62 protein-coding genes and 1 riboswitch (2 of these 63 running past the window's edge) are annotated in these 55,383 nt (G+C 71.9%); of the genes, 25 read left to right on the top strand and 37 right to left on the bottom strand.

Features of this window, described 5'->3' with window-relative positions; translation table 11 throughout:
* On the bottom strand, positions 1-92 hold the 5' portion of the coding sequence (locus O2W53_RS21130; RefSeq protein ID WP_269165032.1) for a dihydrofolate reductase family protein. Its footprint begins 481 nt before the window's first position; only the first 92 of its 573 coding nucleotides appear in the window; it begins with the start codon at positions 90-92; its stop codon lies off the left edge, out of view.
* Positions 93-203: 111 nt separating this feature from the next.
* On the opposite strand from O2W53_RS21130, the gene O2W53_RS21135 reads away from it, so the two are divergent.
* Positions 204-794: a TetR/AcrR family transcriptional regulator gene (locus tag O2W53_RS21135; RefSeq protein WP_269165033.1), complete on the top strand. Its 591-nt coding sequence runs from the start codon at positions 204-206 to the stop codon at positions 792-794.
* Here O2W53_RS21135 and O2W53_RS21140 read toward each other — a convergent pair.
* The gene (locus O2W53_RS21140) at positions 690-1,601 is read right to left on the bottom strand and encodes a MerR family transcriptional regulator (RefSeq protein WP_269165035.1); all 912 of its coding nucleotides are present in this window, start codon (positions 1,599-1,601) and stop codon (positions 690-692) included. The genes O2W53_RS21135 and O2W53_RS21140 overlap by 105 nt on opposite strands.
* A 65-nt stretch (positions 1,602-1,666) precedes the next feature.
* Between O2W53_RS21140 and O2W53_RS21145 the strand changes: the two genes are divergently transcribed.
* On the top strand, positions 1,667-2,128 hold the full coding sequence (locus O2W53_RS21145; protein WP_269165037.1) for a DUF6194 family protein: 462 nt from the start codon (positions 1,667-1,669) through the stop codon (positions 2,126-2,128).
* A 24-nt stretch (positions 2,129-2,152) separates the two neighbouring features.
* On the opposite strand, the gene O2W53_RS21150 is transcribed toward O2W53_RS21145, so the two are convergent.
* Together O2W53_RS21150 and O2W53_RS21155 are read right to left on the bottom strand one after the other, a co-directional pair.
* Entirely contained in the window at positions 2,153-2,542 is a 390-nt protein-coding gene (locus O2W53_RS21150) for a VOC family protein (protein WP_269165039.1), read from the bottom strand.
* Positions 2,539-2,835 carry an ArsR/SmtB family transcription factor gene (locus O2W53_RS21155; RefSeq protein WP_269165041.1) on the bottom strand — a complete coding sequence of 99 codons (297 nt, stop codon included), beginning with the start codon at positions 2,833-2,835 and terminating at the stop codon, positions 2,539-2,541. The genes O2W53_RS21150 and O2W53_RS21155 overlap by 4 nt, the downstream gene beginning before the upstream one ends.
* A 303-nt stretch (positions 2,836-3,138) precedes the next feature.
* Between O2W53_RS21155 and O2W53_RS21160 the strand changes: the two genes are divergently transcribed.
* A complete protein-coding gene (locus tag O2W53_RS21160) occupies positions 3,139-3,795 on the top strand; it encodes a GDSL-type esterase/lipase family protein (protein WP_269165042.1) in 657 nt (218 codons plus the stop codon).
* Positions 3,796-3,812: 17 nt separating this feature from the next.
* Positions 3,813-4,634, top strand: coding sequence for an arginase family protein (locus tag O2W53_RS21165; protein WP_269165043.1), 822 nt, complete (start codon positions 3,813-3,815; stop codon positions 4,632-4,634).
* A gap of 87 nt (positions 4,635-4,721) precedes the next feature.
* Here the strand turns inward: O2W53_RS21165 and O2W53_RS21170 are convergent, their stop codons facing one another.
* The 4 genes from O2W53_RS21170 to O2W53_RS21185 all read right to left on the bottom strand — a co-directional run bounded on the left by O2W53_RS21170 (position 4,722) and on the right by O2W53_RS21185 (position 8,535).
* On the bottom strand, positions 4,722-5,366 hold the full coding sequence (locus O2W53_RS21170; RefSeq protein WP_269165045.1) for a LysE family translocator: 645 nt from the start codon (positions 5,364-5,366) through the stop codon (positions 4,722-4,724).
* 88 nt (positions 5,367-5,454) lie between these two features.
* Positions 5,455-6,897, bottom strand: a complete 1,443-nt coding sequence (locus O2W53_RS21175; RefSeq protein ID WP_269165046.1) for a glycine hydroxymethyltransferase — start codon at positions 6,895-6,897, stop codon at positions 5,455-5,457.
* A gap of 15 nt (positions 6,898-6,912) precedes the next feature.
* Positions 6,913-7,005: riboswitch (ZMP/ZTP riboswitch) on the bottom strand.
* Between the two features lie 102 nt (positions 7,006-7,107).
* A complete protein-coding gene (locus O2W53_RS21180; protein ID WP_269165047.1) occupies positions 7,108-7,608 on the bottom strand; it encodes a hypothetical protein in 501 nt (166 codons plus the stop codon).
* Between the two features lie 111 nt (positions 7,609-7,719).
* Complete coding sequence (locus O2W53_RS21185) at positions 7,720-8,535, bottom strand: MerR family transcriptional regulator (RefSeq protein WP_331253813.1); 816 nt, start codon at positions 8,533-8,535, stop codon at positions 7,720-7,722.
* 120 nt (positions 8,536-8,655) lie between these two features.
* Here O2W53_RS21185 and pip point away from each other — a divergent pair, with 120 nt between their 5' ends.
* Both pip and O2W53_RS21195 read left to right on the top strand, forming a co-directional pair.
* On the top strand, positions 8,656-9,615 hold the full coding sequence (gene pip / locus O2W53_RS21190) for a prolyl aminopeptidase (protein ID WP_269165049.1): 960 nt from the start codon (positions 8,656-8,658) through the stop codon (positions 9,613-9,615).
* Between the two features lie 56 nt (positions 9,616-9,671).
* Positions 9,672-10,967, top strand: a complete 1,296-nt coding sequence (locus O2W53_RS21195; RefSeq protein ID WP_269165050.1) for a GNAT family N-acetyltransferase — start codon at positions 9,672-9,674, stop codon at positions 10,965-10,967.
* 29 nt (positions 10,968-10,996) lie between these two features.
* On the opposite strand, the gene O2W53_RS21200 is transcribed toward O2W53_RS21195, so the two are convergent.
* Positions 10,997-11,560, bottom strand: a complete 564-nt coding sequence (locus O2W53_RS21200) for a hypothetical protein (RefSeq protein ID WP_269165051.1) — start codon at positions 11,558-11,560, stop codon at positions 10,997-10,999.
* A gap of 104 nt (positions 11,561-11,664) precedes the next feature.
* The gene (locus tag O2W53_RS21205; RefSeq protein ID WP_269165052.1) at positions 11,665-12,327 is read right to left on the bottom strand and encodes an ABC transporter ATP-binding protein; all 663 of its coding nucleotides are present in this window, start codon (positions 12,325-12,327) and stop codon (positions 11,665-11,667) included.
* 173 nt (positions 12,328-12,500) lie between these two features.
* Between O2W53_RS21205 and O2W53_RS21210 the strand changes: the two genes are divergently transcribed.
* Both O2W53_RS21210 and O2W53_RS21215 read left to right on the top strand, forming a co-directional pair.
* Positions 12,501-12,881, top strand: coding sequence for a hypothetical protein (locus tag O2W53_RS21210; RefSeq protein WP_269165053.1), 381 nt, complete (start codon positions 12,501-12,503; stop codon positions 12,879-12,881).
* A gap of 23 nt (positions 12,882-12,904) precedes the next feature.
* Positions 12,905-13,339, top strand: coding sequence for a MarR family winged helix-turn-helix transcriptional regulator (locus O2W53_RS21215; RefSeq protein WP_269165054.1), 435 nt, complete (start codon positions 12,905-12,907; stop codon positions 13,337-13,339).
* 181 nt (positions 13,340-13,520) lie between these two features.
* On the opposite strand, the gene O2W53_RS21220 is transcribed toward O2W53_RS21215, so the two are convergent.
* Positions 13,521-13,925, bottom strand: a complete 405-nt coding sequence (locus tag O2W53_RS21220) for a cupin domain-containing protein (protein WP_269165055.1) — start codon at positions 13,923-13,925, stop codon at positions 13,521-13,523.
* Between the two features lie 401 nt (positions 13,926-14,326).
* Here O2W53_RS21220 and O2W53_RS21225 point away from each other — a divergent pair, with 401 nt between their 5' ends.
* Positions 14,327-15,964 carry an alpha/beta hydrolase domain-containing protein gene (locus O2W53_RS21225; RefSeq protein WP_269165056.1) on the top strand — a complete coding sequence of 546 codons (1,638 nt, stop codon included), beginning with the start codon at positions 14,327-14,329 and terminating at the stop codon, positions 15,962-15,964.
* A 57-nt stretch (positions 15,965-16,021) separates the two neighbouring features.
* Here the strand turns inward: O2W53_RS21225 and O2W53_RS21230 are convergent, their stop codons facing one another.
* Complete coding sequence (locus O2W53_RS21230) at positions 16,022-17,365, bottom strand: aminotransferase class V-fold PLP-dependent enzyme (RefSeq protein ID WP_269165057.1); 1,344 nt, start codon at positions 17,363-17,365, stop codon at positions 16,022-16,024.
* Positions 17,366-17,594: 229 nt separating this feature from the next.
* Between O2W53_RS21230 and O2W53_RS21235 the strand changes: the two genes are divergently transcribed.
* On the top strand, positions 17,595-18,779 hold the full coding sequence (locus tag O2W53_RS21235; protein WP_269165058.1) for a PP2C family protein-serine/threonine phosphatase: 1,185 nt from the start codon (positions 17,595-17,597) through the stop codon (positions 18,777-18,779).
* Between the two features lie 160 nt (positions 18,780-18,939).
* Here O2W53_RS21235 and O2W53_RS21240 read toward each other — a convergent pair whose 3' ends face one another.
* From O2W53_RS21240 to O2W53_RS21255, 4 genes are all read right to left on the bottom strand, one after another.
* Positions 18,940-19,638: a class I SAM-dependent methyltransferase gene (locus O2W53_RS21240; protein WP_269165059.1), complete on the bottom strand. Its 699-nt coding sequence runs from the start codon at positions 19,636-19,638 to the stop codon at positions 18,940-18,942.
* Positions 19,639-19,844: 206 nt separating this feature from the next.
* Positions 19,845-20,717: an LLM class flavin-dependent oxidoreductase gene (locus tag O2W53_RS21245; RefSeq protein WP_269165060.1), complete on the bottom strand. Its 873-nt coding sequence runs from the start codon at positions 20,715-20,717 to the stop codon at positions 19,845-19,847.
* A gap of 64 nt (positions 20,718-20,781) precedes the next feature.
* Positions 20,782-21,732, bottom strand: coding sequence for an NADP-dependent oxidoreductase (locus O2W53_RS21250; protein WP_269165061.1), 951 nt, complete (start codon positions 21,730-21,732; stop codon positions 20,782-20,784).
* Between the two features lie 70 nt (positions 21,733-21,802).
* The gene (locus tag O2W53_RS21255; RefSeq protein ID WP_269165062.1) at positions 21,803-22,078 is read right to left on the bottom strand and encodes a hypothetical protein; all 276 of its coding nucleotides are present in this window, start codon (positions 22,076-22,078) and stop codon (positions 21,803-21,805) included.
* 99 nt (positions 22,079-22,177) lie between these two features.
* Between O2W53_RS21255 and O2W53_RS21260 the strand changes: the two genes are divergently transcribed.
* From O2W53_RS21260 to O2W53_RS21280, 5 genes are all read left to right on the top strand, one after another.
* Positions 22,178-23,122: an NADP-dependent oxidoreductase gene (locus tag O2W53_RS21260; RefSeq protein ID WP_269165063.1), complete on the top strand. Its 945-nt coding sequence runs from the start codon at positions 22,178-22,180 to the stop codon at positions 23,120-23,122.
* A 46-nt stretch (positions 23,123-23,168) separates the two neighbouring features.
* Positions 23,169-24,119 carry an alpha/beta hydrolase gene (locus tag O2W53_RS21265; RefSeq protein ID WP_269165064.1) on the top strand — a complete coding sequence of 317 codons (951 nt, stop codon included), beginning with the start codon at positions 23,169-23,171 and terminating at the stop codon, positions 24,117-24,119.
* 107 nt (positions 24,120-24,226) lie between these two features.
* Entirely contained in the window at positions 24,227-24,769 is a 543-nt protein-coding gene (locus O2W53_RS21270; protein ID WP_269165065.1) for an SRPBCC family protein, read from the top strand.
* Between the two features lie 116 nt (positions 24,770-24,885).
* Complete coding sequence (locus O2W53_RS21275) at positions 24,886-25,959, top strand: alkene reductase (protein ID WP_269165066.1); 1,074 nt, start codon at positions 24,886-24,888, stop codon at positions 25,957-25,959.
* A complete protein-coding gene (locus O2W53_RS21280; RefSeq protein WP_269165067.1) occupies positions 25,949-27,277 on the top strand; it encodes an FAD-binding oxidoreductase in 1,329 nt (442 codons plus the stop codon). The genes O2W53_RS21275 and O2W53_RS21280 overlap by 11 nt, the downstream gene beginning before the upstream one ends.
* 87 nt (positions 27,278-27,364) lie before the next feature.
* On the opposite strand, the gene O2W53_RS21285 is transcribed toward O2W53_RS21280, so the two are convergent.
* The gene (locus tag O2W53_RS21285) at positions 27,365-27,931 is read right to left on the bottom strand and encodes a dihydrofolate reductase family protein (protein WP_269165068.1); all 567 of its coding nucleotides are present in this window, start codon (positions 27,929-27,931) and stop codon (positions 27,365-27,367) included.
* Positions 27,932-28,038: 107 nt separating this feature from the next.
* On the opposite strand from O2W53_RS21285, the gene O2W53_RS21290 reads away from it, so the two are divergent.
* A complete protein-coding gene (locus O2W53_RS21290; protein ID WP_269165069.1) occupies positions 28,039-28,674 on the top strand; it encodes a TetR/AcrR family transcriptional regulator in 636 nt (211 codons plus the stop codon).
* A gap of 39 nt (positions 28,675-28,713) precedes the next feature.
* On the opposite strand, the gene O2W53_RS21295 is transcribed toward O2W53_RS21290, so the two are convergent.
* Entirely contained in the window at positions 28,714-29,379 is a 666-nt protein-coding gene (locus O2W53_RS21295; RefSeq protein ID WP_269165070.1) for a TetR family transcriptional regulator, read from the bottom strand.
* Between the two features lie 103 nt (positions 29,380-29,482).
* Here O2W53_RS21295 and O2W53_RS21300 point away from each other — a divergent pair, with 103 nt between their 5' ends.
* A complete protein-coding gene (locus O2W53_RS21300) occupies positions 29,483-30,385 on the top strand; it encodes an SDR family NAD(P)-dependent oxidoreductase (RefSeq protein WP_269165071.1) in 903 nt (300 codons plus the stop codon).
* A 101-nt stretch (positions 30,386-30,486) separates the two neighbouring features.
* A complete protein-coding gene (locus O2W53_RS21305; RefSeq protein WP_269165072.1) occupies positions 30,487-31,152 on the top strand; it encodes a class I SAM-dependent methyltransferase in 666 nt (221 codons plus the stop codon).
* Here O2W53_RS21305 and O2W53_RS21310 read toward each other — a convergent pair.
* Together O2W53_RS21310 and O2W53_RS21315 are read right to left on the bottom strand one after the other, a co-directional pair.
* Positions 31,083-31,775 carry an NADPH-dependent F420 reductase gene (locus tag O2W53_RS21310; protein WP_269165073.1) on the bottom strand — a complete coding sequence of 231 codons (693 nt, stop codon included), beginning with the start codon at positions 31,773-31,775 and terminating at the stop codon, positions 31,083-31,085. The two genes, O2W53_RS21305 and O2W53_RS21310, sit on opposite strands and share 70 nt — an antisense overlap.
* A 103-nt stretch (positions 31,776-31,878) precedes the next feature.
* Positions 31,879-32,562: an SDR family NAD(P)-dependent oxidoreductase gene (locus O2W53_RS21315; RefSeq protein ID WP_269165074.1), complete on the bottom strand. Its 684-nt coding sequence runs from the start codon at positions 32,560-32,562 to the stop codon at positions 31,879-31,881.
* Between the two features lie 138 nt (positions 32,563-32,700).
* Here O2W53_RS21315 and O2W53_RS21320 point away from each other — a divergent pair, with 138 nt between their 5' ends.
* The gene (locus O2W53_RS21320) at positions 32,701-33,558 is read left to right on the top strand and encodes a helix-turn-helix domain-containing protein (RefSeq protein ID WP_269165075.1); all 858 of its coding nucleotides are present in this window, start codon (positions 32,701-32,703) and stop codon (positions 33,556-33,558) included.
* 327 nt (positions 33,559-33,885) lie between these two features.
* Here O2W53_RS21320 and O2W53_RS21325 read toward each other — a convergent pair whose 3' ends face one another.
* Entirely contained in the window at positions 33,886-34,677 is a 792-nt protein-coding gene (locus tag O2W53_RS21325; RefSeq protein WP_269165076.1) for an SDR family NAD(P)-dependent oxidoreductase, read from the bottom strand.
* Positions 34,678-34,784: 107 nt separating this feature from the next.
* Between O2W53_RS21325 and O2W53_RS21330 the strand changes: the two genes are divergently transcribed.
* Positions 34,785-35,276, top strand: coding sequence for a MarR family winged helix-turn-helix transcriptional regulator (locus O2W53_RS21330; RefSeq protein ID WP_269165077.1), 492 nt, complete (start codon positions 34,785-34,787; stop codon positions 35,274-35,276).
* A gap of 625 nt (positions 35,277-35,901) precedes the next feature.
* On the opposite strand, the gene O2W53_RS21335 is transcribed toward O2W53_RS21330, so the two are convergent.
* From O2W53_RS21335 to O2W53_RS21350, 4 genes are all read right to left on the bottom strand, one after another.
* Positions 35,902-36,846, bottom strand: a complete 945-nt coding sequence (locus O2W53_RS21335) for a hypothetical protein (protein ID WP_269165078.1) — start codon at positions 36,844-36,846, stop codon at positions 35,902-35,904.
* Between the two features lie 258 nt (positions 36,847-37,104).
* Positions 37,105-37,890: an SDR family oxidoreductase gene (locus O2W53_RS21340; protein WP_269165079.1), complete on the bottom strand. Its 786-nt coding sequence runs from the start codon at positions 37,888-37,890 to the stop codon at positions 37,105-37,107.
* A gap of 279 nt (positions 37,891-38,169) precedes the next feature.
* On the bottom strand, positions 38,170-38,916 hold the full coding sequence (locus O2W53_RS21345) for an alpha/beta fold hydrolase (protein WP_269165080.1): 747 nt from the start codon (positions 38,914-38,916) through the stop codon (positions 38,170-38,172).
* 82 nt (positions 38,917-38,998) lie between these two features.
* On the bottom strand, positions 38,999-39,352 hold the full coding sequence (locus O2W53_RS21350; RefSeq protein WP_269165081.1) for a nuclear transport factor 2 family protein: 354 nt from the start codon (positions 39,350-39,352) through the stop codon (positions 38,999-39,001).
* 78 nt (positions 39,353-39,430) lie between these two features.
* On the opposite strand from O2W53_RS21350, the gene O2W53_RS21355 reads away from it, so the two are divergent.
* The 3 genes from O2W53_RS21355 to O2W53_RS21365 all read left to right on the top strand — a co-directional run bounded on the left by O2W53_RS21355 (position 39,431) and on the right by O2W53_RS21365 (position 42,004).
* Complete coding sequence (locus tag O2W53_RS21355) at positions 39,431-40,291, top strand: MerR family transcriptional regulator (RefSeq protein WP_269165082.1); 861 nt, start codon at positions 39,431-39,433, stop codon at positions 40,289-40,291.
* Positions 40,292-40,404: 113 nt separating this feature from the next.
* On the top strand, positions 40,405-40,920 hold the full coding sequence (gene msrA, locus O2W53_RS21360) for a peptide-methionine (S)-S-oxide reductase MsrA (RefSeq protein WP_269165083.1): 516 nt from the start codon (positions 40,405-40,407) through the stop codon (positions 40,918-40,920).
* Between the two features lie 166 nt (positions 40,921-41,086).
* A complete protein-coding gene (locus O2W53_RS21365) occupies positions 41,087-42,004 on the top strand; it encodes a hypothetical protein (RefSeq protein ID WP_269165084.1) in 918 nt (305 codons plus the stop codon).
* A 51-nt stretch (positions 42,005-42,055) separates the two neighbouring features.
* Here the strand turns inward: O2W53_RS21365 and O2W53_RS21370 are convergent, their stop codons facing one another.
* Complete coding sequence (locus O2W53_RS21370; RefSeq protein ID WP_269165085.1) at positions 42,056-42,820, bottom strand: SDR family oxidoreductase; 765 nt, start codon at positions 42,818-42,820, stop codon at positions 42,056-42,058.
* Between the two features lie 101 nt (positions 42,821-42,921).
* Between O2W53_RS21370 and O2W53_RS21375 the strand changes: the two genes are divergently transcribed.
* Complete coding sequence (locus tag O2W53_RS21375) at positions 42,922-43,770, top strand: helix-turn-helix transcriptional regulator (RefSeq protein WP_269165086.1); 849 nt, start codon at positions 42,922-42,924, stop codon at positions 43,768-43,770.
* A gap of 482 nt (positions 43,771-44,252) precedes the next feature.
* Here the strand turns inward: O2W53_RS21375 and O2W53_RS21380 are convergent, their stop codons facing one another.
* The gene (locus O2W53_RS21380; RefSeq protein WP_269165087.1) at positions 44,253-44,660 is read right to left on the bottom strand and encodes a hypothetical protein; all 408 of its coding nucleotides are present in this window, start codon (positions 44,658-44,660) and stop codon (positions 44,253-44,255) included.
* Positions 44,661-44,662: 2 nt separating this feature from the next.
* Entirely contained in the window at positions 44,663-45,640 is a 978-nt protein-coding gene (locus O2W53_RS21385; protein ID WP_269165088.1) for an SDR family NAD(P)-dependent oxidoreductase, read from the bottom strand.
* 110 nt (positions 45,641-45,750) lie between these two features.
* Between O2W53_RS21385 and O2W53_RS21390 the strand changes: the two genes are divergently transcribed.
* On the top strand, positions 45,751-46,326 hold the full coding sequence (locus tag O2W53_RS21390) for a TetR/AcrR family transcriptional regulator (protein WP_269165089.1): 576 nt from the start codon (positions 45,751-45,753) through the stop codon (positions 46,324-46,326).
* 155 nt (positions 46,327-46,481) lie between these two features.
* Here O2W53_RS21390 and O2W53_RS21395 read toward each other — a convergent pair whose 3' ends face one another.
* The 9 genes from O2W53_RS21395 to O2W53_RS21435 form a co-directional block, all read right to left on the bottom strand.
* Complete coding sequence (locus tag O2W53_RS21395; protein WP_269165090.1) at positions 46,482-46,772, bottom strand: SRPBCC family protein; 291 nt, start codon at positions 46,770-46,772, stop codon at positions 46,482-46,484.
* Positions 46,773-47,020: 248 nt separating this feature from the next.
* Positions 47,021-48,067: an isopenicillin N synthase family dioxygenase gene (locus tag O2W53_RS21400; protein ID WP_269165091.1), complete on the bottom strand. Its 1,047-nt coding sequence runs from the start codon at positions 48,065-48,067 to the stop codon at positions 47,021-47,023.
* The gene (gene add, locus O2W53_RS21405) at positions 48,064-49,155 is read right to left on the bottom strand and encodes an adenosine deaminase (protein ID WP_269165092.1); all 1,092 of its coding nucleotides are present in this window, start codon (positions 49,153-49,155) and stop codon (positions 48,064-48,066) included. The genes O2W53_RS21400 and add overlap by 4 nt, the downstream gene beginning before the upstream one ends.
* Positions 49,152-49,982, bottom strand: a complete 831-nt coding sequence (locus O2W53_RS21410; RefSeq protein WP_269165219.1) for an ABC transporter permease — start codon at positions 49,980-49,982, stop codon at positions 49,152-49,154. The genes add and O2W53_RS21410 overlap by 4 nt, the downstream gene beginning before the upstream one ends.
* A 5-nt stretch (positions 49,983-49,987) precedes the next feature.
* Positions 49,988-50,776, bottom strand: a complete 789-nt coding sequence (locus O2W53_RS21415; RefSeq protein WP_269165093.1) for an ABC transporter permease — start codon at positions 50,774-50,776, stop codon at positions 49,988-49,990.
* Between the two features lie 2 nt (positions 50,777-50,778).
* A complete protein-coding gene (locus O2W53_RS21420) occupies positions 50,779-51,618 on the bottom strand; it encodes an ABC transporter ATP-binding protein (protein ID WP_269165094.1) in 840 nt (279 codons plus the stop codon).
* 29 nt (positions 51,619-51,647) lie between these two features.
* Complete coding sequence (locus O2W53_RS21425) at positions 51,648-52,706, bottom strand: ABC transporter substrate-binding protein (RefSeq protein ID WP_269165095.1); 1,059 nt, start codon at positions 52,704-52,706, stop codon at positions 51,648-51,650.
* A 427-nt stretch (positions 52,707-53,133) separates the two neighbouring features.
* Positions 53,134-53,547, bottom strand: coding sequence for an ATP-binding protein (locus O2W53_RS21430; RefSeq protein ID WP_269165096.1), 414 nt, complete (start codon positions 53,545-53,547; stop codon positions 53,134-53,136).
* 116 nt (positions 53,548-53,663) lie between these two features.
* On the bottom strand, positions 53,664-55,383 hold the 3' portion of the coding sequence (locus O2W53_RS21435; protein WP_269165097.1) for a SpoIIE family protein phosphatase. The gene runs 341 nt beyond the window's last position; 1,720 of the gene's 2,061 nt are visible here — the last part of the coding sequence; its start codon lies off the right edge, out of view — the gene reads right to left on this strand; it ends in the stop codon at positions 53,664-53,666.

Below are 55,383 nucleotides of genomic sequence, written 5' to 3' on the forward strand. Positions count from 1 at the left end.
GGCTCCGTGACGGGGAAGAAGTCGTAGGAACCGTCCGGGGCGGCGATGAACCCGTCCAGGGTCACCCCCACGTAGTAGGTCAGCGCACGCACGTCAGATCACTCCTCACCCGTGGCGCCTGGACGCAACCACTACAGGCATAGTAGTGACCCGGCGGTCTGGTGCACCAACGCCGACGTGGGTTGTCAGGGAGAGGAGAACGCGTGCTCAACGTCTCGCGGCGACAGGCGCTCATCGACGCGGCGATCGAGGTCCTGGCCGGTCAGGGCGCCCGCGGGCTCACCTTCCGGGCCGTCGACGCCCAGGCGGGGGTGCCGCCGGGGACCGCGTCGAACTACTTCCCGAACCGGGACGACCTGCTCACCCAGGCCGGCGGACGCATCTACCAACGACTGACGCCGGACGCCGCCACGATGGCCGGCAGCCGCACCGGCCCCCGCGACCGGCAGCGCGTCGAAGAGCTGGTGACCGCGGTGACCGAACGGATCCAGGCCTACCGCACCGGCTGGCTGGCGCTGCTCGAACTACGCCTGGAGGCCACCCGCCGCCCGGCGCTGCGCCAGGTCCTCACCGCCACCGTGCGCGCCGACCTCGAGGCCACCATCGCCTACCACCTGGACACCGACCTGCCCGGGGACACGACCACGGCCGTCCTGCTGTACCTGGCCGTCAACTGGCTCGTCGTCGAGTCACTGACCCTGCCCGAGGTCCTCGACGGCCTCGGCGGACTGTCCGCCGAGGCCATCACCACCGCCGTCGTCCACCGGATCCTGGCCACCACCCCCGAGGGCTGACCACACCCGTGCCGGCTGTCCGGGTCCCACTGGTCCGGTCCACCTCTCGCCGGACCAGTCGATGTCCTGGTGCCCGCCGTCCGGGCCGATGAGCGACTGCTTGCTCGCCAGGACGTCGTTCAGCGCGGGAGCGGCGCGGAGGAGGGCGTGGGACCGACGCGTGAGTTGCTGGTCCCGGACGCGGAAGGCGGTGTGCAGCGCCTCACCCGAGACCCCCGGGTCCAGGAGTTGCCGCAGGACCGCGCGCAGCTGCGGGATCGGGTGGCCGGCGATGCGCAGTTGATGGACCACACGCGCGTCGCGGACCTGGACGGCGGAGTAGGTGCGGATGCGACCGCTCCCTTCCCGATCCGGGGTCAGGAGTCCCTCCGCTTCCCAGTGCCGCAGCGTGGCCGGGGTGGTCCCCAGGGCCTCGGCGAGCTCGGAGATGGTCATGGCATCCGAGGGGCGGGGCTCCCCGAGCGGCTCGGCCGCGATGGACGCCACCGCCTCGCGCGCCGCCTGCAGGTCGCGGCGCTCACGAGCGAGCTCGGCGTGGGCGTCGTCGAGCATGGCGAGGAACGCTGCCAAGGGCTGATCGTGCAGCGCCTGCAGCAGCTCCTGGGCCCGGACCGGACCGACGGCCTGCGTGAGCTCGCGGTAGGCCACCGCCGAGCGCACGTGGACAGCACTCCAGGAGCGGTAGCCCGAGGGTGTGCGCGCCGCGGGTGGGATGACGCCGTCGCGCTCGAGGTCGCGCAGGTGCTGCACCGAGCAGCCGACACGGCGTGCGACGTCGATCGTGCGCAGCCCCCGGTGGAGGCTCACCGCACCATCTGCGCTGTTCACATCACCCGAGGTCTCCACAGGGGCATGAGTGTGACGCTGGAGCCATGGACATGCACGAGATCGTCGACCGCGTCTCCGCTTGGGAGGGGGTCCTCGCCTTTCGCCCCGGTCCCGGCGACGGCTCACCCGAGCTCAGCTGGGGCGACGTCTTCTTCTACGTCGCTCCGGACGGGATCGTCCCCAGCGGGCAGCCGTTCGCGACCATCGTCACCAAGGACTACCCCGGCGAGCCCAGCTCCGGACTGGACGGCGCGGACGCCTACCGCGTGAACATCGCCGCGGGCGACCACCGCCGGCCCACTGGGGCCAGCCCCAGCACCGCACCCGACCCGAGCACGCGGGACCTGTTGATGCCCCACCCGGTCTACGGAGACCTCGGCTGGCTCGCCGTCGTCAACCCAGGCGAGCGGACCGATGAGCGGGTCATGGCCCTGCTCGAAGGGGCTCACGCCGCCGCCTGGGGCCGCTGGCAGCGCCGCCACAGGACCGAACGCCCGTCCCGGTGAACCGACCAGACCGTGCTCCGGCGACTACTTCATGGTGGCGAGCTGGATCAGGTTGCCGCAGGTGTCGTCGAGGACCGCGGTGACCACGGGCCCGAAGTCGGTCGCGTCCTGGGTGAACTGCACGCCCAGCCCCTTGAGCCGCTCGACCTCGGCGTACACGTCGTCGACGGCGAACTGGGTGAACGGGACGCCGTCGGCCACCAGCGCCTCCTTGAACGGACCCGCCGCCGGGTGGCCGGTCGGCTCCAGGAGCAGCTCGACACCGTCCGGGTCGGCGGGAGAGACCACGGTGAGCCAGCGGTGCTCACCGACGGGCACATCGGTCTTCGCGATGAACCCCAGCTTCTCGGTGTAGAAGGCGAGCGCCTCGGCCTGGTCGTCGACGAACACGCTGGTGATGTTGATGCGGATCACGGGTCTGGCACCTCTCGTTCGATGGGCCACCGCTCGACGATCGAGCGGAGCGGGCTCGTGTCGATGTGGTGGAACTTGTAGCGACCCTGTCGCCGGGTGCGCACCAGGCCGGCCTGCTCGAGCACTGCGAGGTGCTGCGAGATGGCCTGGCGCGAGGAGCCCAGGCCGTGCTTCATGGTCAGCCGACCGCAGATCTCGAACAGCGTCTGACCGTCCCTGTCGATGAGCTCGTCCAGGATCGCGCGTCGCGTCGCGTCACCCATGGCCCTGTACAGGTCGGGGTCCGCGTCCACGCGTCCCTTATATGCAAGTTGTTGCTTGCCTGTCAATGGAGTCGCCGCTGGTCACGTCGCACGTTCCGCCGGCACGACGCCCTGGGGCCAGGCCCCGACCCGGTCCCCCGGTCCGCCCGTTGCCGGACCGGCCGACGCCTGAGGTTGACCATGCAGGGCCTTGCATGACTATGCTCGGGTCATGCCGTGTCCCCCGTTATCTGCTCTGGCCGTCGCCGCGTGCACGCTCGTGCCGCGACGCCGCCGCAGCCTGAACTGGAGCGACGACCCCGCGACGTCGTGATCGCACCGCCCGATGTGCGCGTGTGCGTCTTCGGGGACTCCTTCACCGCTGGGGTCGGTGACCGCACCGGAGCGGGCTGGGTCGGCCAGGTCACCGCCGCGGCGCAGGATCCCCGCTGGAGCCTGACGGCCTACAACCTCGGCGTACGGCGGGACACATCGGTGGACATCGCCCGACGTTGGTCCGGCGAGGCCCGCAGCCGGCTGAAGGACGGCGACCGGTTCGGCGTCGTCCTGGCCTTCGGCACCAACGACGTCGACGAGCAGGAGGGACGCCGGCGGGTCCCCCGCGAACGGAGCCTGGCCCTTCTGTCGGAGACGCTGGACGACGCACACACCGCCGGCTGGGCGCCGCTGGTGGTCGGCCCACCGCCGGTGCTGGACGTCGCTATGAGCGCCCGGGCCGCCGACCTGGCCGTCGGCATGGCCGCCGTGTGCGCCCATCGCGACGTGCGGTTCGTCGACGTCGGCGCCCTGGCCGAGGACGCGGTGTGGGTGGCGGAGGTCGCCGCCGGAGATGCCTTCCACCCCTCGACCGCCGGCTACGGCCGACTGGCGGCGATCGTCACGCCGGTCGTCCGCGACTGGCTGGGTGAGCTGACGCGCCGGGACGCGGTGCAGTCACGGCCGGCCCGGGCCGCCGAGGCGATCGACGACCGCAGCGCCACCCACCCATGACACCCGGAGGAGCTCCCGTGCCCGACCGCCTCGCCCTGACCCTGTTCAACGGCCGCGCCGGTGACCACAACGACCGCGCGATGACCGGCGGGCCGCTGCTGGCCGCCGAGCTCGCCGCCCGGCTGCGCGTCGCACCGGTCACCGTGGGATCGCCGGAACCGGCGTTGGACGCCGACTGGCAGACCGAGCTGGACGCCGCAATGCCGGTCCTGCGGCAGATGGCGGCCCGCTACGAGGACATCTTCGCGGCCGGTCAGGTACCGGTGACCGCGCTCAGCCGGTGCACCGTGGCCCTGTCCACCGTCCCCGTCGTCGTCCGGCACCACCCCGGAGCACGGGTGGTCTGGTTCGACGCCCACGCTGACCTCAACACCCCGGCCACCTCCGGCACCGGCTACCTCGGCGGGCTGGCCCTGTCCGGCCCCGCGGGACTGTGGGACTCCGGGCTCGGTGCCGGGCTGTCGCCGGCCGACATCGTCCTGGTCGGTGCACGCGACATCGACCCACCCGAGCAGCGGCTGCTCCAGCGCACGCCCATCACCCACATCGCGCCCGGCCCGGACCTGGCGACCCGGCTGCACGAGGCCATCGCCGACGGACCCGTCTACGTCCACCTCGACTGCGACGTCCTCGAACCCGGCATCGTGCCCACCGACTACCAGGTACCGGGCGGGCTCTCCCTCGCCGACCTGCACGCCGCCGCCGAGGTCCTGGCCACCCGACGGGTGCTCGGCGTCGAGATCGGCGAATTGGAGGCAGCCCCGGGCGACTCCCCGACCGGTCTCACCGCGCTCGTCGACGCCCTCGACCCGCTGCTCCGCGCCGCCGCGCGTTCGTAGCCACCGCTCACCGCCGTGCTCCGGAGAGCACGCCGCGGCAAGAACGTTGCGGCCGAGTCCCCGCGGCGGTGATCGCCACGTGGCGTGTCAGACAGCCGCTGTACGCGACCTGTCGGTGGCCAGCTTCACCGCGAGGGCACCGAGCACCCCGCCCATGAGGTAGCGCTGCACCCGCATCCAGGTCGGCCGAACGGACAGGAACTGGGCGAGCCCCCCGGCGAAGACGACGATCAGCCCGTTGACGGTGAGCGCGATCGCGATCTGCGCGAGGCCCAGGACGAGGCTCTGCAGTGCCACGGGCGCGCCGTCGGGGTCGATGAACTGTGGCAGCAGCGACACGTACAGCACCGCGATCTTGGGATTCAGCAGGTTCGTGAACAGCCCCATCGCGAACAACCGGCGGGGCCGGTCGACCGGGAGTTCGCGCGGCGCGAAGGCGTTCGTGCCGCCGGGCCGGACGGCCTGCCAGGCCAGGTAGAGCAGATAGGCCGCCCCTGCCAGCTTCAGCGCCGTGTAGGCAGCCGGCACGGCGACGAAGACGGCGGCGAGACCGGCTGCGGCCGCCGCGAGGTAGACGAAGAAGCCGGCCGCCACCCCCAGCAGCGAGATGAACCCAGCCCGTCGCCCCTGGGTGATCGACCGCGACACCAGGTAGATCATGTTCGGCCCCGGGGTGAGGACCAGGCCCAGCTCGACCAGAGCGATGCCGAGCAGCGCAGAGCTGGAGACCACGACGGTCCGTCCTTCCACAGTCGATGAGGCACGCCGACGGCGTCAGCCGTCGGGACGAGAAGACTGGACTCGGCCAGTCCGCCGCGGTTCAGCCCTGGGCGGCCAGGTCCAGCTGCACCTCGGGGTACAGCGGGTGGGCGTCGACCAGCTCCGCCGCGCGGGCCCGCACCCGCTCGGCGACCGCCGGCTCCAGCCGGTACCGGACCTTGGAGTCGCCGTCGGACTGCGTGCTGGCCAGGACGTCGACGATCAGGTCCCCGACCTCGGCCAGGTCGGCCTCGCCCAGGCCACGAGTGGTCAGCGCCGGGGTGCCCAGCCGGATGCCGCTGGTGTACCAGGGGCCGTTCGGGTCGGCCGGCACGGAGTTGCGGTTGGTCACCAGGCCGGCGTCCAGCAGCGCAGCCTCGGCCTGCCGCCCGGTCAGCCCGAACCCACCGACGTCCACGAGCACGAGGTGGTTGTCGGTGCCGCCGGTGACCAGCCGGGCGCCGCGGCGCAGCAACTGGTCGGCCAGCGCCCGGGCATTGGCCACCACCCGCTCGGCGTACGTGGCGAACTCCGGCCGCCGGGCCTCGGCCAGCGCCACGGCCTTGGCGGCCATCACCTGCGGCAGCGGGCCGCCCAGCACCATCGGGCAGCCCCGGTCGACCGACGGGGCGTACTCCTCCGTGCACAGCACCATGCCGCCGCGCGGGCCACGCAGTGACTTGTGCGTGGTGGTGGTGACGACGTCGGCGTGCGGCACCGGGTCGAAGTCGCCGGTGAGCACCTTCCCGGCGACCAGCCCGGCGAAGTGCGCCATGTCCACGAGCAGCGTCGCGCCCACCTCGTCGGCGATCTCCCGCATCGCGGCGAAGTCGACCCGGCGCGGGTAGGCGGAGTAGCCGGCCAGCAGGATCAGCGGCCGGAACTCCTGGGCCCGCGCGCGCAGGGCGGCGTAGTCGATCAGCCCGGTCGCCGGGTCGGTGCCGTAGCTGGACTGCTCGAACATCTTCCCGGAGATGTTCGGCCGGAAGCCGTGGGTGAGATGGCCGCCGGCGTCCAGCGACATGCCGAGCATCCGCTGGTCACCCAGGGCCCGGCGCAGCTGCGCCCAGTCGGCGTCGGTCAGCGCGTCGACGTTCTTCACCCCGGCCTCGGTCAGGGCCGGGGACTCCACCCGGTGGGCCAGGATCGACCAGAAGGCGACCAGGTTCGCGTCGATGCCCGAGTGCGGCTGGACGTAGGCGTGGTCGGCGCCGAACAGCTCGCGGGCGTGCTCGGCGGCCAGCCGCTCGACGGTGTCGACGTTCTGGCAGGCAGCGTAGAAGCGCCGTCCCGGGGTGCCCTCGGCGTACTTGTCGCTGAACCAGTTGCCCATCGCCAGCAGGACGGCGGGCGAGGCGTAGTTCTCGCTGGCGATGAGCTTGAGGCTCGAGCGCTGGTCGGCGAGCTCCTGCCCGATGGCGGCGGCGACCCGCGGCTCGACCTGGGCGATGACGTCCAGGGCGCTGGCGAAGGCGGCGGTCTCGCGGGTCACGGTGCTGGTCACGGGCTCTCCTCGATCGACGGGAGCCCAGGCGCGCGGCAGACGTCGAGTCGACGGGGCCGCTCCCCGGTGGTCGATCCCACCTGCGATGCGCCAGTCACGGCCCGCGTCGAAGCTAGCGGGGCTTCCAGCGACACACAAGCGGCTGCCCGCGGCGAGTGGCGCTGCTTGATCGAACACCGTCACAGCCGGAGGCAGACGCACAGTCCCGTGTCAGGTGTCGGATCGCGTGGTCGATCGCTCGGCGAGCTGCTTGAGGTTCAGCAGTTGCCGACGTGCCATGACGAGGTCCCCGACAGACAGCGGCATGGCGATCCAGCGGCTGTGTGCGCCGACGACCTTCAGCAGGAGACGAGTCGGCCCATCGGAGGGCCCGCCCGTGGGCAGGACGACATAGGACAGGACCGCACCCATGATCTGGCCGGTGAGTTGCACCCCGGACTCGACGCTCAGGATGCGCCCGGCCGGCCGCCCGCCAGCGGTCGTGAACTGCTGGCCGGGGGTCGGTTCGGCCAGGTCGCGCAGTTCCTGCGGCGAGCGTCGCCCGAGGTTGTCGATCCAGTCGTAGGAGTACGGCGCGAGTCGGATCTGAGCGACCCACCGCCACACGTCCCTGGGGGCGGCGTGCACCGTGACTCCGCGCCAGGCCTGCCAGACCGGAGCCGGCACGAGGCCGTCGCATGGGTAGTGCCGAGCGATGTCCTCGTCGCTCACGCCCCAACGATCGCCGATCATCGGTCCTCCCTGTCGCATGTCACCACCACCTGCCCCGCGCCGCTGGACGTCGGGCGCCCCGGCGACCTGATCGTGGTGCACGGACTCGCTTCAGGACAGGGCGATAACAGGTGCCTGGAGGACCACCCCACCCTCTGCGGTCAGCGTCTGCCGGTAGACCCCTTCCGTGCGCAACCGGTGCTGCTCGAGCCGGGCATCGAGCGTGATCCAGGCGTCGCCGAGGCTGCGAGGTGCGCTCTCGTACCGGACCGTCACTCCGCGCTCCGATGAGGGGACGACGACGAGCGCGAGCTCGTGCCCCACCTCCATATCACCCGCGGAGACCCCGGCCGTCACGGAGATCGCCTCCTCGTCCGCCATCCCGTCGTAGGCGAGCACGACCTCGGCGTCGTCACGCCCGAGCTCGGACAGCTGAGCGCGCAGTGCACGGGTCAGCTCGTCCACTGCCACGCCGATCTCGGACTCGTCGCCGACGAACGTCCGCAGCGCCGCCAGCCGCAGACCAGGGAGCGGACCCAGTCCGAGGCTGTTCATCACCGTTCGCCGTCCTTCGTCGAGGGAGTCGAGGCGCCTCCGCACCTCCTGCAGACGCGTCGTCGCCTCGGAGATCTCCGCCATCAGGTCGACCTCCCGCGCACGGAGCACCGCCTCGAGGCGAGCCTCCGACAGGTCCGAGCTGAGGAGATCCGCGATGGCCACCAGCCCGAATCCGACAGCACGGAGTGCCGTGATGGCGCGGACCCGACCCGTCTGGCTCGCGCTGTACTTCCGGTACCCGGTCCGCTCATCCACCTCGGCCGGCACCAAGAGGCCGATCTCCTCCCAGTGACGCAGCATGCGCCGGGAGGCCCCGGTGCGATGCGCCAGCTCTCCGATGCTCAACACGTCGCCACTGGACCCACTCACACAGTGTCAAGGTCAAGCGGTGACGGCGGCGCCGCAGGCTCAGGGCTTCAGCGCGGCCCGCGCCACCGCTGCGAGCCTGAGGGTGCGGTGGGCGACCGGGAACTGAGGCACCATGCCCACGTGGTCGATCACCGGTACCCGCCGATCGAGCCCTACGAGACGGGGATGCTCGACGTCGGCGACGGCCACTCGCTGTACTGGGAGCAGTGCGGCAACCCGGACGGGAAGCCGGCCGTGGTGCTGCACGGCGGCCCGGGATCGGGCTGCCGTCCGGGCATGCGCCGGCAGTTCGACCCGGCGCGCTACCGGGTGGTGCTGTTCGACCAACGCAGCGCCGGGCGCAGCACCCCGTGGGCCGGCGAGCCCGAGGTCGACCTGTCGATGAACACCACCCCGCACCTGCTGCGCGACATCGAACGACTACGGGAGCACCTGGGCATCGACCGCTGGCTGGTCTGGGGCGGCTCGTGGGGCGTGACGCTCGGCCTCGCGTACGCGCAGGCGCACCCGGAGCGGGTCAGCGAGCTGGTGTTGGCCGCGATCACCAGCCCCGACCGGTGGCTGACCCACTGGATCACCCGCGACATGGGCCGGGTCTTCCCACGCGAGTGGGAGCGGTTCCGAGACGGCGTCCCGGCCGCCGACCGGGACGGCGACCTCGCCGCGGCCTACAGCCGGCTGCTGCACTCCCCCGATCCAGCGGTGCGGGCGAAGGCCGCCCAGGACTGGTGCGACTGGGAGGACACCCACGTCTCCCTCGCCCCGGACGCCGAGCCGTCACTGTCGGTGGCGGACCCGGCGTTCCAGCTGGCCATCGCCCGGGTGGTCACCCACTACTGGGCCCGCGGCTGCTTCCTCGACGACGGCCAGCTGCTCCGCGACGCGCACCGACTGGCCGGCATCCCGGGGATCATGGTGCACGGCCGACACGACGTCAGCGGGCCGCTGGACGTCGCCTGGCAGTTGTCGAAGGCCTGGCCGGACGGCGAGCTGGCGGTCATCGGCGATGCCGGTCACTCGGGCGGGGGCATGACCCCGGTGATGATCGAGTACCTGGACCGGGTCGCCGAGCGCCGCTGAGCAGGTGCGGGGGAAAACGACTTGCCGGAGTCCGGACGAGGCAGCTGAATGCTCCCGTGGCGGCGTTCTCGGTACGGCCCATCGTCCAGTCCGAAGCCGCCGACTACCTGAGGGTCCTGCCCTTCATCAACGGTCTCCCGCAGTGGGAGCCGGCGCCGGCCGCCTGGCACGGTGGCGCCGGCGCGTGGCCACGTCCTGGGCGGCCCGCGTCGGCGAACGAGCTGGAGCGAGCGACGCGCGAGGTCCTGGCGGACGACGTCCACACCCAGGCTGCGTTCGAGGAAGGCCAGGTGGTCGGGGCATCGGCCATGTTGTCCCTGGCGATCACCGTGCCCGGCCTCCACGCCGTCCCCATGGGCGGGGTCACCTCCACGGGAGTGCGGGCGACGCACCGACGCCGCGGCGTCCTCCGCGCGATGATGCAGGCGATGTTCGATGCCGCCCTGGCCCGGGGCGAGCCGCTCGCGGGTCTCAGCGCCAGCGAGGGCGGCATCTACGGCCGGTTCGGCTTCGCCCCAGCGACTCTCCGCACCCGGTGGGAGATCGAGCGCTCTGACGCGAGCCTGCTCCCCCACCCCGAGCCCGCGGGCCGTCTCGCCCTCGCCGACGCCGAGCAGGCGCGAGCGGCGTGGCCGGTGGTCTACCGGCAGATCGCCGCCACCAGGAACGGAGAGGTGTCCTCGACGGCCGGCCGCTGGCAGCACCTCACCGACGACGCCGACGGGGACGCCGGGCCACTGCGCTACCTGCTCCACCACGACGGGGACGGCCGCATCGACGGCATCGCGAACTACCGACTGCCCTGGTCACCCCACATCGAGGAGACCGGGACCCTCGTCGTCGAACAGCTCGAGGCGACGACGGACGACGCCTACCGGTCGATGTGGGCACTGCTGCTCGACTTCGACCTGACCGAGCGGGTCGTGGCCGCCGGCCGACCCACCGACGAGCCACTGCGCTGGATGCTGCGCAACCCCCGGGCGCTTCGCGTGACCAGGCAGTCCGACAACCTGTGGCTCCGCCTGCTCGACGTCCCCGCCGCGCTCACCGCCCGGGCCTACGACCTCGATGCAGAACTCACCTTCACCATCCCCAGCGACCCGATGTGCCCGGGCAACGTGGGCACCTGGCTGCTGGACACCCGTGGACCGACACCCAGCTGCCGGCGCGTCCAGCGCGACCCCGACCTCACCATCGACGTCGCGGCCCTGGGCGCGCTCTACCTCGGCGGCAACTCCGCGGCCCTGCTGACCTCTGCCGGCCACATCCGGCCGCACACCCCCGACGGCACACACCTGCTGTCCCGGCTGTTCCGCACCGACCCCCCACCCCACAACGCGATCGGGTTCTGACCACGCTGGCAGGAACGGGCCACGGGCGTTCACACACCGCGCCGGCGGAGTGCCAAGGTGGCTGCGGTGAGCGCCGAGCTGAGGACCAGTGGCCCCACCAGTGACCAGGCGCCTTGCCAGGTCGAAGATGGGAGCTGACTTCCGCTCCAGGCCTGCAGCACGGGTCGGATGGGCGGCAGCATCGGTGTCAGCGCGCTGGCCAGGGCCATGGCGATGATGGTCAGTGTCTGGGCGCCGCGGGTCAGGCCGAGCGCGTGTGCGGCGAAGGCCAAGGAGACCCCGGCGAGCCCGCACACCAGGTGCAGGACCAGTCCGAGCAACCGTTCGTACACCGGGGCAGGGTGCGGGTCGAAGATGAGATTGACCGCGACGCCCAGCAGCGCGGTGACCACCACCCACACCAGTCCGGGCGCGGCTTCGGCCAGCAAGGTGCGCCAGCGGCCGCTGGCGGCCGTGAGCATCGCTCGCAGGTCCGGGCTCGTCATGGCCAGCTGAGCTGCGGTCGCCCACGCTGTGACCGGGTAGAGCACGGCCGCGGTAGCGGCCATGGCCGGCAGGGGCGGCCCGGCGTCGGCGGCGTAGACAGCGGCCAAGGTGAGCAGCCAGACGAAGGCAGCTCCCAGGACCGACCGGCTGGTTCCTGCTGTGGCCAGGCTCAGCCGGGCCGCCCGGGTCACGGGTATGAGCGGTGGCGGACTCACGCGGGGGGCTCCACCGCGAGGACCGACCAGCCGGACCGCAGTGCCTCCAGCAGCACCGCATCGCGCTCGGCGAGAGAGACCGACAGCTGCACAGTCCCGTCCCGGGCGGGCTCGCCACGGAACGTCCCCGTGCCGGCCAGCGTGACCCGGACGTCCGGAGAAGCTGGGACTGCTGTCTCCCCCAGGTTGATCACCTGATCGGCCGGCAGCGCCGGCGGTTGGTGATCAGCGAGTACGACTGCGCTGCCGTCCTCCATCCGCCCCTGCAACACGGCGGCCAGCCGCTGCGAGCCCGCGGCGTCCAGGCCAGCGGAGGGTTCATCGAGGACCAGCAGCCCACTGGGCAGGCTCAGCGCAGCATCCAGCAGCAGCCGACGGGCGGTGCCACCGCTGAGCCTGTCAGCCCTGGAGTCCCGATGTTGATCCCAGAACGCACCAGCCGGGCCAGGGCGTCCCGACAACGAGGAGAACAACTGCCCTGCGGAAACCGCCGGCAGCGATCGAGCGAGCTGGGGCAGGTACACAGCCCGAGCGGTGGACCGGATGGTCCCCCGCTGCGGCGTGGTGCACCCGGCCAGCAAGCGCAGCAGCGAGGACTTGCCGCTCCCGTTCCCTCCCTCGACCCGCAGCAACGAGCCCGGGGACAGGTCGAACGTCACGTCCCGCAGCAGCCACGATCGGCGCTCGTACCGCCACCAGACGCCAGAGGCTGACAGCACCGGCTGACCAGGGGCAGAGACCGGCACGCTCGGCACGCTAGCTGTTGCGGAGCAAGGAGTTGCTGACACCCCGGGCCGACACGGGTATATGCGTTATGCATACAGTTGATGGCATGGAGTCGAGCCTCGAAGCAGCCATCAACGAGTGGCACGCGAGTGTCAATGACGGGGATCTGCAGCGGTCGGCCAGGGCGGTGGGTCGTCCGATCGTCGTCCTGGGGCCGAGAGGCGCTGGCCCGATCACGCCTGAGCAGTTCGCGGAGTGGGTGGAGCGCTCCGGGATCAAGCTGATCCCTCGGTCATGGCACCCGATCAGCGAGCGACTCATGGTGGTCGAGGAGGACGCCACCTGGCCTGAGAGCGAGACCCCGACGCGAGTAGCGACCGTCTTCCGCGCTTCTGATGGCAAGGTGACCGCGTCGCTGCGGCTCCCTGACCTCACGTCGGCACTCGAACTGGCCTACATCTGCCGCGAGATGGCGGCATCCGAGTGAGCAGCCAAGGGTCGGGCCAGGTCTTGTTCAGCTTCGTCCGGCACTGGTCACGCCGATCGGCAGCTGGTGATCCGGGAGCTCCCGAACAAGGGCGACTCGTCCTCGTCTGCGAGGCAGTCCACTGCCTCACCGAACGCGGGATCTCTGCGACCGTCAACGCGGTCGCACACGAGATCGGGATCGACCAGAGCGGAGCCTCGCGCCTGATCAAGAGCGCCACCGCGGCCGGCCACCTGATCATGAAGGCATCCGTGGTCGATGGCCGACAACGCCGAGCCTCACTCACCGCCGCGGGCCGATCGATGCTGGACCACGCTCATGCCTGGCAGGACGAGGTCTTCGATCAACTGGCCGCAGATTGGAGTGACGAGCGGCGCCGCGACTTCCGGCAGTCCATGACCGATCTGATGGACCGGTCCTACGCGATGGACGCATCTGCCACACCAACACACCGCTGAGCTTCGAGGGACGTCAGCTGTCAGCCCGCGCTGTCCACTCGCCGCGACCAACAGGTCCCGGACAGCCACTCGGCTGTAGGCGTGATCAGTGACCGAGCAGCATGCCCGGGACCATCGGGCGTCTGCGGAATCGCCGCTGACGGTCCACGTGGACGCCGCTCTGGTCGGTGCGCCTTCAGGGTCAGAAGAAGCGGCCGGCCAGGTCGATCATCTCGTCCCGGCTCGTCACCGACTCCTGTGCGCGGAAGAACTCGTCGAGGTGTCCCGGGGTCACGATGAAGAGGAAGGTCGCCGGGCCTCCGACGGAACGGAAGGTGTGGGTCAGCCCGCGCGGGAGGAACAGCGTGCTGCCCGGCCCGCCGGAGAACGTGCTGTCACCACAGTCGGCCTCCACGGTGCCCGCCAGCACGAGGATCGTCTCGTCCTCGTGGCTGTGCCGGTGCGGCGGAGGCCCCTGGCCGTCGAGCACCGTCCGGTAGACGGCCAGGCTGCCACCCGTGGACTCGTTCGAGCACTTGACGTCTGCGCTCCTGCCGGGGACGCCTTCATCCGGTCCCAGGACGTACCCGTGGCTGGGAACCGGCACAGCCTCGGCAGCGGCGCGACTCGCTCTGGGTGGCTCGGCCAGGGACATGAGCAGACCTTAGGCACTCGGCGTGCCCGTCATCCCGTGGCGCGGAGGAGCGAGGGTGGCCCATGCCTCGCACCCGCGCGACGACTTGCCGGGCGGCGGGATGAGGAGCACGTTGAGCGACACCCCGGTGACGGGCGCTCCCGGGCGCCCGCTGCCGAGCCCGGGACGTGGACGCCGACTCCCGGGCCGTCCCGGCACTCGGCCGGAGGGACCGCACGACGTTCGGGAAGGAGCCCAGCCGCAACGCATCGACCCGGACGCCACCGGCTCCGGGTCGGCGGGCCCACACCGCCGTGGGCCCTTGGAGAGACCCGGGGCAACGACGCCCCGGACCGATACAGGATCGAGCTGCCATGCACCGCATCGCCTCCTCCCCACCGCGCGCCCGGGCCGTCGGACGGGGCCTGCTCGTCGCCGGCCTCGTCACCGCCTCCTGGGGCGCCGCCGCCCCCGCGGTCGCTGCCCCGACCCCCGAGCCGGTGAGCACCCCGGCCGACGGCGGCGTGGAACGCACCGAGGGGCCCGTGCCTCAGGTGAGCGGCCCACTGCCCTCCAGCGACGAGTCGCACCCCTTCGGCGGCGCCGCGTACCAGGAGGTGCCCGAGGACCTCGGCGCCATCGGCTACACCGAGGAGGAGTTCCTCGCCAGCGGCACCTCGAACGTCTACAGCTGGCCGGAGGACGCCCCCGCCGTGGTCCGCACCGCGGACGCCCCGTACACCACCCGCGTGCTGGTGCGCCGTCCCGCCGACGCCGACGACTTCAGTGGCAACGTCGTGGTCGAGATGCTCAACCCCTCGAACCTGTTCGACCTCAACATCGGCTGGGCCCTGGCCCGCGAGGAGATCATCGACAACGGCGACGCCTGGGTCGGCATCACCGCCAAGCCGATCGCCGTCGACGCGCTGAAGACCTTCGACGCGGAGCGGTACGGCTCCCTCTCCTTCGCCAACCCACTCCCGGTGGACGACCCGGCCAACTGCTCCGTCGTCGACGCCGACGCCGACCCGGCCACCGAACCGACGCCCCTCCCGGCCGACACCACCCAGGCCACCGAGAACGGGCTCGTCTGGGACATCTACACCCAGGTCGGCAACTGGTTGCGCAGCGACGAGACCTCCAACCCGCTGACCTACGGCACCGGCGGGACGGCGGTCGAGCGCGCCTACGGCTTCGGCTACTCCCAGACCGGCGGCTACCTCATCAACTACATGAAGGCCGTCCACCCGCTCGTGGTCGCCGAGCAGAGTGCGCCGACCTACGACGCCTACCTCGTCGGTGTCGCCGGCGGAGGCTTCGCCGGGGCCTACCCGATGAACCAGTGCGAGCCGGCGCCCCCGGTGGACGACCCGCGCCGCGACCTCTACGGCATCGGTGTGCCGGTCATCCAGGTCATGTCCCAGTCGGACTACCTGCGCGGTATCGGCTCGCGCCGCCCCGACAGCGACATCGCCCCCGACCAGTTCCGCCACTACGAGATGGCCGGAGCCGGGCACGCCACGCCCTTCGAGCTGTACTACTCGGCGTCCTCGGCGGACATCGTCGCCGCCGGCCGCGACGTGCCGCCGCAGGCCTGCAACGAGGGGCCGCGGAGCCGGTTCCCGAGCTCGATCTTCTTCAACGCCGCCTTGAACAACCTCGACCGCTGGGTCCGTGACGGCGTGGCGCCGCCCCGGTCCAACCCGATCGTCGTCGAGCGCGGCGAGCCGGTGCTCGACGAGTTCGGCAACGTCCTGGGCGGGCTTCGCTCACCGTTCCTCGACGTGCCCACCAGCACGTGGTTCGGCACGGCCACCGGCGCCTCGTTCTGCTTCATCGCCGGGTACGAGGTGCCCTTCGAGCAGGCCCGGCTGGACGAGCTGTACAGCAGCCACCGCGACTACGTCACGCAGGTGACCGACAACGTCGTCGAGTTGCAGGCCGCCGGCTTCCTGACCTACTACGACGCCTACGAGCTCATCCGGCAGGCGAAGGAGTCCGACATCGGCTGACGCGACCGCTCCACGGCGGTCCCGGTGGCTCTCCGCCACCGGGACCGCCGGGATCTCTCAGCGCTCCTGCCCAACCGTCACAGCGGTGCGGGTCCGGACCTCGCCCCTGGACGAGGCGGTGATGGCGCGCAGGGCCTCGCCCAGCGCGGCGACGTCTGCCAGTGGAGTGGCCGAGCTGCAGCTCACGCGCACCGCGCCCGGCAGCCGGTCGGCCCGGTTCACCCGCGCGTCGTCGTGAAACTGCTGCACCTCGCTCGGGGTGAGTCCGAACAGACGGCTGAGGTAGGGGTGGGCGCAGAAACACCCGCTGCGGACCCCGATGCCGTGCTCCCGGGACAACCGGTCCGCGACCTCCCCGTGGGGCATCCCGTCGATGACGAAGGCGGCCACGGGGAGACGGTCACCGGACGTGGGCCCCAGGCGACGCAGTCCGGGGACGGTGGCGAGCTCGTCGTCCAGCGCCCGGACCAACAGGTCCTCGTGGATGCGGTTCCGGGCACCCGCGGCCAGCAGTTCCGCTGCGGCGGCAGCGAGGGCCACGACGCCGACGACGTTGGGCGTGCCCGCGTCGTCCCGGTCGGGGGTGTCGGCCCAGATGACCTCCCCGTGCGAGACAGCCTTCACCGCGCCACCCCCGACGAGGAAGGGCTCGCCGTCGGCGAGCAGCCGCCGGTCGACGACCAGGCCGCTCGCGCCGAAGGGCGCGAACATCTTGTGGCCGGACCACGCGAGCACGTCGATGCCCAGCGCGGCCATGTCCACCGGTCGGTGCGGCACCAGCTGCGCCCCGTCGACCACCACCAGCACCCCGCGGTCCCGGGCCGCCGCGGCGATCGCGGCGAGGTCGGGCATCCAGCCGGTGACGTTGGACGCCCCGGACACTGCGAGCACGCGCGGGGTGGGCCGCGCGTCGAGGGCGGCGACCACGGCGGCGACGTCGTAGGTCCCGGACCGGTCGACGTCGACGACCCGCACCTGCGCATGCCGCTGCCAGGGCAGCAGGTTGGCATGGTGCTCGACCGCGGTGGTGACGACGACGTCGTCCCGGGTCAGCCCCAGCCGGAAGGCGATCTGGTTGAGGCCCTCGGTGGTGTTCCGGGGGAACAGGGCCACGTGCGTCGCCGGATCGGCTCCCACGAACCGGGTGAGGGTCTCGCGGGCCTGCTCGTACCGGGCGCTGGTGTACTGCGACTTCGCGCCGGCTCCCCGGTGGACGCTGGAGTACCACGGCAGGAACTCCTGCACGGCTCGGGCGACGCCCGCCGAGGCCGACGTGGTGGCCGCGGCGTCGAGGTCGATGTACCGACGCTGCTCGCCGCCGACGGAGATCCGCAGGTCGGCGCCGATGAGGGGGTCCAACTGGGCCAGGTCTCCCGTTCCGAACAAGGACGTCATTGCCATCGAGCTCCCGTCGCGACCGGTCACCATCCGGGCGACCGCTCGGGAGCCTCCCATCGCTGATCCCCGACGAGGGACAACGACACCGCACATCCGGTCATCCGTCCGCTCGCAGGCCCGACGTGCGGACACGTTCCCCGAACGCTCCGCGCCTGAATGCTCGTTCGGTGTGGCAGGGGTCGGCACGTCTCCTGCTGGGCAGTGCTCCCCGGTGACCTCCTCTGACGGACCGGTGGCCGCGGACCCCCTCCGGTCCCTGCTACGCGAGATCCACCTGCTGGCACCCGACCAGCTGTCCGCCGCCGTCGCATCGCACGGACGAGGGCTGGGTTCCCGGGAGACGGTGGTCTACCTCGCGGACTACGAGCAGCTGCTGCTGCAGCCGCTGCGCGGCGAGGGTGTCCCGGTGCGTCAGGAGCTCCGCGTGGACGGCTCGCTGGGTGGGCGGGCGTTCCGCCGCGTGGAGGTCCTGACGTCGCCGGCGCGCACCCGGGCGCACCGCCTGTGGGTCCCGTTGCTCGACGGGGTCGAGCGCCTGGGCGTCGTTGAGTTCGTCGTCGACCAGGTGACCCCCGAGCTGCAGGAGCAGCTGTTGGCCTACGTCGGGCTGATCGCCGAGCTGATCGTGGTCAACGACGCCTACACCGACATCTTTGCCCAGCTGCGCCGGCGCAAGACCATGAGCCTGGCCGCCGAGATCCAGTGGGACCTCCTGCCACCACTCACCTTCGCCTCCGATCGGGTGGTGGTCGCCGGAGCCCTGGAGCCCGCCTACGACATCGGCGGGGACACCTTCGACTACGCGGTCAACGGGCCCACCGTCGACCTGCTGGTGCTCGACGCCGTCGGTCACGGGTTGCCCGCGGCCCTGCTGGCCTCGGCCGCCGTCGGCGCCTACCGCCATGCCCGCCGGGACATGCGTGACCTCCCGGACGTCGCCGCCGCGATGAACGAGGTGATCGCCGGCCAGTTCACCGACAGCCGCTTCGCCACCGCCGCGATCGCCCGCCTGCACCTGGACACCGGTCAGCTGCGCTGGGTCAACGCCGGGCACCCCGACCCGCTCATCGTGCGCGACGGCGTCCTGCTGCACCCCGGTCCCTGCAAGCCGCACCCGCCGCTGGGACTCCAGGTGCGGAAGCCGGACGTGTGCGAGGTCCAGCTGCACGTCGGCGACCGCGTGGTCCTGTACACCGACGGCATCGTGGAGGCCCGTTCACCCGAGGGTGAGTTCTTCGGCGAGGAACGGCTGGCCGACTTCGTCCACCGCGGCGCCGCCGAGGGCGACTCCGCGCCGGAGACGCTCCGGCGGCTGGTGCGCCGCGTGCTCGACCACCAGGCCGACCACCTGCAGGACGATGCCAGCATCGTGCTGTTGGAGTGGCGCACCGGCGCCGAGCGCCGCCTCGACATCTGACCGGCGCCGCGCCCGCGTCATCCCCCGGCTACCGGCAGGGTGTCCGTCGCTGGTCCACTCCAGCGGCTGGTCAGCCCTGCGGATCACCCGCTTCGGCGGCACCCGTCACCGGCTGTCGTGCCCGCTGAACCGCCCTGGTCAGCGTGGGGCAGTCGCTGGCTCAGTTCGCGATCAGCACGAAGAAGATGAAGCTCACGAACGCCGTGCGGCCTTCGAACCCTGGTGGCAGCAGCTCCGCTGGGGTGTCCGGCGACCACGGCGGTTCACTGACGACGGCGACCTGGAAGCCGGCGTCCGAGAAGGCATCCGTCATGGCGTGCAGCGGCCGGTGCCAGTACGTCAGCACAGCCGGCTGGCCATCGAAGGTGTACTCGTCCGTCCACTCGGTGACGGCGAAGTAGTCGGCGCCGGGGTTCAGCATCTTGTAGAGCAGCGGGTGGTTGACCGACAGCACGAGTCGGCCACCTGGCCTCAGCACCCGACGCAGCTCGGACAGCGGTGCGGTCCAGTCGCGCAGGTAGTGCAGCACGAGCGACGCGGTCACGTCGTCGAAGCCGCCGTCGGCGAAGGGAAGTGGCGCCGCCAGGTCGGCGACCTGCACGTCGGCGTCCCCACCGAGCCGCTCCCGTGCCAGGTCGACCATGACCGCGCTGGAGTCGAAGCCGGTCACGACGGCACCCCGGGCGCGCAGCTCCGCGGCGAGCGGCCCGGAGCCGCACCCGGCATCGAGGATGCGGCGACCGCGTACGTCGCCGGCGAGGTCCAGCATCGCGGGTCGCTCGTAGTGGGCGTTGATGAGGTTGACCTCGTTCTCCGCCGAGTACGCCGCACCGAAACCGTCGTAGTCGTTGACCTTCACGTGGGACCCCGCCTCCGGTGACTGATCGAGCGGTCAACGTATCCGGGCCAGCCACTGGCCCGCCGCCACACGCGCAGTGCAGATCAGCGAGTCCGGACGAGCGGGTGTCCCGGCGTCGGCGGCGTGCCCGGAGCTGACCGGGCGAGGTCGGCAGCCGTTCACCGCGTCGGCGGACCCGAGGTCGTGGAGCGGCCGTCAGTGCGGAGCTACTCCGTGAGGGCGGCGCGGACCGCTGGCGCGACCTCCTCGGCGAAGACCTGGTACTGCCGCTCGTGGTCGTCGAGCGGCCACAGGACGAACCCGTTCATGCCCACCTCCGTGACGAGCTCGACGAGCCGGTCGACCCATGCGCCGACCGGCTCGTCGAAGGTCCCGGCGGACGTCGTGGAGACGCGGCCGGCGACGTTGTAGACCTTGCGCAGGGCGGCCGGGTCCCGGCCGGCCTCGGTGGCCGCGGCGTCGATGCGCGCGGAGGCGGCCGGCAGCGCGGCCAGGTCCATGTAGGTGTAGCTGGGCAGCCAGCCGTCGGCCCGGGCGCCGGTGAGGGCGAGCATCCGCGGACCGTAGGAGCCCAGCCACAACCCCAGCGAAGGGCTCGGCGCCGGCCCGGGGTGGACGCCGGCCAGCCCGTAGTGCTCGCCCTTCACCCGCACGCTGCGCTCCCCGCTCCACATCGCCCGGACGACGTCGATCGCCTCCTCCAGGGCGGCGACGGCCTCGGCCGGCTGCCGACGCGGGCCGCCCATCGCCGCGATCGGGTCCCACAGCGCCCCGGCACCCAGGCCCAGCTGCACGCGCGACCCGCTGAGGCGGTCCAGGGTCGCGGCGGCCTTGGCGAGCACCGCCGGGGGTCGCAGCGGCAGCGAGATGACGGTCGGGACCAGGGTGACCGAGGTCGTCCGCGCCGCCAGGAAGGTGAGCAACGTCCAGGTGTCGTCGAAGGCGTGCTGGTACGGGTGGTCCTGGATCGTCAGCAGGTCGAACCCCAGCCGGTCGACGAGCGTCGCCTGGTGCAGTGAGCGGCCGACCGGTTGGGACAGCGGGTCGACGTTGGCTCCGAAGAGCACGGGCAGTGGCACGGCAAGCTCCTGTCGGTCAGCGGCTCCAGCAGGTGGAGCCGGTGATGCGCGTGTCGGGTCGGGCTCAGGCCGGCTCGACGACGACCTTGCCCTCGATGGGACCGGCGGCGGCCTCGGCGTGCAGCGCGGGCAGTTCGGTCAGCGGGATGCGGCGGGTGACCTCCACCTGCAGGTCCCCGCTGTCGACCAGGGACACCAGCTCGGTGAGGCGGTCCCGGTTGGGCAGCACGAACACGGTCGCTGCGCTGACGCGGCGGCTCTCGTCACCGGGGGTGGCCATGAACGCGGTGGTGCTGACGACCTTGCCACCGTCGCGGACCAGCGCCACGAGCGCGGTGAACCGGTCGGGGTCGATGGGGGCGAGGTTGACCAGTACGTCGACCTGCTCCTCGACCGCGTCCAGCAGGTCGGTGGTGGTGTGGTCGATGACCTGGTCGGCGCCGGCTGCGTGGACGGCGGCGCTGCTGCGCGGGCTGGCGGTCGCCACGACGTGCACCCCGGCCCGCTTGGCCAGCGCGACGGCGTACTTGCCGACCACTCCCCCGGCGCCGTTGACCAGGACCCGCTGCCCGGCGGTCAGCTCGCCCAGGTCGAACAGCGCCTGCCAGGCCGTCAGCGCCACCGACGGCAGACCTGCCGCGTCGGGCAGCGGGACCTTCACCGGCGCGGGGACCAGCGCCTCCGCCGGGGCGATGACGTACTCCGCCGCGCCGCCGTCCCGCTCCATCGGCAGGAACCCGATCACCGCATCCCCCACCTGCAGACCACCCTCGCCGGTGGTGCCACCGACGCCGTCCCCGAGGGCGTCGACCGTGCCGGAGACGTCGTAACCGGGCACGTGCGGCAGCTGGATCGGGATGGGAAGGAAACCGCCGCGCATGCCGGCGTCGGCGGCGCTGAACGCCGAGGCCGCCACCCGCACCCGCACCTCACCTGCGCCGGGGACGGGCTGCTCAACGTCCTCGTAACGCAGGACCTCGGGACCGCCTACCTCGTGGAAACGCACTGCCTTCATGTCTGGACCTGCCTTCGCTGGATGTGCCGTTGGGTGCCTTGCCAACCCAACGTCGCAGGTCCCGGCGCGATCAGCCTGGGCCGGATTGGCCCACCTTGATGACCGCCTGCCCATCGGCTGCGCCAACCACCCCCACCAGCCGGGCAGCGTCAGCTGATCGCGGCGCTGCGGTCAGCAGGAGGGCCGCCAGGTCGTCACCGGGGGTCGCGATCAGGTTCCCGTCGAGCGTGACGGAACTCCTGACGCGCCACAGCCGGCGTGTGCTCTCAGGACCTGAAAACACACGATGGCGGTCGGCCGCCTCACCGGCGGAGGAGGTCAGCGCGGCCGTCGGACCGGCGGTCATCAGGGTGGGCCAATCCGGCCCAGGCTGCCCGCGCCAGGACCTGCGACGTTGGGTTCGCACCGCACTCCAGCGGCACATCCAGCGGAAGCAGGTCCAGTGGTGAAGGCGGTCCGTTTCCACGAGTTCGGCGGCCCCGAGGTCCTGCGCCACGAGGACGTCGAGCAGCCCGTCCCCGGCGCAGGCCAGGTGCGGATCCGCGTCACCGCCACCTCGTTCAACGGCGTGGACACCACCATCCGCGCGGGTCAGATGCGGGCGCAGGTACCGGTTCGGCTGCCGCACACCCCCGGGATCGACGTCGCCGGCACGGTCGACGCCCTCGGTCCCGGCGTGGACGTCGTCGCGGTCGGCGACCGGGTCGTCGGACTCCTGCCGATGACGGCGGCCGGGGCGGCAGCAGAACACGTGATCGCGCCGGCGGAGCTCCTGACGGGGGCGCCCAGGAGGCTTCCGTTGGCCGACCTGGCGGCCTTGCCGCTGGTCGGCCTGACCGCATGGCAGGCCCTGTTCGACCACGGCGACCTGACCGCCGGGCAGCGGGTCCTGATCATCGGGGCCGGCGGCGCGGTCGGCGGGTACGCCGTGCAGCTGGCCAAGGAGGCCGGTGCCCAGGTGGTCGCCACGGCCGGCCCGCGTAGCGCTCGGCGCGTCGAGGCGGCGGGCGCCAACGAGGTCATCGACCACACGCTCACCGATCTGACGGCGGCGGTGCGCGAGCCGGTCGACCTCGTGCTCCACCTCGTGCCGGTCACCGAGGAGCAGTTGGCCGCGCTGGTCCCGCTGATCCGCGCAGGCGGTGCACTCGTCACCACCACCGGCCGGCTGCCTGCTCCCTCCGACCAGGGGCGCGGCGTGCGCGGCATCGACCTGGTCGTCCGCAGCGACTCCGACCAGCTCGCCGACCTGGTCGCTCGGGTGTGCACCGGTGAGCTGGTCATCGACGTCGCCCAGCAGGTCGCGCTGGCCGACCTGCCCGCCCTCCACGCCCGGGCCGCCTGCGGCCGGCTCCCCGGCAAGGTCGTCGTCCTCCCGGCCGGCGCCTGACCACCCCACCACTCCCCCACCCACAGAGCTCACGAAGGAGACAGCCATGTCCTTGCACCTCGATCTCGAGATCGCCGCCGCACTGGCCCCCATGGCCACAGCGATGGCGGAGGCCACGCCGCCGGCGGTGGGCGACGTCGACGGGCGGCGCGCCATGTGGGAGCCGATACTCGCTGCCGCGGGCACCGCCCAGCCGATCCCCGCCGACGTGACGACCAGCGACCACGTCGCGACCGCGGAGGACGGCGCGCAGATCACGATGCGCTGGTACGCGAAGGACGGGGTGACCCCGGGCTCGGCCGTGTTGTTCTTCCACGGCGGCGGATACCTCTTCGGCCGCATCGACCACTTCGACGGGCCGGTCTCCCGCTACGTGTCCGCCAGCGGCGTGCCGATGCTGTCCGTCGAGTACCGCCGCGCACCCGAGCACCCCCACCCCACGCCGCTCGAGGACGCCTACGCCGCGCTGCGGTGGCTCCACGAGCACGCCGCCGACCTCGGCGTCGACCCCGACCGCATCGGCGTGATGGGCGACAGCGCCGGCGGCGGCCTGGCAGCGGCGCTGTCGATCCTGACCCGCGAGCGCGGTGGCCCGCAGATCGCCCGCCAGATCCTGGTCATGCCAATGCTCGACGACCGCACCACCACGCCCGACCCGCACATCGGGCCGTACCTGCTCTGGTCCTACGAGGACAACCTCACCGCGTGGCCGGCCCTGCTCGGGGCGGCTGCCGGCGGACCCGACGTGCCGGCCACCGCGGCGCCGGCCCGGCTCGAGGACGCGTCGGGTCTGCCGCCGGCCTACATCGAGGTCGGACAGCTCGACCTCTTCCGCGACGAGGACACCGCCTACGCGACCACGCTCAGCCGGGCCGGGGTGCAGGTCGAGTTCCACCTGCACCCCGGCGCCCCGCACGAGTTCGACGCCATCGCCTTCGAGTCCGACGTCGCCCGGCGGGCCATCGCCGACCGGGTCCGGGTGCTCCGGTCGATCTGACCCGGACCACACGCCACTCCCGTCGACCACGCACGGACCCGGCCGGCACCTCGACCCGGCCCGCACGCCCACGAACCCCGCCCACCACGCAGAGGGAGCACGTCACCATGCCGCTCATCACCGCCGCCGACCGCACCGTCCCGGTCACCGTGCAGACCCGCACCACGCTCTCGCCCGCAGATGCGTTCCGCCTCATCGTCCCGATCGACCTGTCCCTGGTCTTCACCGGCTGGGGCCCCTTCCCCGGCATCCGCGGGGTCGAGGACCAGACGGCGGCGTGGGACCACGCCGGACCGTCCCGGAACCCGCAGTTCACCGACGGGACCACCGCACGGGAGATGCTGACGGAGTACGACGAGCCCTCGTCCTTCGCCTACGAGGTCACCGGGTTCACCAACGTCCTGCGTCGCCTCGTCGCGGGGGTCCGCGGCGAGTGGACCTTCGCCCCGGACGGGCCCGGCACCCTCATCCGGTGGACCTATGAGTTCAAGCCGCTCCCCGGCCGATCCCTCGTCATGCGGCGGGTCGTCGGCCCGCTCTGGCGCAACTACATGACCGCCGGTGTGGTCGGGTCCGCACGCGCCGCCGAGCGGATCCACCGCGACGAGCGTGCCCGCCCGGACGCGGAGGCCCCGGCCCTGCTCCCGTGACGTCGCCGAGCCAGCCAGCCCCCGTCCGGGCACCGCAGCCCACCAAGCGGACGCCCTCCGCGTCCGCCTCCCCCTCCCCCGTGCTCCGGCACGCACTCCGAGAATCGAGCAGTCAGATGACCCTCTGGGACCCCATCACCGTCGGCCGCATGCAGCTGCCGCACCGCCTCGCCATGGCCCCGATGACCCGCGACCGGTCCCGGCCGGACGGCGTCCCCACCGAGCTCAACGTCGAGTACTACCGCCAGCGCGCGTCGATGGCGCTGATCGTCACCGAGGGCACCCAGCCCTCCGCGGACGGGCAGGGCTACCTGCTGACCCCCGGCATCCACACCGTCGCCCACGTCGCCGGCTGGCGCGAGGTCACCGACGCGGTGCACGCCGAGGGTGGGCGCATCGTCGCCCAGCTCATGCACACCGGCCGCGTCGCGCACCCGGACAACACCCCGCACGGCCGCCAGCCGGTCGCCCCGTCGGCCGTCCGCCCCACGGGCGTCATGTTCACGGCCTCGGGTCCGCAGGAGATGCCCACCCCGCGGGCCCTGGGCGCCGACGAGGTCGCCGGTGTGGTCGAGGAGTTCCGGCACGCGGCATCGGCGGCCGTCGCGGCCGGCTTCGACGCCGTGGAGGTCCACGGCGCCAACGGCTACCTCGTCCACCAGTTCCTCTCCGACAACGCCAACCAGCGCACCGACGCCCATGGCGGCTCGATCGCCAACCGCATCCGGTTCGCCGTCGACGTCGTCTCAGCGGTGGCCGACGAGATCGGCGCCGACCGCACCGGCCTGCGCATCTCGCCGAGCAACCCCTACAACGACATCGTCGAGGCCGACCCGCACACCCTGTACTCGGCCCTGCTGAGCGCCCTGGCGCCGATGGACCTCGCCTACCTGCACCTGCTGCACTTCGGCGACGAGGACCTGCTGCGGGACCTGCGCCGGGCCTGGCCGACGGCGCTCCTGCTCAACCGGGCGGGCACCGACATCGACACCCGCGTGGCCGACCTCGACGCCGGCCTCGCCGACGTCATCACGGTCGGTGCCCTGGCGCTGGCGAACCCCGACCTCCCGGCCCGCGTCCGAGCCGGCGCGCCGCTCAACGACGCCGACCCCACCACCTTCTACGGCGGGGACCACCGCGGGTACACCGACTACCCCACGCTCGAGGAGGTCACCAGCCGTGCTCGTTGACGCGACCTCCGACCGCTACGCCGCGGCGACCCGACCGCACAACTCCTCCCGCGAGCAGCGACCCACCCGGGTCGCGGTCGTCGCCCGCCCCGAGGACATCGCGCCCGCGCTGGACGAGGTGGCCGCGCTCGCGCGGTCGTCGGGCACGCCGCTCGAGGTGGTGCCGCAGGCGACCGGCCACGGCGCGGGCGCGCCGGTGAACGACGGAGCGGTGCTGCTCGACACGTCGGGGCTCACCGACGTGTCCATCGACCCGACCTCCCGCGTCGCCGTGGTCGGGGCCGGCACGACCTGGGCGGCCGTGAACGCCGCCGCCGAGCAGCACGGACTGCTCGGGCTCGCCGGCTCGGCCCCCAGCGTCTCGGTGTCCGGGTACACCTTCGGCGGCGGCATCGGGTGGCTGGTCCGTCGAGACGGACTGGCCAGCGGAGCGCTCCGCGCCGTCCACTACGTCGACGGCAGCGGCCGCTCGCGCACCGCCGCGGACGACGCCCCCGACGAGGTGGACCGCGCGGCGATGTGGGCCTTCCGCGGGGCCGGCGGGGTCGGGATCGCGCACACGCTGGAGTTCGACCTCGCCCCCGCGCCGGACCTCCATGCCGGGGCGCTGCTGTGGCACGCCGACGCGCTCCCGGAGCTCATCGACGCCTGGGCGCGCACCATCGGGACACTGGGGAGCAGCGTCTCCTCGAGCATCGGGGTGCTCCACGTGCCTCCGATGCCCCCGTTCCCGGAGGAGCTGCACGGGGAGGTCGCCGTCCACCTCGCGATCGCCGATCCTGATGGGGCGGGCGCGGCGGCCCCGCTGCTCGACGCGATGCGCGCAGCTGCGGAGCCCGTCTCCGACAGCTGGGGCCCGACCGACGCGGCGGGCCTGTCCCGGATCCACCTCGACCCGCCGGTGGCGACCCCGGCGATCGGGGACGCGCGGTGGCTCGACGCGTCGACCCCGGACATCGCCGGAGCGCTGCTCGCGACCGCGGCAGCGGACGACGCCGCGATCGTGATGATGGAGATCCGCCACGTGGCCGGGGCACCGGCCCGCCGTCCGGGGGCCGTCGTCGCCCCGCCGGGCGACTTCGTCTACCACGCCGTCGCGCCGCTCACCCTGTTCCCCCGGGACCGGATCGAGGCCGGCTTCGCCCGGGCGCGAGCCGTGTGGTCGACCGCTGATGCCGGCTCGACACCGGGCTCGTGGGTGGAGGGGGCGGCGAGCGTGCCGGATGCACTGCCGGCCGACGTCCGCGCGCGAGCCGCGGCGATCGCCGACACCGTCGACCCGGGCGCCCGCATCCGGCGGTCCCGCCTGCTCGGGTGATCCGCGCGCCCGGGCGACGGCCGCTCCTCAGGCCTGGGCACGGTCCCGCGCTGCCGCGGCGGCCCGTTCCGCCGCGGCGACGCCGGGTCAGCCGCCGACCCGGCCGAGCGGTCGATAGCGGAGGTTGACCTCCTCGACCGGGTCGCCGTTGCAGAACTCGAGCGGCACCGGGGTCCCGCCCGGGTCGTCGTAGAGCCGCACCCCGTCGCCGAGGAGCACGGGCAGGACGTGCAGGTCCATCTCGTCGAGCAGGCCGCGCTCCAGCAGCTGCCGGCCGATGGTCGGGGACAGCACCTCGACGTTCTTGCCGCCTGCAGCCTGCCGGGCGATCTGCACCGCCTCGGCGACGTCGCAGCTGAGGAAGGTCACCCCGTCGGCGGGTTCGGCGTCCTCGGGGTGGTGGGTCAGCACAAAGACCGGCCCGCTCCAGTCACCGCCGTACACGGCGCCCGCGTCCGGGAAGGCGTCCCAGCCGTCGCGTCCGCCGAGGACCGCTCCGGTCGTCTGGACGTACTCCTCGATCAGGCCCGGCCGGTTGGTCGCCTCGGGCATCCAGTCCATCCGGTGACCCGGACCGGCGACGTACCCGTCGAGCGACATGGAGAAGTGCCACAGCACCTTGCCTGCAGCTGTCTGGGGAGACGTGTCGTGCATCGGGACCACTCCTTCGCGCCGATGTGAGTCGGTCGACTCACCTCTATGACGGTAGGGGTGCACGAGAGGTGAGTCAACTGGCTCACCTCTTGTGTCAGACTGACGCCATGACCCGCGAGCTGCCCGAGTACCACCAGCGCGTGGCCGAGGAGAACCGTGCGGCCGTCCTCGCAGCCGCCGAGGCCCTGTTCCTGGAGAGCGGTTACGACCGGACGTCGCTCGCCCGGGTGGCCGAGCGCGCGGGGGTCTCGAAGGCGACCCTGTTCAAGCAGTTCCCGACCAAGGCCCTGCTGTTCGAGGCGACCGTGCTGGCCGTGGGCCAGACCCCAGGAGGGAGCGTCCCCGTCCCCCCGACGGGCGACCTGCACGCCGGTCTCCTGGCGCTGGGCCGGGCGTACGCCGAGGTGCTGGTGCAGCCCCGGACCGCCGACCTGCTCCGGCTCCTGATCGCCGAGGCGCCACGCTTCCCCGAGCTGAGCGAGCGGACCTTCGACTTCGGCACGCTCCCGGCCCTCGTCGGCCTCGGCCGCTACCTCCGGGCCGAGCAGGCGGCGGGACTGGTCACGGTGGACTCCCCCGACACCGCCGCCACGCAGTTCCTCGGCATGATCGCGAGCGCGGTCTTCTGGCCCCGGCTGGTCCACGCCACCTGGTCGATCGACGAGGACGGGGTCAGCCGCGCGATCGAGGAGGCCGTGCGGACGATGGTCGCGCGCCTCGGCGTCCCGGGATCGCGCCACTGATCACGCGTGCAGCGCGCTCGCGCCGACCGGCCTGCCACGTCAGCCGCGCGGCGCGGCCCCCAACAGCATGGTCCGGGTCGCCAGCGTGAGGGAGTCCTGCAGTTCGAGGTGCAGGACGGCGAGCGCCGGTTCGGCCGCGTAGGCGGCGCGCACGCCGGGCGGCGGCGAGCTGTAGGGCGCCAGGGCGCCGGCCAGGACCAGGGTCTGGAAGCAGAACGTCTCGGCCGCGGCGCCGAGTTCCGGCACGTACCGGCGCATGAGGTCGGCCATGGCCGTGAGCCGCACCAGGGCCGCGTGCTTGTGACGCGTCACCACCTCGGCGGTGACGTTCCGCTCCAGGACGCCGCCCTGCGCCCCCAGCAGGTCGCAGAGCACCCGGTTGCCAGCCAGGGACCGGGCGAACACCGCGGACAGCTGCTCGGCCCGCGGCACCAGCAGCAGGCCCGTGTCGACCCCCGTCGCGAGGTCGTCGGCCAGTCCGGTGAGCCAGTCCTCCAGGACGGAGTTCATCAGCTCGAGGAGCACGCCCTCGCGGGAGTCGAAGTAGCGCAGCACGTTCGACTTCGCCAGGCCGACGCGGCGACTCAGCTCGTTGAGGCTGAGGTCGGCCACCGGCATCTCGTCGAGCATGGCCGCCGCCGTGCCCAGGATCGCCCGACGCCGGATCTCGCGCTGCTCCTCACTGCGGGCTCGATGGAAGGTCATGACCCGACCATAACATTTGCAGACCACCGGTCTCTTGACAGCAGACCGGTGGTCTCTTAACGTCCGGAGAGACAGCAGACCGCCGGTCTCTTCAGGAGGACGCATGAGCACCACATGGACGGCACAGCACGTTCCCGACCAGCACGGCCGGGTGGCGGTCGTCACCGGCGCCAACACCGGGCTGGGCTTCGAGACCGCCAAGGTCCTCGCCGAACGCGGCGCCGCGGTGGTGCTCGCCGTGCGGGACGTCGACAAGGGCGCACAGGCCGCAGCCCGCATGACCGGCGACGTCACCGTGCAGCCGCTCGACCTGACGTCGCTGGACTCGGTCCGCGCCGCCGCGGCCGAGCTGCGCGCCGCACACCCGCGGATCGACCTGCTCGTCAACAACGCCGGGGTGATGTACACCCCGAAGCAGACGACGCAGGACGGTTTCGAGCGGCAGTTCGGCACCAACCACCTGGGCCATTTCGCCCTCACCGGCCTGCTGCTCGACCTGCTGCTGCCCGTCCCCGGTTCACGCGTGGTGACGGTCAGCAGCAACGGCCACCGCATCCGCGCGGCGATCCACTTCGACGACCTGCAGTGGGAGCGCGCGTACTCCCGGGCCGGCGCCTACGGGCAGTCCAAGCTCGCCAACCTCATGTTCACCTACGAGCTGCAGCGCCGGCTCGCCGTGCACGGCACGACCACCGTCGCGGCGGCCGCGCACCCGGGGGTGTCGAACACCGAGCTCGTGCGCAACTCCCCCGCCGTGGTCCGCGCACCGATGGACCGGCTGGCTCACCTCATCACCCAGCCGGCCGCGATGGGCGCCCTGCCGACGCTCCGGGCCGCGACCGACGCCGCCGTCCTGGGCGGGCAGTACTACGGCCCCAGCGGCCGCGGCGAGGTCCGCGGGCACCCCCGGGTCGTCACGTCCAGCCCGGAGTCGTACGACCTCGCGGTCCAGCAGCGGCTGTGGGCCGTCTCCGAGGACCTCACAGGCGTGGAGTTCCCGGTATGAGCCCCAGTTCCCCTCCGATCCCCCGTCCAGCAGCGACGGGGTCGACGGGCGATGACGAACACGCCCGACCTCACAGCGCCCCCGCGACGAGGTGTCCCGACGTGTCGATCTTGAGCGAGTTCATCCGTGCGCCGATGACGATCGGAGCTGTCGCAGCCAGCGGGAGGGAGCTGACCCGCGCCGCCATCGCACCGGTGCACGCCGGAACAGACGTGGTCATCGTCGAGCTGGGTCCGGGCACCGGGGCGATGACGACAGCCATCGAGCAGCGGCTCGCCGGTCGGGGCCGACAGCTCGCGATCGAGGTCAACGCACGGCTGGCCAGGGCCCTGTCCACCCGGCACCCAGCCGTCGCGGTGGTCCAGGCAGACGCCGCCGAGCTCGGCACGGTGCTCACCGACCGCGGCATCGCGCACGCCGACGTCGTCGTCAGCGGCCTGCCGTGGGCCGCATTCGGGCCGCAACAGCAGGAGCACCTCCTCGACACGGTGGTCACCGGTCTGTCGTCCGATGGCGTGTTCACCACGTTCGCGTACGTCCACAGCCGGTGGACCCCCGCCGCCCGACGGTTCCGCCGGGCACTGGAGGCGCGGTTCGACGAGGTGCTCATCGGCCGGACCGTGTGGCGCAATCTCCCTCCGGCTCTCGTGTACTACGCGCGCCGGCCCGTGCGAGCGGGACGAGGGACGGTCGGCGATCAGCTGATGACCCGGTCGGCGCGCCCCAGGTTGCGGATGAGCTCCTCGCGACTCTGTCCGTCGACGTGATGGCGCCACATCGGCGTCCCCGGCGCGCTGCGCCATGACTCGCTGAGTGGGCTGTTGTCGACTGCGTCGAACCCGAGGTCGTCGTACAGGCGGGTGACGAGCTCGACGGCGTCCGGGAAGTCGCTCGAGACGACCAGCGCCGTCCGGTCGGGTGCGCCGGCCGGCCTGGCCAGCCGCACCAGGGCGGGCAGCCTGTCGCCCGGGACGCGGATCGGGTGACGTGCGTGGAACTGGACGTGCGAGAAGGCCTTCACGACCTTCGACGCGGGCAGCTGCTCCTGACGCAGCTCGTGGATCGTCGTGCGGCCGAGATCGACCTCCGGGATGTGCCCGTCGCGCCAGACCATGTAGTTGTTGTTGTCGATCACGACCTTCCCCCCGAGCTCCTCGACCGGCAGCCGGGCGGTGGGTGTGTACGGGAACGCGGTGACCGCGAAGTCGGCCGCCGCCGCGGCCTCTGCTGCGTGCGCAGCGCGCGCCCGTGGACCCAGCTCGCTGATCAGACCAGCGAGCGACTCGGGTCCTCGCGAGTTCGCGATCACGATGTCGTAGCCCGCTGCGATCGACGCTCGGGCGAGGGTGCTCCCTGCCTGGCCGGCGCCGAGGATGCCGATGGTCGTCATGGTCGGAGCTCCTTGCACGGTGGGAGAGGCGCGCGCCTCAGCGTCGCCACCGCGCGAGGCGCTGTTCCGCCTCAGGCGTCGCTGAGGGGGCCTTCGCGGCTGCTCACCAGGGCAGTTCCCCTGCCTCGTCCTGGAGGGTCCCCGTCGGGCCGTCCGGTCCGAGGGTGGCCAGCCGCACGACGACTCGGGCGCTCTCCTCGACCGGTCGCCCGATGCCGAACGCCGCGGTCATGTCGGTCGCGGTGGTGCCCGGCTCGAGGGCGTTGAACCTGATGCCCGGGTGCGCCTTGGCGTACTGCACCGTCAGCATGGTCGCCGCCGCCTTGGACGCCGAGTACAGCGCGAGCGGCATACCGGACTCCGGCCGCTCGGGGTTGGTGACCGCCCAGAACGACCCTGCGCTGCTGGAGATGACGACGACGTTCGGGGTCGACGACCTGCGCAGCAGCGGCAGTGCCGCCTCCGTGACGCGCACGATCCCCACCGCGTTCGTGTCGAAGGAACGCAGCGCCGCCGGGCCGTCGAGCCCGGTCTCCAGGACGCCCGCGTTGTGGACCAGGACGTCGAGGCGGCCCTCGGCCGCGTCGATCGCCGCCAGTGCGCCGGCCACCGAAGCGTCGTCGGTGACGTCGAGCTGGACGGACCGCGCACCGATCTCAGCGGCGGCCTTCTCGCCGCGCTCGACGTCCCGCGCGCCGATGTAGACGGTGTGCCCCAGCTCCGTGAGCTGTCTGGCGGTCTCGAACCCGATGCCCTTGTTGGCGCCGGTGATCAGGGTGACGGTCATGGTGTCCTCTCGACGTGCTCCGCCCGAAGGGGCCGTCGGGGACGTTATGGGCCGGAACGGGAGTCACCCAGAGCCCTCTACAGCCTGGGGTCTGACAGAGCCCCCGCTGATCGCTGCCAGCGGCCTAAGGTCGCGGGCGTGGACGAGTCGGCGAACCCGCTCGGGTCCTTCCTGCGGGCCCGGCGCGAACTGGTGACGCCCCAGCAGGCGGGCATCCCCGACGGCGGGGTCCGGCGGACGCCGGGCCTGCGGCGGGAGGAGGTCGCCCTGCTCGCCGGCATCAGCGCCGACTACTACCTACGGCTGGAGCGCGGCCGTGACCGGCACCCGTCCCTGCAGGTGCTGGAGTCCATCGCGCGAGTCCTGCAGCTCGACGACGACCACTTCGCCCACCTGCTGACGCTGGTCGCGGAGGTCCCCCGGCAACGGCAGCGCCGGCCGCGCAAGGAGACCCCACCGGCAGGAGTGCTCAAGCTCCTGGACTCCCTGGTGCAACCGGCCTTCATCGAGGACCGCTACTTCGACGTCCTCGCCTCGAACCGCCTGGCCGTCGCGCTCTCCCCCGGTCTCGCCATCGGGGGCAACCAACTGCGGGACCTGTTCCTGGACCCCGCCCAGCAGGCGCTGCACCCCGAGTGGGAGCAGGTCACGGAGTGCTTCATCGCGAACCTCCGGCAGGCCGTCGGCACCGACGTCGACGACCCACGATTCATCGAGCTCACCGGTGAGCTGACCCTGGCGAGCCCGCGGTTCCGGCAGCTGTGGGCCCGGCACGAGGTACGCCGACAGTGGGGGACGCCGATCCGGCTCGACCACCCCCAGGTCGGGGAGATGACCCTCAACCGGGAGCGCCTGGCCGTCAACGGCACCGACCACCTGATGCTGGTCGTGTACCACCCGGACGCCGGTTCCGAGGCCGCGGAGAAGCTGTCGCTCCTGGCCTCCGCCGCTCAGCCCACGTCGGACACCGAGCACGACGTCGCACGGCACAGCTGACCACGACGCCGACCAGGAACCCGACGACACCACGGAGGGTCTCGAACCGGTGCAAGGTGCCGGGCGCTGCCGCCTCGTGGTGCCGCATCTCGGCCAACGACAACGTGTGGACGAGCGACTCCAGCCTCCGAGGCATCCCCGACACGTGAGGGTCACCCTCGTGTCAGGAGCGCAGCACCGTTCTCGTCCTAGCTGAACGGAGTCCCGGGGTCCCAGCTCATCGATCGTCCCGGTGGCAGAACGCTGATCCCACCGCTCAACTGCGTGACCTGGCCCTGCTCTGGTCCGAACTCCATCGATGCCTGCTCGTTCGGTCGTCAACAGGACTCAGAGGACTTGTACGAGCGTGCCGCCGTCAGCACGCAGGGCGCTGCCGTTCGTGGCTGCGGAGAGCGGGCTGGCGAGGTAGGTCGCGAGCGATGCCAGCTCGGCAGGGTCGAGGAACCGCTGGACGAGTGAGGTGGCGTTCCCCTGCGCGATGACGGCCTTCATGTCCGCCTCGGGGAGGCCCTGGGCCTCGGCGATGGATCGGACCGCTGTCGCGACGCCGTCGGAGTAGGTCGGGCCTCCGACGATGGCGTTCACCGTGACCTGGCTGCCGCGGGTCAACTTGGCGAGGCCGTTGCTGAGCGCGAGCAGAGCCGCTTTCGTGACCCCGTAGTGGATCATGTCAGCCGGGACGTTGACGCCGGACTCGCTGCTGATGAAGACGACGCGACCCCAGCCCCGGGCGAGCATGCCGGGCAGGAGCTGCCGGGACAGGCGGACGGCACTCATGACGTTGACGTCGTAGAACAACTGCCAGTCCTCGTCCGTGACCGCCGCGAAGGGCTTCACCTCGAAGAGGCCGACGTTGTTGACCAGGATGTCGACGGCACCCAGCGCATCCAGCACCTCCCGGACCTGCGTGTCGTCCGCGAAGTCGCCTGCGACGCCGGACACCTCGACGCCGTGCTCCTCCGCGCGCAGGCGCGCGACTGCCTCCTCGACCCGTTCGGACCCACGTCCGTGTAGGACGACCGAAACCCCCTCGGCAGCGAGGGCCCGAGCGGTGGCGTAGCCGATCCCCTGCGTCGATCCGCTGATGAACGCGCTCTTGCCCACAAGCTGTAGATCCATGTCCGACCTCCGAGTTCACTTGCCTGGGCAAGCGAAACTAGGCCACCTTCACTTGCCTCGTCAACTGACCTAAGCTGCGCGCATGCGCTGCCTGGATGACCTTCGACATGGGTGAGGCGCCCGACCCGCCCGGGTTCGAGGACGATGAGCTGCTCACGTGGTCCGGCTTTGCGACCGTCCTCGAGTGGCTGCCAGCACTGCTGGACGCCCAGCTCCAGCGGGACGCCGACGTCACGCACTTCGAGTTCGGCGTCTTGTTCGCCCTCCTGCACGCGCCGGACCGCACGCTGCGGATGAGCGTCCTGGCGGGCTACGCGAACAGCACGTTGACCCGGCTCTCCCGCGCAGTGACACGGTTGGAGCGACGGCAATGGGTCCAACGCGCCGTCGACCCTCGGGACGGGCGCTACACCCTGGCGACCCTCACCGACCTCGGGCGGGACAAGGTCGAGGAAGCCGCGCCGGGACACATCGCGACCGTCAGGCGGCTGGTCCTGGAGCCCCTGACGAGAACGCAGCAACGCCAACTCCAGGACATCACCCGGCGCATCCTCTCTGCAGCCGGCGCCGGACGAGCCTGGCGACCACCGAGCGGATGACGCACAGCTCTCCTGCGAGGAGAGCGACGACGGCTGCCGACGGCTGGGAGCGAACGCTGCCTCCGCCCAGCTGCCGATGGTCCCGGTACGGCCCCGACCGGCCGGTCACCTACGGCATCAACGGCTCGATCACCGCCCACTGCCCATCGGACAGCTCGGCACCGGTGCCCAACGGTTCAGGAACGGCGCCCCAGGGTCGACCTCATGCGTGCTGTGCCGGCGTGAACTCCGCCGACACCCACCACGTCCTGTCGACCAACTGACCTGTCGACCGTTGCCACGTCGACGCAAGCGTCGCGCCGAGGTTCTCGGAGTCAACTCGCGCCCCGCAGCGCATCGAACCCACGGACGCGTGAGCGCAGGTACCTCGCGACGGCGGGGTCCTCGGTCAGGTCAACGGCCCCGCTCGTGAGCCTCCGCGGCGTCAGGTCCTGCCCACTTCGTGGATGCGCCAGCCGCCCCGTGGCATCCACGACCCGCCACCACAGCACGTCGTGACCGCCGTTGCGCAGGACCTGGCCGACGGCGCGCGCCCATGCCAGCCGCCTCGGCGAGATCGCCACAGGTCATCACGTGCCCGCTGGGATCGAGGACACGGTGCTCAGGACCCGCGCCGCCACGTCGCTCAGGATGTCGCCCCTTGTTGCCGCCGATCGGGTGTCCCGTTCTCCTCCCCGTCCGCCCCTCCCAGGACGAACCCCCCGGGTGGCGAGAGGACCCCGTTCGCCTGCACGGTGACGTGGTGCGGCCCCGGGTGGTAGGTCCGGGTGGTGATGGGGCGGAAGGAGTGGGTCTTCGTGACGGCGGTGCTGCCGCCGGCGGGGATGCGTCGTGACCCGAGCTTGAAGGTCTTCGCGCTCACGGACCCGTTGGCGCGTCGGAACCCGATGGAGTAGTCGATCGCCACGGTCGCCTCCTCCTCCCCGTCGTTGGTGACGACGGCCGTGAACGTGAGGTCCCCTCCCCAGGGGACGACACCACCGGGGACGCGCGGTCGGGCCACGCGCAGGCTGCTCCCGGTAAACCCCACGAGTGCCAGCGCGGTGGGATCGGCCCGCTTGATCAGCGTCCTCAGGCCGTGCCGGAGCACCCGGGAGGTGTTGGCGTCCGGCTCGCCGGCCCACGCGGCGGCTACTTCCGTGACGACGGAGGGATCGACGCGACTGAGGTCGTTGAGGTGGTTGGCGACCGAGCGCCGCACGTACTCGGCCGGATCGCGATAGGTGGCGTCCAGGATGGCTCGTGTCGCACGAGGACGGGCGAGCAGCCATGGCACCCGTTTCGCCCAGGGCAGGTAGGCGCGAGAGCCCTCGGTGGCGAGTCGCCGCACGTGCTCGCTGTCATGCTCCGTCCAGGTCTGCATGATGCGGAGGCCGCGCTCGGGTCGCGCGTTCAGGAGCTCGCGGACGGCGAACTCGCCCGTCAGACCGACGGTGAGCCGGGCCAAGAGCGCCATGGCGGCGTCGAAGTCCCGGGTCGACGCGGTCTCGAGTGCTCTCGACGCGATGAACTCCGTGGTGGGCCAGATCATCCACCCGCCGAAACGCGGCTCGTCCAGGACGTCGAGCACCACTCGCTCGGCGGCGGCGAAGCCCGCCGGGACGTCGCTGCGGAGAGCATCGCGGACGATGTCCACCCGCTCCCGTAGGCGGACGTCCCGTACGGCACCTTCCGCCTGCACCAGAGCGGGGAAGTCGCTGGTGGGCGCGACCGCTTCCAACGCAGCCCGCAGCCGTGCAACGACGACTGGGCTGATCAGTTCGTCCATGGCACCCACGGCGACTCCTCTCTCGCAGCAGCACGTCTTCTGCGTCCGATGCTGCTCGGTCTAGACCGTGGGGACGGTCCCGCCGTCGATCACGTACTCCGCACCGACGATCGCCGACGCCTGGTCGGACACCAGGAAGCCCACGAGATCGGCGATCTCCTCCGTTGTCGCGAAACGGCCGAGAGGCACTCCGCCGAGGGAGTCCAGGATCTTCTCCTTCGCCCCCTCCCGGCTCAGGCCGTTCCCTTCCGCGATCCGGTCCACGAACCTCTCGTAGGCCTCGGTCTCGATCCCACCGGGACTGATCGCGTTGACCCGCACACCGTGCGGCGCGAGCTCGTTCGCCAGGCCCTTGCTGTACGTGCGCAACGCGGCTTTCGCAGCCGCGTACGCCAGAGACGCGTCGTACTGCGGCAGCTGCCGCTGGATGGACGTGAAGTGGAGCACGACACCGTGCCCGGACCGGATCATCGAGGGCAGCAGCGCTCGATCCAGCCGCACGGCGCCGAGGAAGTTGAGCTCCAGCTCGGTCGTCCACTGCTCATCCGTGATCGCCACGAACCCCCCGGACGGCGTGGAGGCACCTCCTACGACGTGCACGAGGACGTCGACACCACCGGCCTCCTCGATCCGCGACGCGACGAGCGCCGCCCCCTCGACGGTCGCGGTGTCGGCCACGATGAAGCGGTCCGGGAACTCGTACCCGTCGGGCATCGTCCGGGCCGTGACGTGCACATCGGCGCCGAGCTCGCGAAGCCGTTCAGCCACGGCCTTGCCTGATCCCTTCGACCCGCCAGTGACGAGCGCTCGACGCCCGTCCAGGCGCCCGCGATCCACACTCCCCATCTCTGCTCCTTCGTCGTCGTTGCCAGTGGTGCACTCGACCGAGGGGTCCTCGGACGAGCGTCAGACCATCCGTGGGGCTGGGCGGCGGCGAGTCCACCGCGCCCGGCCGAGGGACGTTGCCGCAGCAACCGTCGGGCCCCCGCCCCCCATGACGCCTTCTCGACCTCTCTCCGGGCCTGCTCGACGGCCGCCCGCGCGTCCTCGAAGACCGAATCGGTTTCGAACCGCTCCGCCCCCTGAGCTGTGCGGAGGGCGGAGCGGCCCGCCGAGCGCCTCGGATCACTCGGTCGTCGCGCGGGCGGCCTCATCGATCAGCCGGGCGACGGTGTCGGGCCGGGAGACGGTCACGGCGTGCGAGGCGTCCACCTCGACGGCGTGCGACGAGGCGCGCTCGGCCATGAACCGCTGGGCCTCGGCCGGGACGGCGAGGTCTTGGAGCGTCACGAGAGTCCAGGACGGAATGGTCTTCCAGGCCGCCTTCGTCGCCTTGTCCGCCAGGGCTTCGGCGAGGATGGGCCGCTGGGTGACGGCCATCAGGTCGGCCACGTCCGCCGACACGTCCGCGGCGAAGACCGGCTGGAACTTCTCCTGCTCGATGTAGAGGTCCTCGACGGTCTGCCCCTGCTGGCCGCGGACGGGCACCGGGCGCAGCGCCGTCCCGAGCTCGTTGCCCGGGAACTTCCCGGCCAGCTCACCGGTGCTCTCCCCCTCGTCCAGCAGGAAGCTGGCGACGAACACCAGCGCCTTCACCCGCAGGTGCCCGTCGGCAGCCTCGCTCATGACGCTGCCGCCGTAGGAGTGGCCGGCGAGGACGATCGGCCCGTCCACGCTGTCGAGGACGTCGCGCAGGTGGTCGGCGTCGCCCTGCAGTGAGCGGAGCGGGTTGGCCACCGCGATCACCGGATGGCCGTCGTCCCGGAGTCGGGCGATCACGCCGTTCCAGCTCGACGAGTCAGCGAAGGCCCCGTGGACGAGGACCACGGTGGGCGTGGCCCCGGTGCGGGTCCCGAGCGTGTTGCTGGTCATCGGTTCTCCCTCTCTGTCAGCGGGCGATCCCTTCGCCCGTCTGGGTGTTCACCAGGTGGAGTGACTTCTCCGGAGCCGGTCGTCACGGTGCGATGACGAGCTCCGCGATGGAGTCGCCGTCCATCGCGAAGCGGTAGCGCAGGTCGACGACGCCACCGGGGAAGTCGCCCACCAGGTGCTTGGTGGCGATCCAGTGCGCGTCGTCGGATCGCTCTGCGGCGACGAGGGTGCTGGTGTACGTGAACTCGGCCCCGGCCTTGGCCAGGAAGCGCCGGATCTCCGCGGTCCCGCGGTAGGTGAGGCCGTCGTCGACGACCACGGCGGTCGGCGTGAAGGCGCGCAGCGCGGTGTCCGCGTCGCCGGCGTCGTGCGCGGCGAGGTAGCCGCGGACCGTCTCCGGGAGCTGGTCGGGCCGGATGTCGTTCGGTGTGGTCATGGCCCCACGGTGCGGTCTCCCGATGCGGGAGGGTCAAGCGCTGGACTCTCCCCCGGGGAGAGGGGGCAGAGTGCACCCGTGCTTGCGATCGGCGAGTTCTCCCGGCTGACCCACCTCAGCGTGCGCACCCTGCGCCGCTACCACGACGCGGGCCTGCTCGAGCCCGCTGCGGTGGACGCCACGACCGGGTACCGCTACTACAGCGCGGACCAGATCCCGATCGCCCAGGTCATCCACCGGCTGCGGGAGCTCGACGTCCCGCTTCCCGACGTGCAGCGCATCCTGCGCTCCCCCGACCCGAGCACCCGGGCCACCCTCGTGGCCGACCACCTGCAGCGGCTCGAGGCGGAGCTCGATCGGACCCGCGCCGCGGTGGCGTCGCTGCGCCGGCTGCTGCGGCCGGATCCGGCCCCGTTGGACGTCGAGCTCCGCGCGGTCCCTGCGACGACGGTGGCCGCGGTCGAGGACGACGTGGCGCACGAGGAGGTGCTCGGCTGGTACGCCGGCGCCATGGCCGAGCTGGACGCCGTGGTCCGCGAGCCGACCGGTGCTCCGGGCGGGCTCTACGACAACGCGCTGTTCGAGGACGGCCGCGGGCACCTCCTCGTGTACCGGCCGACGGCCGCGCCGCCGCGCAGCGGCCGGGTGCACCCGGTCACCCTGCCGGCCGTCGAGCTCGCCGTCACCACCCACGCCGGCGAGCACGACGACATCGACGTCACCTACGGCGAGCTCGGCACCTGGGTGGTGAGCAACGCGCTGGCCGTGGCCGGCCCGGTGCGGGAGACCTACCTCGTCGGGCCACGCGACACCCCCGACCCGGGCGCCTGGCGCACCGAGGTCGGCTGGCCGGTCTTCCGGATGGCACCGCCGGTTCCCCGTGGTCCCGGAGCCGTCGAGCGACGAGCACGCACGTCGCCGTCCTCTCCCGGCGGCTGACGACGATCAGGGGGTCGCTCGTCCACCGGGTGCGGCGCCGCGCCTGAGGAAACACCGGGACCCGTGGTGGTGTTCACCCGGTGTCGATGACGTCCGAGGGAAGAAGGCACACCGTGACCACCGAGACGACGATCCTCGCCGGCGGCTGCTTCTGGGGCGCGCAGGACCTGCTGCGCCAGCGCCCAGGGGTGCTCTCCAGCCGGGTCGGGTACTCCGGCGGCGACACCCCCAACGCCACGTACCGGAACCACGGCGATCACGCCGAGGCGGTCGAGATCGTCTTCGACCCCGAGGTGATCTCGTTCCGGGAGCTGCTGGAGTTCTTCTTCCAGATCCACGACCCGTCGACGAAGGACCGGCAGGGCAACGACGTGGGCCGGAGCTACCGCTCGGCGATCTACTACACCAGCGACGAGCAGAAGAGCGTTGCCCTGGACACGATCGCCGACGTCGACGTCTCGGGCATCTGGCCGGGCAAGGTCGTCACCGAGGTCGAGCCGGCCGGCGCGTTCTGGGAGGCCGAGGCGGAGCACCAGGACTACCTGCAGAGGATCCCCTTCGGCTACACGTGCCACTACGTGCGCCCCGACTGGGTGCTCCCACGTCGCGAGGCGCAGGCCACCCGATGACCTGAGGGCCCGGTGCGACGACGGCGAGGGGGACGTCCTTTCCGGGGTGTCCCCCTCGATGCGTCTCCACCACCCCCGCGCCGGACCCGGACGTGACCGGTGGGACAACCGGGAGTCGTGGGGCGCGGCGCCACCACGGGTGCCGCCGCCGTGCGCACGATGGGGCATGCCCACCCGCCCGGACGCAGTCGCCGCGCTGCCGGTCGCGCCGGGCGTGTACCGCTTCCGGGACGGCAGCGGCCGCGTGCTGTACGTCGGGCGGGCCGGCGAGCTGCGCCGCCGGGTCAGCTCCTACTGGGGTGACCTGCGCGACCGCCGCCACCTACGGCGGATGGTGCCCCGGGTCGCCCGGATCGAGGCGCTGGTCTGCGACTCCGCGCACGAGGCGGCCTGGGCCGAACGCAACCTGCTCGAGCGGTCGCTGCCACCGTGGAACCGGATCGTCGGCGGACTGGAGGTGCCGGTCAGCATCTGCCTGGACCCCTCGCCGGAGGCGCCGCGCCTCGGCCTCGCTGCGACGCAGCGACCGGCACCGGGTGTCCGCTTCTTCGGGCCGTACCTGGGGGCCGGCAAGGTGCGGTTGGCCGTGTCCGGGCTCGAACGGCTGTACCCGCTCGGTCACGCCGGCCCGACCCGCACCGCCGGCGAGCGGGAGCTGGCCCGGGTCCGCGGCGGGCAGGCCCTCCCCGTCGCGCAGCTGGCGGGCGCCGTGGCGTCGGTGCTGGACCGCGAGCCGACGGCGGTCGCCGCTGCGCTGGCGGCCCTGACCGCCCGGCGCGACGCCGCGGCCGGGCTGCACGCGTTCGAGGCCGCCGCCCGGCTCCAGCAGGAGATCGAGGCGGTCGCGTGGGTGGTCGCGCCGCAGCGGGTCACCGCGCCCGGCGAGGAAGGCGACCAGGTGGTCACCGCCTGGGGGGACGACGTCCTGGTGCGGCTGCGGATCCGTGACGGCCGGCTGCGCGCCTGGGAGCAGGAGACCTGCTCCCAGGCGGTGCCCGGCACCCGGGCACCCGACGGCTGGGCGCCCTTCCTGCGTCGCAACGCAGAACTGGCCGCCCGGCTGGCGGCGCTGCCCGTCACGTGAGCTGCTCAGCCCGTCACGTGAGCTGCTCAGCTGAGCCGGGGCGCGAGGGCGTCAGTCGCCGTGCGGGTCGAGGTGGTTGAGGGTCGCGACGACGTGGTCGTAGTCGCCACGCGCTTCGCCGAAACGGAGGAACTCGACGTTCTCCACCTGGATCTCGTGCGCGTCCGGCTGGGTCCGGATCAGCTCGGTGACCTCGTCGATGAAGTCGGCGAGGGGCATGGCGAACTCGCTCTCCTCCTGTCCCGGCAGCAACGCGGTGCGCACCGACGGCGGCTCGAGCTCGACCACCGCCACGCTGGTGCCCGACAGCTGGAGCCGGAGGGACTCGCTCAGCATGTGGATCGCAGCCTTCGTGGCGTTGTAGCTGGGCGTGATCCGCAGCGGAGCGAACGCCAGCCCGGAGGAGACCGTCATGATCGTCGCGTCGGGCCGGGAGCGCAGGTGCTCGATGAACGCGCCGATGAGGCGGATCGGACCGAGCAGGTTGGTCGCGACCGTCTCCTCGGCCGAGGCCAGGAAGCCGCTCGGGGTGGTCCAGTCCTCGACGCGCATGATCCCGGCCATCGTGACCAGCACGTTGAGCTCCGGGTGCTCGGCCAGGACCTGGGCGGCGGCGCGCTGGATGCTCACCGGGTCGGTGGTGTCGATCCGGACGGCGTGCAGCCCGGGGTGCTCGGCGGTGATCTGCTCCAGCAGCGCGGTGCGTCGCCCGCCGACGATGACGGTGTTGCCCTCCTCGCGCAGACGCAGCGCCAGGGCCAGGCCGATGCCGCTGGTCGCGCCGGGGATGAAGACGGTGTTCCCTGCGATGTCCATGCCCTCAGCGTCAGCCGAGTCCGGGTGGCGTGGCAGAGCGCGGTGATCGGGGGATCGCCGATCCCTGGCTGCGGCAGGCGCGGAGCGGTGACACTGGTCCGGTGAACCGGGACGACCTCGCCGACTTCCTCGTTCGGCGCCGCAGTGGCCTCCAGCCCGCGGACGTGGGGCTGGGGGCAGGCCAGCGCCGGCGCACCCCCGGGCTCCGGCGGGAGGAGGTGGCGCAGCTCGCCGCGATGTCGACCGACTACTACACGCGTCTGGAGCAGCGGCGCGGACCGCAGCCGAGCACGCAGATGCTCGCCTCGCTCGCCCGGGCGCTCCGGCTGACCGCGGACGAGCGCGCCTACCTCTACCGGGTCGCCGGGCACGATGCTCCCGACCCGATCGGCGGGAGCGACCACATCGCTCCCGGGCTGCTGCGCGTCCTCGACCGGCTGACCGACACGCCGGCTCTCATCCTGTCCGCGCTGGGCGAGACGCTGGTGCAGAACGACCCGGCGCGGGCCCTGTTCGGGGACGTCAGCCACCTGACCGGCCTGGAACGCAGCAGCATCTACCGCTGGTTCGTGAACCCCGAGCAGGAACGGGGGCGCTACCCGGAGGCCGACCGCGACCGGCAGAGCCGCGCCCAGGTGGCCTCGCTGCGTGCCGCGTACGGGTCGATGGGAGCGGCTTCGCGAGCCGGCGAGCTGGTCCAGGTGCTCACCCGCACGAGCCCCGAGTTCGCGCGACTGTGGGACGCCCACGAGGTGGGCCGACGGTTCGAGGACCACAAGGTCCTCCGGCACCCCGAGGTCGGTCCCATCGAGGTCGACTGCCAGGCGCTGTTCACCGAGGACGAGTCCCAGGTGCTGCTCGTGCTCACCGCTCCTCCGGGAACCGAGGCCGCGAGCAGACTCGCACTCCTCGCCGTCCTCGGCACGCAGGCCTTCGCGCCAGAGCCCTAGACCGGGTCGTGGCGTCGTTCCGGTGGGGCCACCGGGCTACGGGCCGGGTGAGGGTGCGTGCCCCTCACGTGACCGTGTCGCCGTCCCAGGCACGGCAGGTGCCACGCCCCCGGCTGGAGATGCGTCGCAGCCCGGGTCGAAGGGACAGCCGGCCCGCTCGCGACCTCGCACCGGGGCCGTCCCCGTCGACGAGAGTGCATCCACCTCGCTGCCGCGGTGGTCGAGTCGCGTCGAAGGCGAGCGGGGACACCAGCGAGTCGCGGATGCACACGCGAGGATCCCGATCGGCAGATGAGCGACTCGATCCGCCAGCCGTCCCTCGGACCCGGGAGAGTCTGCGGCCGCCGTCCTACTGGATGAACCGGGTGGCTGCGCCGATCTCTGCAGCCACCCGGTCCTCCCTGTTCTCCCAACGCGCCATGCGGTCGTCGCCACCCGACTGGCCACACCGCACTCTCGTGATCGACGACGTGCCAGTCGACCTATGCGGCTGACGCCAACTCGCCGGGCGCGGTGGGGAAGGGGCGGCTCGGCTCGACGAACCTCCGTCGGGCACTCGGGGTGAACAGGCGTCCCCAGCCGTAGTAGTCATCGAGCAGGTCCTTGCGCAGAAGCGCCGGATGAGCCCGGACGAACTCCTCGGACGACATCGGCTGTTCGATCTGGCTGGCGACGATCTTCGTCCAGGCGACCGTCCGGGTGATGTGGACGAAGCTCCCACTCAGCCCGAAGTTCGACGCGAGGCCGCGGATGCCCGCGAGCATCCTGTCCTTCGCCTCCTCGGGTCCGTACTCGAGGATGAGCAGGTACACCACGCGGACGTGGTACTCGTGAGGGAAGTGGGTCAGTGTGCTCGACTCGAAGCCCTCGAGCAGATCGTGGTCGTTCATGATCAGGACACCCCGGCAATCTGGTTCAGTGAGAGGTCCCACAGCCGCGCCGCGGCATCGGGGTCGGTTGCCCAACGACGAACTCCCTGACCAGGCGGTGCGGTCGTGTCGTCATCCGGCAGATCGGTCGCTTCCTGCCCGTCCTCGACGTAGTGGCCGCCGTGCACGCCGAACTCGGGAGCCAGTGCAGCTACCAGCGTGGAGGCGGCGCCCTGCTGGGCGGTCTTGTACGAGAAGGTGCCTGCCTCTTCGAGGCGGTCGAACTCCGCGGCCTGCTCGTGGGTCAGATGTCGCTGGAGCCCGGTGCTGATGGCGCCAGGGTTGACCGAGTTCGCGACGATGCCGTCATCTCGCCAACGCCGGGTCGCCTCGACGGCGAAGAGCGCGTTCGCGGTCTTCGATTGGCCGTATGCGGCCATCGGGTCGTACGGCCGAGCTCCGTAGTGCACGTCGTCGAAGACGACCGGCGACATCACGTGTGCGGTGGACGTCAGCGCCACGATCCGCGACTCTCCGTGCGCGCTGGCTCCGCGAGCCAGTGCATCGCGGAGTTGTAGCGCGAGACGGAAGTGTCCGAGGTGGTTGGTGCCGAAGTGCATCTCCCACCCCTCCGTTGTCCGCGCCAGCGGAGAGCCCATCACCGCGGCGTTGTTGATCAGGTAGTGCAGCGGCCGGTTCCAGTTGTCGACGAACCGCTGGATGGAAGCGCCGTCGGTCAGTTCGACCACGGCAACGGTGACGTCCCGGTTGCCGGTGGTCCTGATGATGTCCTCGGCTGCGACTCGTCCCCTGGCGCTGTCGCGGACAGCGAGAGTCACCGCACTGCCGGCACGGGCCAACGAACGTGCCGTCTCGATCCCGAGTCCCGAGGATGCTCCCGTCACGATCGCCGCCGTGCCGGTCAGATCGCGACCAGCAACCACGTCGTCCGCGGTGCTCGCCGCATCGAAGTCGGTCCTGATCCTCGCGTCAGTTCTCATCTCTCTCCCCTTTCGGAGGTGAAGCGGACGCTGCGTCCGCTTGCAGAGTCAAGGTACGACACAACCGGACGCTGCGTCCACTTCGATCGCGAAATTGCTAAGCTGACGTCATGACCGCCCCGACACCCGCGGTACGAGCCGACGCCGCCCGCAACCGCGAGGCGCTGCTCCGGGCAGCGCGGGACGAGTACGACAAGGGAGACGGCACCCTGCGCATGCACGCGATCGCACGTCAGGCTGGAGTGGGTGTGGGCACCATGTACCGCCACTTCCCCACCCGCGACGATCTTCTCGAGGCGCTGGCCATGGACCAGTTCGCGGAGATCGTGGGCATCGCCGAGCGTGCGGCGGCCACGGCCGCAGCCGATCCCGATCAGGCGGTACGAAGCTTCCTGCTCGAGATCCTGCACCTGAGATGCGACCCGGGCCTGACTCGCCTGCTGATCTCGGGGACACGCCCGAGCGCCGATGGGCAAGGCTTCATGGAACGGTTCCAGCGCTCAACGCACACCCTGGTCGACACCGCTCACGCGTCCGGCTGGCTCAGGCCGGCGATCAGCACCGAGCAGTTCGTGACCATGCTGTACGGCGCGATGCTCTCCGCCCGCGAGACGGGCCAGATCGCCGCCCTCGCGCCGCTCTACGCCGAGGTCCTCGCCGCCGGGATGAAGACCCCTTCTCCCTGACCCGACCGAGCTGAGCGGACTCGCGGCCAACGCCGGAGGCTGGATCCCCAGTGCCGCCGCACTCCGGCAGCGAGAACGGGGCCGACCGGTCCGTGACCGGACGGCCCTGGGCGAGGTTGCCGCTGTCGGGCCGGCGACCCCATGCCCGACCGGGTTCACTGCGCGGACGAGTAGGACGCCAGACCGTCCGCCATCTTCTGCATCACCGCGCGCATGATGCGACGCATCAGCCACCGGGTGCCCCAGCGAGCGGTGTAGCTGCCTGACCACCGGATGACCGTTCCCCCGGAGGACGTCTCGTCCAGTTCGATCACCGCGGCGTAGTCGGAGATGAAGGCATTGCGCGCTCCCTCGTAGGCGAAACGCCGGGGAGGGTCGAGAGCGGTGATGCGCTCGATCGTGACGACCTTGCCGGTGCGGAAGGCTCGGGTGGCGCCGACGCCCATGGACCTGACCCCGACCCCCATCTCGCCGGGACCCTATGCCGCGAGGCCTCGAGCCTGATGGACTCCGACTCCTCGCGGTCCTCGAGGCAGCGAATGAGGTCGTTCATCGTTCTGGCACCGGTGGCACCTCAGCACCGGCGCCAGCGGGGGCCGGCCGCCGCACGATGGCGGGACGCCACCACATGGGCCTACGAGCGCAACCACCGCACCGCGTGGACCACGCGTCGCGGAGGGAGATGGTCCGGCCCTCAGGCGCTGCCCTGCGCTGCCAACACCCGGGCGGCCTCGCGTTCGGCCTCGGTGTTGGCCACCCCCGCCCGGGAGCCGGCGAGCTTGGCGCGGATGTGCTCCCCCACGGTGATCGGCGAGTACGGCGACCCGTCGCCCACGCAGGTCGGCAGCGTCTCGATGACGGCGTCGATGTTGCCGTCGTGGAAGAACGCCGCGCTGCGCCGCCGCTGGATGCTGCCGTCCACGATCGGCGGCTTGACCCGGTGCAGGGTCGACATCCAGCGCTCGTTCGTCCACCGCGCCATCAGGTCACCCAGGTTGATCAGCAGCGCACCGTCGGCCGGCTGGACGTCGTGCCAGGCCCCGTCGCGCCCCAGCACCTGCAGCCCCGCGACCTGGTCGGCCCAGAGCACAGTGACGATGCCGTAGTCCGTGTGCTCCCCCATGCCGGTCAGATCGCCGTCGAGTTCGAGCGCGCCGGGCTCCAGGGCGTAGTTGTTCATCCTCAGCACGTCGAGGCTGTGGTCGGTGTAGCGCTCGAAGAAGCCGTCCGGCAGGCCGAGCGCGTCGGCGAACATCGTCGTCAGGGTCCGCGCCACCCGGGAGGCCTCGTCGGAGTAGGCGGAGACGGCACCGCGGAACGACGAGGCCTCGGCCGGCCAGACGTTCTCCGGGTAGTCGGCCTCGGGCAGGTCGAGTCCCGGGAAGTCCGACACCGCAGCCCCGACGTTGAACGCCTCGAAGAAGTCGTGCATGCGGTTGGACGGCGCGAGCCCGAGGCTGAGGCTGAGCGACTCCGTCTTGGGAGGGGCGTAGCCCCGGTTGATCTCCGGCGGCGTCCGGTACTGCTCCTTGACCTCCAGCGGGAGGAGGAAGAACTCGTCGAGGGCGGCCTCGAACGCGTCGGTGACGGCGGTCGGGATGCCGTGACCGAGCACCTGGACGAAGCCCACGGTGCGGGCCGCCTCGTCGAAGGCCGCCGCCGTGGCTGCGCGCTCCTCCGGGGTGCCGGCGCCGACGTACGGCGAGATGTCGACGGTCGGGACGTGGAACGCGGTGGTCATGCTCGGCCCTTCGGGACGGGTGGGGGTGCATCGGGGGTGGTGGACACGACGGCCTCGACCCGCGCGAGCAGGCCGGCCTTGTCCGTCTCGTCGAGCCAGCAAGCCTCGACGGCGTTGCGGGTGAACGCGGCGAGCTGGTCGCGGCGGTAGCCGAGAGCGTGCGCGAGCACGCGGTAGTCGTGGGTCGGGTCGGTGCCGAACATCGGTGGGTCGTCGCTGTCGATGGTCACGCAGAGCCCGGCGTCGACCATCTCCGCGATCCGGCGGTGGCTGCCGTCCCCGCTGCCGGAGTAGCGACCGATGTCGGAGCTGACCGGAGTGCAGGTGAACGGCACCCGCTCCGCCGCGCACCGCGCGGTGAGGACCGGGTCGTCCACCACGTGGTAGCCGTGGTCGACCCGGCTGCAGCCGAGCTGGTCGAGCAGGACCTCGACGTGCTGCGGCGGCCCGGACTCCGAGTGCGCCGTCCGCTGCAGGCCGTGCCGCGCCGCCAGCCGGTAGGCCTCGACGAAACGGCCCGGCGGCCCGTTGACCTCTGCGTAGTCGAGCCCGATGCCGAGCACCTCGTCGGCGCGGTGCTCCACCACCTGCTCGACCAGCTCGACGGCGGCGGCGCCGCTGCGCTCCCGGCAGAGGCCGACCAGGAAGGCGGCCCGGACGCCGGTGTCGGTCTCCGCGTCCCGGGCTCCGGCGAGGACGCCCTCCAGGATCCGGCGGTACGCCACCCCGGGGTGGCCCGGCGGGCTCAGGTGCACCTCCCGGTAGAGCACTCCGTGGTCTGCGCCACCGGCGGTCAGGGACTCGTAGGTGACCCTGCGGAAGTCGTCGACGTCGCGGATCAGCGAGCCGACCACGTCCAGCACGCGGAGGAACTCACCGAGGTCGGCGTAGCTGTGGTGGTCGTACAGCTCCTCGGCGGACCGGCCGAGGGCGACGCCGTGCTTCCGGGCGAGGTCGATCACCGTCTGCGGGGCCACGCTGCCGATGAGATGGCAGTGCAGGCTGATCTTCGGCAGGGCGGCGACCATCGCGTCGATGGCCGGGTCGGCCGGTACGGGCGTGGAGTGCACCCTGGTCGCGAGGCTCACCGCTGACCCACCGCGCGCCCGAACCGGCTGAGCACCGCCGTCTCCAGCAGTTGGGCGAGGAGGTAGAGCAGCAGCGCGGTCAGGGTGATGGCCACGACCAGCGCCCAGACGCGGGTGTTCTGCGAACGGTTGGCGGCGGACACGACGGCGTAACCGATGCCCTTCCCGGTCGCCAGCCACTCGGCGAGGAGCGCGCCGGTCAGGGCACCGGGCACCGCGATCCGCACGGAGGCGAAGAGCGCGGGCAGCGCGGACGGGAACCCCACCTTGAGCAGCACGGTCGACGGCGACCCGCCGTAGACGAGCACCAGGTCCCGCATCTGCGGGGTGACCGAGCGCAGCCCCGCCACGATGTTCACCAGGGCTGGGAAGAGGACGACGATCGCGCTCATCAGCGCGACGACGGCGTAGCCGCGGCCGACGAGCAGGATCAGGATGGGCGCCAGCGCGATGAGCGGGACGGTCTGCAGCACCACCGCGGCCGGCATCACCGCCCCCTCGAGCAGCTTGTACCGGACGACGACCGCCGCCAGCACGATCGCGGTCAGCATGCCGGCGGCGAACCCGACGGCGGCGTCGATCAGCGTCTGCTGCAACAGCGTCCCGATCTCCGCGCGCAGCTCTGCCGAGTCCGCGTCCCCGAAGAGACTGGTCCACACCTCCGCCGGGGTCTTGCCGACGTACGTCGAGACGTCCCAGACCCGCAGCGCGGCGATCCAGAGGAGCACCACCACACCCAGTACGAGCACGGTGGTGGCCACCTGGCGGAACACGGCGCGCAGCAGCGACCCGGTCCCGCCGGTGACCCGGTCGGTACCGGGCAGCATCGTGCTCACGACGCCGCTCCCTTCGACCACGGCGTGACCACCCGGCCGACCAGACCCAGGACGGCGTAGACCGTCCCGGCCATCAGCGCGCAGCCGATCCCCACCGCCCACGCCTGCTCGACGTCGACGTTCTGCTGGGCGATCTTGAGGATGAGCGCCACGCCGCGCTGCACTCCGCCGACGTACTCGCCGAGGATCGCGCCGAGGAACGCAGCCGGCGCGCCGATCCGCATGGCGGCGAGGATCGAGGGCAGGGCCGAGATCAGCTGCACCTTCTGCAGCTGCCGGACCCGGCCGCCACCGAAGACCCGCACCACGTCAAGGCTGGCCCGATCGGCGGAGCGGAGCCCGAGCACGGTGCCGACGACGGTGGTGAAGAAGACCGCCAGGGCGGCGAGGGCGGTGGCGGTGCCGGAGCGCTCGCCCTCGTCCGGGTTGCCGATGACGATGAACAGCACCGGGGCGATGGCGACCAGAGGCACGCAGTAGCTCATCACCGCCACCTGCATCAGGACCGGCTCGGCGACGGGGAACAGCAGCACCAGGGAGGCGACGACGAGGCCGGCCAGGGTGCCGTAGAGGAAGCCGACCGAGGCCTCCTGGAGCGTCATCCCGAAGTGCAGCGACCAGAAGCCCCAGCCGGCCTCGACCGCGGTGGTGAGCACGCCGTCCGGGGTCGGCACCCGGGCGCCGGACAGCACGGTGAGCGCGGCCAGCCACCACACGGCGACCAACGCGAGGATGCCGACCGCGCCCGTGCGCAGGGAGCGGATGGACTCACGCGAGAGGTGCACGCTCAGTCCTCACCCGGCACGGCGGACGCCCCGCCGAACAGCAGCTCCGAGGCCCGGTCGTGCAGGGCGTGGAACTCCGGTGTCCGCATCAGGTCGGGGGTCCGCGGTCGGGGCAGGTCGACCTGCAGGACCTCCTGCACCCGCCCGGGGCGCGCGCTCATCACGGCGACCTCGTCGGAGAGGAAGACCGCCTCCGAGATGCTGTGGGTGACCATCAGCGTGGTCGCCGGCTTCTCCGTCCAGATCCGCAGCAGCTCCACGTTGAGCCGCTGGCGTGTCATGTCGTCCAGCGCGCCGAACGGCTCGTCGAGCAGCAGGACCGACGGGGTGACGACGAGGGCCCGGGCGATCGACACGCGCTGGCGCATGCCGCCCGACAGCTGGGCCGGCTTCGCCTTCTCGAAGCCCCCGAGGCCGACCAGCTCGATCAGCTCGGCCACCAGCGCGTCGTCCGGCTTCTGCCCCGAGACCTCGAAGGGCAGCCGGATGTTGGACAGCACCGACCGCCACGGCAGCAGGGCGGAGTCCTGGAAGGCGATCCCCAGCTCGTTCCCGCGGCGGAGCTGCAGCGGCGTCCGGCCCTCCACGAGCGCCGAGCCGGACGTCGGCTCCTCCAACCCCGCGAGGATCCGCAGGATCGTGGACTTGCCGCAGCCGGACGGGCCGAGCAGCGACAGGAAGCTGCCCTTGTCCGTCCACAAGGTGGCGTCCTCCAGGGCGGCCACCGTCCGGCGACCGACCCGGAAGGTCTTGCTCAGGTGGTCGATCCGCACGCCGGTGCCGATCGAGGGAGCTGCTCCCCCGGCACCGGCACTCGTCGACGCCTCTGCGACCTGGGCCATGTCGAACCTCTCCGTCGCGTCCGGCCGGGTCAGGAGGGCAGCTCGGTGAGCTCGGGCTTCTCCTCGAGCAGCTCCTCGAGCAGCGACAGGTCGAAGAGGTCGGCGGCCTCGAGGTCGATGCCGGCCGCCTCGAGCGTGGTCATGTTCTGCTCGATCAGCTCGTCGGAGATGGTGAACAGGCCGTTCGCCTCGACGTCGGGTGTGACGATCAGGCCGGCCTGCACCGCCGACTGCTCGAGCTCCTTCTCCATGTCCAGCTGCAGGTCACTGCCGTACTCCTCGACCGCCATCCGCGCGCCCTCGGCGGGGTCGGCGAGCGCGTCCTGCCAGCCGAGGATCTCCGCCTCGAGGAACGCCTTCACCTTCTCCGGCTCCTCCGCGATCATGCGGTCGGTGGTGATGACCGACTCGGCGACGAAGGGCAGCCCGTTGTCGGCGAAGGGCAGGTTGGTCACCTCGATGCCCAGCGACTGGACGGTGATGGACTCGTTGGTCAGGTAGGCCAGGAAGCCGTCGACCTCGCCGTCGACGAGTGGCGCCGGGTCGTACTCGACGGGGACCTTCTGCACGTCGGCCGGGTCGATGCCGTTCACCTCGAGCAGTGCGTCGAAGAGCGTCTCGTTGCCGCCGGCCTGCACGCCGATCGTCTTGCCGACCAGGTCCTGGGGCGTCGCGATGTTCCCACCGTCCGCGCGCGAGAGGATCGTGAACGGGTTCTTCTGGAACTTGGTGCCGACGATCTTGAGCGGCGCGTCCTCCTCGGCGATGACCTGGGCGGTGGAGACGGCGTTGCTGAGGCCGAAGTCGGCGTCCTCGGTGGCGACGAGCGTCTCGATGGCACCCGGACCGGGGTCCATCGTCACCGAGCCGAACCCGGCGTCCTGGTAGTAGCCCTGGCTGTCGGCGAAGAACTCACCGGCGAACTCGGCGTTCCTGATCCACGACAACTGGAGCGTGAGGTCGCCGAGGTCACCCTCCCCGCCGCTGGCGGCTGCGGACTCGCCGTCGTCGGACCCGCATGCGGTGAGAACGAGGGCGGCGGCGGTCAGCAGTGCTCCGGTGCGCACGGTGCGGTGGCGGAAGGTCATGAGGTGCTCCGTATCTCAGCCACACCCTCGGCGGGGTGGGGGTGCCGTCCCGGCATGGGGTCGGGCTGAAGCTAGGAGCGGGTCGTTTCGCCGTTCAGCCTCTGGTGTTTCGCGTCGGTTAACCCGCTCGCCCAGCGGCGGATGCGCTGGTCGACCGGCGGCAGCGACCTGTCGATCGCACCGGTACGGCAACCGACCCCCGGTGCGGTCCGACCGATCGGTTCTCCGTGCGGAGCGGGTCTGTACGTCGCACACCGACCACCGGCAGGCGACGCGATGCGGGAACTGAGTTACGGCATGGACCTGAGCCTGGACGGCTACATCCCCGCGCCCGGTGACGACCTCGGCTGGGACGCGTCCCTCGACGACGACCACGCGGTCACCGGACCGGCAGGTCGTCGTCCCGTCGTGGCTGCCACGGCGGCGATCAGGGCCGCTGCTCGGGACGGGGCGACCCGTGCTTGGGCAGCAGCGCCCACACGCGCTTCGTGACGCCATCGACGTCGACACCGTGCGCTGACGTCAGGTCTGCGATGACGTAGAGCCCGTATCCCCCCTGGCCGGCCGGGCGATCGACCGCGGGCAGCGGGAGCTCGTCCCGGGCCGAGTCGGTGGCGACGACGACCCAGTGATCGCCGGCCTCCCTCAGATCGAGGCGGGCCGGAAGAGTGCCGTGGCGCAGGGCGTTCGAGGCCAGCTCGTCGATCACGAGGATGGCCCGGTCCACGATCTCTTCGACATCGTCCTCGGTCCGGATGCCGTCGGTCTGCAGCGACGCGGTCAGGAAAGCCCGGACGTGACGACGGACAGCCCCGAGCTGCCGCAGCGAGGTCAGCTCCACGACGTCAGCGGGCGGCACGTCAGGAACCGGGCTCACGCGTCGCCAGGAGGTCCGGACGGCCTCGATCGTCGCAGAGGCCGGGCCGTCCGGGAGTCCGGTCCCCGGGGTCTCCTGGTTCACGACCCGAGCACCTCGTCGTCCTCGGACGATCGCGGCCGGACGGCGACCATGGCGACGTCGTCCTCCCCCGCGCGCGGGACCATCACGCCGAGGACGGCGTCGCAGAGCTTCTCGATCTCCTCGTCCGCGTGCCGCTCGACGACGTCCAGCAGCCGCTGGAGACCCTGGTCGAGATCCTGCCCACGACGTTCGACCAGTCCGTCGGTGTAGAAGAGCAGGGTCGAGCCGGCAGGTAGCGTCGTCGCCTCGGTGCTCCGCCAGGCCAGTGAGTCGACGCCGAGCAGGAGATCGGCCTTGCCGGTGCCGGGCTCCAGCAGCCGGGCACGGCCGGACGCGTCCAGCAACAGCGGCGGGGGGTGCCCGGCGTTGGACCACTGCATGCGGACGCCGTTCCGTCGGTCGCACCCCGTGGGCGGGGACAGCTGAGCCAGGACGGCGGTGGCCATCGTGGTCAGCTCCAGCCCCACGATCGCCTCGTCCACCGACGACAGCAACCGGCTCGGCACGTCGGCGGAGTTGAAGCAGATCCCGCGCAGCAGCCCGCGGACCTGTCCCATCGCGGCCGCGGCGCGTGTGTCGTGGCCGACCACGTCGCCGATGACGAGAACGAGGTCCCCGCTGCGCTGCCGGAAGGCGTCGTACCAGTCACCTCCGACCTGCGCCTGCTGCGCGGCGGCGACATAGCGGACGGCGATGTCGGCGAAGGCGACGACCGGCGGGGCCGTGAGCAGGCTCTGCTGCAGTTCCGTCGCGAGATGACGCTGCCCGGAGTAGAGCCGGGCATTGTCCAACGCCATGCCTGCTCGTCGGCCGATCTCGATGGCCACCGCCAGATCAGCCTCCCCGAAGCGGGCGCGAGCTGAGCCCCTTCCCAGGAGCAGAGAGCCGAGGACGCCGTTCCGACCCGGGATGGGAACGGCGATCAGGCTGTCCGCGCCAAGCTGTCGCACGAGCGAGCGCAGGGCGGCATCGGGCACCTGAGCGACGAGGCCGTCGGCATCCAGGTCCCGGAGCAGCACCTCCTCCCCTCCGGCTGCCCGCCGACTGGGTTCGGTGACCACGCCGCCGCGGGACTCCAGTCGCTCCACTTCGCCCACCACCGCGGCCAGCGCGGGAGCTCGATGCCGGACCAGGACGTCGGACGGGTGGTCGTGGTCGTGGTCGTGGTCGTGGTCGTCCAGGAGATGGATGCTGAGCCAGTCCGCGAGAGCCGGCACCAGGGTCGCGGCCAGCCGGGACCGGGACTCGGCGACGTCGAGCGACGCCAGGAGCGACTGGGAGACGCGGCCGAGCAGATCGACCTGGGCGGCGAGCCGGTCGCGTTCCCGTTCCGCCCGCCGCTGTTCGGTGACGTCCACGGCCAGCAGCAGGACCACCGGACGGCCGAGGTCGGTCTGGCTGCTGACCGCGCTGAGCTCGACCTCCACCCGGTCGGCGAGCCGCAGCTGCAGCGGCGGCCGGACGACATCAGGAGCACCGCCGTGACCGGGTGGCGGCGGGGCGGAGGTCACCATCGACAGTGCCCCGGGAACGACCTCGTCCACCGGCCGGCCGTACATGGCCGGCTGCAGCAGGAAGAGTCTCTCCGCGCGGCGGTTCCACCCGAGCACCTCTCCCTCACCACTGGCGACGAGCACCGCCAGAGGCGCGTGCTCCAACAGGGCCCCCACCGAGGTGATCCGTGACGGCGACGCGGTGTCGGCTGCGCTCGCGTCG

This window comes from Modestobacter sp. VKM Ac-2978 (genome assembly GCF_026968025.1).
GTDB lineage: Bacteria > Actinomycetota > Actinomycetes > Mycobacteriales > Geodermatophilaceae > Modestobacter.

Bases quoted from the DNA above. Each gene is read 5' to 3' on its own strand.
- O2W53_RS21290 (WP_269165069.1), top strand. From the start codon at position 28,039: ATGACCCGCGAGCTGCCCGAGTACCACCAGCGCGTGGCCGAGGAGAAC.
- O2W53_RS21265 (WP_269165064.1), top strand. From the start codon at position 23,169: ATGTCCTTGCACCTCGATCTCGAGATCGCCGCCGCACTGGCCCCCATG.
- O2W53_RS21390 (WP_269165089.1), top strand. From the start codon at position 45,751: ATGACCGCCCCGACACCCGCGGTACGAGCCGACGCCGCCCGCAACCGC.
- O2W53_RS21300 (WP_269165071.1), top strand. From the start codon at position 29,483: ATGAGCACCACATGGACGGCACAGCACGTTCCCGACCAGCACGGCCGG.
- O2W53_RS21350 (WP_269165081.1), bottom strand. From the start codon at position 39,352: ATGACCACACCGAACGACATCCGGCCCGACCAGCTCCCGGAGACGGTC.
- O2W53_RS21145 (WP_269165037.1), top strand. From the start codon at position 1,667: ATGGACATGCACGAGATCGTCGACCGCGTCTCCGCTTGGGAGGGGGTC.
- O2W53_RS21365 (WP_269165084.1), top strand. From the start codon at position 41,087: ATGCCCACCCGCCCGGACGCAGTCGCCGCGCTGCCGGTCGCGCCGGGC.
- O2W53_RS21325 (WP_269165076.1), bottom strand. From the start codon at position 34,677: ATGGATCTACAGCTTGTGGGCAAGAGCGCGTTCATCAGCGGATCGACG.
- O2W53_RS21395 (WP_269165090.1), bottom strand. From the start codon at position 46,772: ATGGGCGTCGGCGCCACCCGAGCCTTCCGCACCGGCAAGGTCGTCACG.
- O2W53_RS21370 (WP_269165085.1), bottom strand. From the start codon at position 42,820: ATGGACATCGCAGGGAACACCGTCTTCATCCCCGGCGCGACCAGCGGC.
- O2W53_RS21385 (WP_269165088.1), bottom strand. From the start codon at position 45,640: ATGAGAACTGACGCGAGGATCAGGACCGACTTCGATGCGGCGAGCACC.
- O2W53_RS21270 (WP_269165065.1), top strand. From the start codon at position 24,227: ATGCCGCTCATCACCGCCGCCGACCGCACCGTCCCGGTCACCGTGCAG.
- O2W53_RS21285 (WP_269165068.1), bottom strand. From the start codon at position 27,931: ATGCACGACACGTCTCCCCAGACAGCTGCAGGCAAGGTGCTGTGGCAC.
- O2W53_RS21225 (WP_269165056.1), top strand. From the start codon at position 14,327: ATGCACCGCATCGCCTCCTCCCCACCGCGCGCCCGGGCCGTCGGACGG.
- O2W53_RS21250 (WP_269165061.1), bottom strand. From the start codon at position 21,732: ATGAAGGCAGTGCGTTTCCACGAGGTAGGCGGTCCCGAGGTCCTGCGT.
- O2W53_RS21310 (WP_269165073.1), bottom strand. From the start codon at position 31,775: ATGACGACCATCGGCATCCTCGGCGCCGGCCAGGCAGGGAGCACCCTC.
- O2W53_RS21255 (WP_269165062.1), bottom strand. From the start codon at position 22,078: ATGACCGCCGGTCCGACGGCCGCGCTGACCTCCTCCGCCGGTGAGGCG.
- O2W53_RS21425 (WP_269165095.1), bottom strand. From the start codon at position 52,706: ATGACCTTCCGCCACCGCACCGTGCGCACCGGAGCACTGCTGACCGCC.
- O2W53_RS21410 (WP_269165219.1), bottom strand. From the start codon at position 49,982: ATGCTGCCCGGTACCGACCGGGTCACCGGCGGGACCGGGTCGCTGCTG.
- O2W53_RS21275 (WP_269165066.1), top strand. From the start codon at position 24,886: ATGACCCTCTGGGACCCCATCACCGTCGGCCGCATGCAGCTGCCGCAC.
- O2W53_RS21400 (WP_269165091.1), bottom strand. From the start codon at position 48,067: ATGACCACCGCGTTCCACGTCCCGACCGTCGACATCTCGCCGTACGTC.
- O2W53_RS21340 (WP_269165079.1), bottom strand. From the start codon at position 37,890: ATGGGGAGTGTGGATCGCGGGCGCCTGGACGGGCGTCGAGCGCTCGTC.
- O2W53_RS21295 (WP_269165070.1), bottom strand. From the start codon at position 29,379: ATGACCTTCCATCGAGCCCGCAGTGAGGAGCAGCGCGAGATCCGGCGT.
- O2W53_RS21380 (WP_269165087.1), bottom strand. From the start codon at position 44,660: ATGAACGACCACGATCTGCTCGAGGGCTTCGAGTCGAGCACACTGACC.
- O2W53_RS21315 (WP_269165074.1), bottom strand. From the start codon at position 32,562: ATGACCGTCACCCTGATCACCGGCGCCAACAAGGGCATCGGGTTCGAG.
- O2W53_RS21230 (WP_269165057.1), bottom strand. From the start codon at position 17,365: ATGGCAATGACGTCCTTGTTCGGAACGGGAGACCTGGCCCAGTTGGAC.
- O2W53_RS21330 (WP_269165077.1), top strand. From the start codon at position 34,785: ATGGGTGAGGCGCCCGACCCGCCCGGGTTCGAGGACGATGAGCTGCTC.
- O2W53_RS21420 (WP_269165094.1), bottom strand. From the start codon at position 51,618: ATGGCCCAGGTCGCAGAGGCGTCGACGAGTGCCGGTGCCGGGGGAGCA.
- O2W53_RS21210 (WP_269165053.1), top strand. From the start codon at position 12,501: ATGGAGTCGAGCCTCGAAGCAGCCATCAACGAGTGGCACGCGAGTGTC.
- O2W53_RS21345 (WP_269165080.1), bottom strand. From the start codon at position 38,916: ATGACCAGCAACACGCTCGGGACCCGCACCGGGGCCACGCCCACCGTG.